Genomic DNA, 57,671 nt, shown 5'->3' with positions numbered 1-57,671 from the left:
AGATGGTCATCAACGCGTTCAACTCGGGCGCGGACAGCTACATGACCGACTTCGAAGATTCGAACTCGCCGAGCTGGCACAACCAGATCCAGGGCCAGGTCAACCTGAAGGCCGCCATTCGCCGTACGCTCACGCTGGAGCAGAACGGCAAGACCTACAAGCTCAACGACAAGATCGCCACGCTGCAGGTGCGCCCGCGCGGCTGGCACCTGGACGAGAAGCATGTGCTGATCGACGGTGAGCGCGTTTCCGGCGGCATCTTCGACTTCGCGCTGTTCCTGTTCCACAACGCCAAGGAGCAAATCGCTCGTGGCGCCGGCCCGTTCTTCTACCTGCCGAAGATGGAAAGCCATCTGGAAGCGCGTCTGTGGAACGACATCTTCGTGATGGCGCAGAAGGAGATCGGCCTGCCGCAAGGCACGATCAAGGCCACCGTGCTGATCGAAACCATCCTCGCCGCGTTCGAGATGGAAGAAATCCTGTACGAACTGCGTGAGCACAGCGCAGGCCTGAACGCCGGCCGCTGGGACTACATCTTCTCGTGCATCAAGAAGTTCAAGGTCGACAAGAATTTCTGCCTGGCCGATCGCGCCAAGGTGACGATGACCTCGCCGTTCATGCGCGCCTACGCGCTGCTGCTGCTCAAGACCTGTCACAAGCGCGGTGCCCCCGCCATTGGCGGCATGAGCGCGCTGATCCCGATCAAGAATGATCCGGAGAAGAACGCCATCGCCATGGCTGGCATCATCGGCGACAAGAAGCGCGACGCGACCGACGGCTACGACGGCGGCTGGGTGGCTCACCCGGGCCTGGTCGAGCCGGCCATGAAGGAATTCGTGGCAGTGCTGGGCGACAAGCTCAACCAGTTCGAGAAGCAACGCCCGGACGTGGAAGTGAAGGCGGCTGACCTGCTGGACTTCCAGCCGGAAACGCCGATCACCGAAGCCGGCCTGCGCATGAACATCAACGTCGGCATCCACTACCTGGGTGCCTGGCTGGCCGGCAACGGTTGCGTGCCGATCCACAATCTGATGGAAGATGCCGCTACGGCCGAGATCTCGCGCTCGCAGGTGTGGCAGTGGATCCGCTCGCCCAAGGGCAAGCTGGAAGACGGCACCAAGGTCACGGCTGAGCTGGTGCGCGGGCTGATCCCGCAAGAGTTGGCCAAGGTGAAGGAGACGGGTGCGGTGGGCCATTTTGACCGCGCTGCAGAAATCTTCGAACAGATGTCGACGTCGGAAGACTTTGCGGAATTCCTGACTCTGCCACTGTACGAAGAAATCTAAAAAAATCGCTCACGATCCTACTGCGCGCCCCGATCTTGGCCCTGTGATGCTCGCCGTACTCATGCACGGCTGCGCTTCGCGCGCCAACCTCGGGTCGCTCGCTACGGATCGTGAACGATTTTTAAGCGACGCTTGGATCGCAACGGAAACGCCGGCTGGGGCAACCCGCCGGCGTTTTTCATTTGGCGCAGGGCCGGCCAAGCCGCGCGATAATGTCACGAAACCTTGCGGAGGCCGCTTTGCGCTTTGAACACCTGGTGGAAGTCAACGATCCACTGAACCCCCTCATCGACACGCTGACCCTGAACCAGATCTGGCAAGGCCTGGTACTGCGCGTGCGCGAGCAAACCGAATTTGTCGAAAGCCTGGACGAATGCATCATCACCGCTGAAGGTGACGGCTGGGTCGAGCGCGAACTTGTGTTCGGCAAGGCGCGCATCCAGGATCGCGTGACGCTCGAGCCGCACAAGCGCGTGACCTACACCACCGCAGCCACCGGCGAACACGCCGGCGGGTCGCTGACCATGACGATCGAGAGCAACGAGGTCAACGCCGCGTTCATCCGCTTCGTCTACGACACCACGTTGCCCAACGCCGACGAAACCGGCGACACGCGCTACGCCGAGATCGTCAAATCCGCCTATCGCGAATCCGACATCGACACCGTGCGCCGCATCCGGGAGATCGCCGCCACCGGCCGCCTCGGCTGACGTGTCCCGCCTGGCCGGCGCTGGAGGAGGCGCCGGCCAGGTTTTCGCTCCCCTGGTCGTCTCACACATCACTACAACGAGACCATGACGACATTCACGCCCACCCTGGAGGCCCTGCGCGCGCGTTACGGCGAGCGCTTCAAGTGGCTTGTGCTGTTCACGCTGATGGTGGGCGCGGTGTCGTCCGTCATCTCGGCCACCATCGTCAACGTGGCGATTCCCGATCTGAGCCGGCACTTTGTGCTCGGGCAGGAACGCGCGCAATGGGTGTCGGCCAGCTTCATGGTGGCGATGACCTTGTCGATGCTGCTGACGCCCTGGCTGCTGCTGCGTTTCGGGCTGCGGCGCACGTTCATTGGCGCGTTGCTGCTGCTGGGCGTGGGTGGGCTGGCGGGCGGTCTGTCGCCCAATTACGAAGTGATGATCGCCATGCGGGTCGTGGAGGGCATTGCAGCTGGCATCATGCAGCCGCTGCCCAACATCCTGATCCTGCGTGTGTTTCCCGAGCGGGAGCAGGGCAAGGCTTTCGGCCTGTTCGGTTTTGGCGTCGTGCTGGCGCCGGCCGTGGGCCCGAGCGTGGGTGGCTTCCTGGTGGAGCTGTTCGGCTGGCGCTCGATCTTCTTCGTGGTGATGCCGTTCACGCTGATCGGCTGGGCGATGGCGCGGCGCTTCATGGCTGTCAACTCGTCGATGGCGGGCGAGCCCAAACCGCTTGACTGGCGCGGCCTGCTGCTCATCGGCGGCGCGACGGTCACGCTGCTCAACGGGCTGGTCGCGCTGCACAGTGATGCGATGCACGGCATCGTGCTGATGCTCGTATCAGTCGTGTGTGTCGCGGGCTTCGTATTCTGGCAGCAGCGGGTGGAGTCGCCCTTGCTGAACCTGCGCCTCTTCAGCTACCGACAGTTTGCGATGGGGGCGGTGGTGGCCTTCATTTACGGGGCAGGGCTGTACGGTTCGACGTATCTGGTGCCCGTGTATATGCAGGTGGCGCTGGCCTATGCGCCGTCGCGCGCGGGGCTCGTGCTCTTGCCCGCAGGGCTGGTGCTGGCCGTGACGATCATGCTGGCGGGGCGGCTGACCAATCGCATCGAGCCGTTCCGGTTGGTCTCGTTCGGGCTGGCGGCGCTGGCGCTTTCGTTCTTCCTGATGGCAACCAACACGCGTGCCACCAGCTACCTGCTGTTGATTGCCATTGCCATCGTCGGACGGATCGGGCTCGGTTTCGTGCTGCCGTCGCTGAGCCTGGGTGCCATGCGCGGCGTCGATTTCACCTTGATCCCGCAAGGCTCCAGCGCCGTCAATTTCCTGCGTCAATTGGGCGGGGCGATCGGTGTGTCGGCCACGGGCATTTTTCTGCAATGGCGGCTCGCCGCGCGCGGTATCGAAACCGTGCATGGCGCTGCGGTCGACCCTGAGGCACGCATCCTGGCCTTCGACGAGACGTTCATCTTTCTCGGCACGCTGTGTGCACTGGCCGTGCTGGCTGCGTGGCGCATGCGCCGCCGAGAGCTGTCGTCCACCATTCCTGCAGCGCAATAAAAAACCGGGCGCGTAGCCCGGTTCTTCATTTGGCGATTCGACGCTCAGGTCGTTGCGCCGCTTTTCAGCTCTTCGACGAGGTCGATGTACTTTTGCTTGGCTTCGTCCTGCGACGTGCCCTTGAGGCCTTCCCACGCTTCAAATTTGTAGCGGCCGACGATGTCGGTAAAGCCCGGCTTGTCGCCATGCGCGTCACCTTCGGCGCCTTGCTTGTACAGCGCGTAGAGGCGCAGCAGCGTCATGTTGGCGGGGCGCTCGGAGAGGCCCTTGACATCGATTTGGGCTTGGTCGAAACGGGCTTGCAGGTCGCTCATGATGATTCCCGGCTGAAAACAATGGTCTGGCGATGATAGCGCCGGGGTTGTATGGCCGGGCCGTTTGAATTCGAGGATGGCTTCGGTTTTCCGGTCGATTTTTGGCGCGTTTTCCCCATGGGCGGCCACGGGTTTGCGCCTTCGGGCACCACACCAGCCGGTACAATGCCGCCATGCCCTGGATTCTTGCTTTCGACACCTCCACCGAGTTCTGCTCCGTCGCCCTTGGTGACGGCACGCGCACGCTGTTCCGTCATGAACACACCGGCCCGCGCTCCAGTAGCCGCGTGCTGCCGGCGGCTTCCGAATTGCTGGCCGAGGCGGGTATCGCCCTGGCCGATTGCGCGGCGATTGCCTTTGGCGCCGGCCCTGGTTCGTTCACCGGCCTGCGCACGGCGTGCGGCGTGGCGCAGGGTTTGGCGTTTGGTGCGGACTTGCCCGTCGTGCCAGTCAATTCCCTCGTCGCCTGCGCGGAACAGACGCGCGCAACATTGCCGGCCGGCACAGCCGTGACCATCGCCCTCGATGCGCGCATGGACGAGTGCTACTGGGCCAGCTTCGTGCCCGCTGATGCGGCGCAGGATGCCTCGGGCTGGCATGCGCTTTCCGCCATTCAGGTGAGTGCGCCGCAGAGCGTTGCCGCGCCGACGCAGCCTTACTGGCTGGCGGGCAATGCTGCTGCAGTGTTCGGCGATCAGTTGAGCATTGCGGCAGGTGCCGCCGCTGTGTTGCCGGAAGTCGCGCCGCACGCTCGCGAGATCATCGCCGTGGGTCTGCGCCTCTTGGCTGCCGGCCATACGGTGCGCCCCGAAGACGCGGCGCCGCTCTATGTGCGTGACAAGGTCGCGCTCACCATTGAAGAGCGGCAGGCTGTGCAGCAGGCCAAGGCTGCCGCCGCGGGTGCACAGCCATGAGCCTGATCGAGAACGCGCTGGCCGGTGTCATCGCGCAAGCGCCGTTGCCTGCGGGCTGGCGCGCCGAGCGCATGACCGCCCTCGATCTGGCGGGCGTCGCGGCGATCGAGCAGGCGGCGTTCACGTTTCCCTGGTCCCGCGGTAATTTTGAGGATTCGCTCAAGTCCGGCCACATCGGCATTGTTCTGCGTGACGGCGGCAACGAGGTCGCGGGCTACCTGATCCTCATGCCGGTGGTCGATGAGATGCACCTGCTCAATGTGACCGTTGCGCCGGCGTGGCAGCGGCAAGGGTTGGGCCGTTGGCTGCTGCGTCTGGCCACGGCACTCACGTTGGTGCATGGTTTCGGCAGCCTGCTGCTGGAAGTGCGCCCGTCCAATACCGGCGCGATTGCGCTGTATCACCGTATCGGGTTTGCCGAGATCGGCCGGCGCAAGCGCTATTACCCGGCCGAAAACAACACGCGCGAAGACGCGCTCGTCATGCGCATGGTGTGTGAGGCAAGCGGGGTGGAGGCTGCATGAATCGTCGATCCCGAATGCTGGAAGCGCTGGGCGTTTCGACCGAATGGACATTGCGCGGCGCTGAGCCAACTGCATTGGAGACGGTCGAAGCTGTCGAGGCCGTTGCAGAGCCGGCTGCCGTGGGGGCTGAAGCCCCCGTGTTTGCCGCTGTGGAACCTGCGGCTGCCCGAGTCGAGCCCCTTGTCATGGACGCACCGCCGGATTCGGCCGCCCCGCGCGCCAAACGCATCGCCGCATTCGATTGGGCGCAGCTAGAAGCCGCCGTTTCCAACTGCACATCGTGCAAGCTGTGCGAGCGCCGCACGAACACCGTTTTCGGTGTTGGCGATCGTCAGGCCGAATGGATGCTGATCGGTGAGGCGCCGGGCGAGCAGGAAGACAAGCAGGGCGAGCCGTTCGTCGGCCAGGCCGGCAAGTTGCTCGACAGCATGTTGCGATCGATCGGTCTGTCGCGCGAGAAGGGCGTTTTCATCGCCAACGTGCTCAAGTGCCGCCCGCCTGGCAATCGGGATCCGGAGCCGGACGAAGCGGCGATGTGCGATCCGTATCTCAAGCGTCAGATTGCGCTGGTCAAGCCGCGCATCATCGTTGTGCTGGGGCGCATTGCCGCGCAGAACCTGCTGCAGACGCAGACGCCTGTGGGCAAGCTGCGCGGTAAGGTGCATGAGGTGGAGGGCGTGCCCGTGGTGGTGACTTATCACCCGGCCTACCTGCTGCGCACGCTGACCGATAAGGCGCGTGCATGGGAAGACCTCTGCCTGGCGCGCAACATCTACACAGAGCGCGGGGGCCAGTAGGTGCCGGCCCGCAGGGCGGGCACTGCGTCAGTGGTGCTTGTCTTCGCCGATGAGCGCGGCGGTGTGAAAGAGCTTTTCGTTGACGCGATGCCGGCGCATCACCAGCGCCATCGTCAGGCAGACGAAGATGCCGAACGATACGATCACCACGCCCACCGACACATTCAGCTTGATGAGCAGCGCGTACAGGCACAGCATCAGCAGCACAGACACATTCTCGTTGAAGTTCTGCACCGCAATCGAGTGTCCGGCTGAGAGCAACACGTGCCCGCGGTGCTGCAGCAGCGCGTTCATTGGCACCACGAAAAAGCCCGACATGGCGCCCACGATCATCAGGAACAGGTAGGCGATCATCATGTACAGCGGCAGCTTCATGTTGCCGATGTGGAACGTGATTTCCGGGATCGTGTGCTTGGTATAGAACGCCATCAGCATGACGACCGCGCCCATCGCAACGCCCACCGGCAGCACGTCGAGTGAGCGGCGCAGCGGGATTTTGACTGCCGCAGCCATGGCCCCGGCGGCCACCCCCACGGCCACGACGGCCTGCAGGATGGCGCCTTGCGAGAGGTTCAGTTCCAGCGATTGCTCAGCCCACTTCAGCACGATGAATTGCAGCGTGGCGCCGGCACCCCAGAACAGCGTCGTCACTGCCAGGGAGATCTGGCCCAGCTTGTCGTGCCACAGGGCATTGAAGCAGTCCGCAAACTCCGAAATGAGACGTACCGGATTCTTTTCCTGCTGCGGATAACGCGCGCCGGTATCGGGAATGCGCGTGTTGAACAGCGCCGCGATCAGGTAGATCACCATGATCACGAGCATGGCCGCCTCGGCCGGGGTGTCGATGCGCTCGAGCCCGGGGATGTCGAACGACAGCAGCCAGGCCGACACGTGATTGGAAATCAGCGCCCCACCGAGCACGGTGCCCAGGATGATGGAGCCGACGGTCAGGCCTTCGATCCAGCCATTGGCGGCGACAAGTTTTTCAGGGGGAAGCAGTTCGGTCAGGATGCCGTACTTGGCCGGCGAATACGCCGCCGCACCGAAGCCGACCACGCCATAGGCAAGCAACGGGTGCAGACCGGTAAGCATCACGCCACAACCGACCAGCTTGATGGCATTGGTGATCAGCATCACCTTGCCCTTGGGCCGGGAATCGGCGAATGCGCCCACGAAGGCGGCAAGTAGAACGTAAGAGAGTACGAAGAACAACTTGAGCAGCGGGGTCATCCACTGCGGCGCATGCATCTCTGTCAGAAGGGCGATGGCGGCAATAAGCAGCGCATTGTCGGCGAGCGACGAAAAAAACTGCGCCGCCATGATGGTGTAAAAGCCCTTCTTCATACCTTCGAATTCGTCCCCGTAGACCGCGGTGCCATGTTCGTCTTCACGTCTTGCCGGCAGCGTGCCGGCACACGGAAGCGCCCCCCGGAAGTGCCGGCCGAGCGATGCGTCGGCTGACCGGCCGCGCAGCGCACAGGTGCGCGGCCGCGGCCTTGAAGCCAGCGCCCGTGCGGGCTCCCCGGATTGTGGTTCCCTTGGACGGGGCCCGTCCGGTGCTGCAAGAGATGCATCGCCGGGCAACCGCGGGAATCTTTCACTGACAGGCGTTCGGGCCATGCGTTCCGCCCGCAGCTTGTTTTGGTCTCGCCTGTTTGCATGGTCAAACCAGATGTGACGTCGCCGCGCAAAAAGAAGTGGCTGGTGCCCAACTTTCTCCATGCCGGCAGCGCATCACGACGGTTTTCCCATGCCTAAATTGAACGGCTTTATATCACGAAACTTGTGCGCTTCCGGTGACGGCGGCGCACTTTCTTTTTTGGCACGCTCATGACAGGCGCGAACCAGTTGGCGTCCTGTGGTCAAATAGAACGCTCACCGCGTGAGGCCGGGCGCACGGCCCGCTCACAGCCTATTTGCCTGTTGCATTGCAGCACCGACGCCGCGCCACGAGCGCGCCATCGCATTCACGTTTTGCAGGTTTGCCGTCATGCCAAGACCCATCCAGGCCGTCATCCACGGCCCAGCACTTGCCAATAATCTCCAGGTTGCCCGCCGCCATGCGCCCAATTCGCGCGTGTGGGCTGTCGTCAAAGCCAACGCTTACGGCCACGGCATCGAACGCGTGTATGAAGGCTTGCGCCAGACCGATGGTTTCGGTCTGCTCGACCTGGACGAGGCCGTCCGCCTGCGCCAACTTGGGTGGCAGGGGCCGGTTCTCTTGCTCGAAGGTTTTTTCAAGCCGGAAGATCTGGCCATCGTCGAGCAGTACCGCCTGACCACCACCGTTCACTGCGAAGAGCAACTGCGCATGCTGGAACTGGCGCGTCTGAAAGGCCCCATCAGCGTGCAGCTCAAGATCAATACGGGCATGAGCCGCCTGGGCTTCGCGCCCGCCGCCTACCGCGCCGCATGGGAACGCGCCCGTGCCATTTCGGGCGTCGGCACAATCGTCCACATGACGCATTTTTCCGATGCCGACGGCCCGCGCGGCATTGAGCATCAGCTCACCGCGTTTGAACAGGCCACGCATGGTTTGCCGGGCGAGGCGTCGCTTTCCAACTCAGCGGCCACGCTGTGGCATCCGAAGGCGCACCGCGACTGGGTGCGCCCGGGCGTGATCATGTACGGCGCGTCGCCGACGGGCGTGGCGGCGGACATTGATGGCACCGGCCTGATGCCCGCCATGTCGCTCAAGAGCGAGCTGATCGCCATTCAGGATCTGCAGCCGGGCGCAACGATTGGCTACGGCTCCCGCTTTACCGTGGAGCATCCGATGCGCATCGGCATCGTCGCGTGCGGTTATGCCGACGGTTACCCGCGCCATGCGCCGGGCTGGGACGGCAACCATACGCCGGTGCTGGTCGATGGCGCACGCACGCACATCGTGGGCCGCGTGTCGATGGACATGATTACCGTTGACCTGACCGGCGTGCCCGAGGCGCGTGTCGGCACATCCGTCACGCTGTGGGGCGAAGGCTTGCCGATCGACGACGTCGCGCAGGCCTCCGGCACGGTTGGTTATGAGTTGATGTGTGCACTGGCGCCGCGCGTGCCCGTGTCGGTCGAACCGGTCAGCACGGCAGACGCCGGCGACCTGGGCAAGGCCGCTTGAGCGCGGCAACGTCAATACAAAAATCAAGCGGCTGCCGCCCACCCGCGGCGCCGTAAGCAGGGGGTTGTTTGGCCAAGAGCAAGACGGTCTATACGTGCACCGAGTGTGGGGGCACGGCGCCGAAATGGGCGGGGCAGTGCCCGAATTGCCAGCAGTGGAACACACTGGTAGAGACAGTCGCGCAGCCGACGTCCGGTGCCGGCGCGCGTTTCCAGTCGCTGGCATCGAGCGCAACGGTGCGCAAGCTGTCGGACATCGACGCGGTGGACGTGCCGCGCTTCTCCAGCGGCATCGACGAATTTGACCGCGTACTGGGCGGTGGCCTGGTCAGTGGCGGTGTGGTGCTGATCGGCGGTGATCCTGGCATCGGCAAATCGACGCTGTTGCTGCAGGCGTTGTCCAACCTGGCGGCCGATCGCCGGGTGCTGTATGTGAGCGGCGAAGAATCCGGCTCGCAGATCGCGCTGCGTGCGCGTCGCCTGGGCATCGAAAGCCCGAACCTCGCGCTGCTGGCAGAAATCCAGCTTGAGCGCATCCAGGCGACCATCGAGATGGAAAAGCCGGAAGTCGTCGTCATCGATTCGATCCAGACGCTGTATTCGGAGGCGCTGACTTCGGCGCCCGGCTCCGTGGCGCAGGTGCGCGAGTGCGCGGCGCAGCTGACGCGCATCGCCAAGCGGCTGGATGTGACCACCATTCTGGTCGGCCATGTGACCAAGGAAGGCGCGCTGGCGGGCCCTCGTGTGCTGGAACACATAGTTGATACGGTGCTGTATTTCGAGGGCGATACGCATTCGGCCTACCGGCTGGTGCGGGCGTTCAAGAACCGTTTCGGCGCCGTCAACGAACTGGGCGTGTTTGCGATGACGGAGCGCGGCCTGCGCGGCGTGGCGAATCCGTCGGCGCTGTTCCTGTCTCAGCACGAGCAGGTGGTGCCGGGCTCGTGCGTGCTGGTAACGCAGGAAGGCACGCGGCCACTGCTGGTGGAAATCCAGGCGCTAGTGGACACGGCCAACGTGCCGAATCCGCGCCGTCTTGCGGTGGGCCTGGAGCAGAACCGCCTGGCGATGTTGCTGGCGGTGCTGCACCGCCACGCCGGCATTGCGTGCTTTGACCAGGATGTGTTCCTGAACGCGGTGGGCGGCGTGAAGATTACTGAACCGGCGGCGGACTTGGCGGTGCTGCTGGCAATCCATTCGTCGATGCGCAACAAGGCGCTGCCGCGCGGGCTGGTGGTCTTTGGCGAGATCGGTCTTGCAGGAGAAATCCGCCCCACGCCGCGCGGCCAGGAGCGCCTGAAGGAAGCCGCCAAGCTGGGTTTTTCGATTGCCGTGATTCCGAAATCCAACGCCCCGAAGCAGGCAATCGACGGGCTGGAGGTCATTGCCGTCGAACGCATCGAGCAGGCCATCGACCGCGTGCGGGCGCTGGAAGCTTGATCGTTCAAAATTTCGCAACGGTATCGCGGGTGCCATTTGAAAATGCGCGTGCCGTTGCGGTGCGATAATCCGCCAACTTTTCTTTCCGATTCCTTTGAACTGACGCCGCCATGCAAGCCAACTCGCGCGCCTTTTTCCTGCTGATTGCCGTGATCTCCTTCGGGGTGGTCGGCTATGCGCTGTACCTGCAGCACGTTGAGGGGCTGCAGCCATGCCCGCTGTGCATCCTGCAGCGGTTTGCGTTCCTCGGCATCGGCGTGTTCTCGCTGCTGGCGGCGCTGTCGTCGGCCACGCGGCTGCTGTGGCATGGGCTGGGCATGCTGTCTGGCCTGGCCGGCCTGTGCGTCGCGGGGTATCACGTATCGCTGCTGCTGAACCCCAAGGCAACGTGCGGGATCGACCCGATCGAGAACTGGGTCAACGCGCTGCCGACTGCCAAATGGTTGCCGCAGGTGTTCGAAGCCGATGGCCTCTGCGTCGGGCCGATGCCGCCGGTGCTGGGCCTGTCGGTGCCGGTGTGGTCGCTGATCTGGCTGCTGATTCTTTCGCTGACGCTGGTGGTGGGGATGATCCGCCGCGAGCGCCGCTAAGCCGGAGCCGCAGATCATGCAACGCGTGCTGGTGAGTGCCTGCCTGCTGGGCCAACCGGTGCGCTATGACGGCGGCACGGTCGCTACCGAGGGCGGCATCCTGGCGCGCTGGCAGATGGAAGGGCGCATCGTGCCGATGTGCCCGGAGATGGCCGGCGGTTTGCCGGTGCCGCGTCTGCCTGCGGAAATTCACGGCGAAGGCGGTGGCCCTGCGGTCCTGCGCGGCGTGGCCCGTGTCGTCGAACACCACGGCCACGATGTCACCGAAGCGTTTCTCCAAGGCGCGCAACGCGCACTGGAAGCGGCGCAGGCGGCCGGCGTGCAAGTCGCCGTGCTTACCGAGCGCAGTCCGTCCTGCGGTTCTGCATTTCTCTACGACGGGACGTTTTCCAGCCAACTGCAGCAGGGCGAGGGCGTGACTGCGGCGCTGCTGCGCCAGCACGGCATCCGCGTATTCAGCCAGCATCAACTGGAAGAAGCCGTGCGCCTGCTCGATACGCTGGATCGTGCCGACTCGTCAGTCGGCAAACCTTAGCGGCAGGGCGAGCTGCACGGGCTCGCCGTTCTCCTTCACCACGCTGTTGCGCTCGACAAAGAGCGGATGTTGCAGGGCTTCTTCCATACGCAACACGGGCGTGACACAGCAATCGGCATCGGCAAAACGCGCTGTCCATTCGGCTTGCGTGGCGGTCAGGAAGAGCGCAGCCAGTTCATCGCGAATGGCCCGTGCCTCATCGCCGCCGACGCGTTGGCCAAGCGCCCAGTGCTGGTCTTTCCATGCGGGCTTGCTGATAACGTCGCACATCACCTGCCAGAACTTCAATTCGAGTGCACCGACGGCCATGAAGCGGTCGTCCGCCGTGCGATAGACGCCGTAGCACGGCACACCGCCATTGAGGAGGTCGCTGCCCGCTGGGCTGGCCTTGCCGCGTGTGCCGACGGCAAAGAACGCCATCAGGTTGTGCGCGAACACCGAATCCGTCATCGATACATCGACGTAGCGGCCGCGGCCGGTGGCGCGCGCATCGACCAGCGCGGCAAGGATGCCGACCACCGCCGTGAGCGCCCCGCCCAGCAGGTCGCCGATCTGCACGTTCGGGACGATGGGCATGCCGTCCGCGCTGGCGAGCTGATCGAGCATGCCCGCATAGCCGACGTAGTTGATGTCGTGCCCGGCGGCTTGCGCGAGGGGGCCGTCCTGGCCGTAGCCGCTGATCGAACACATGACGAGCGCGGGGTTGGCCGCACGCAGCGTGTCCCAGCCGACGCCGAGACGCGCCATGACGCCGGGGCGGAAGCTTTCGATCAGCACATCGGCGTGGCGCACGATTTCGATGAGGGCTTCGCGGTCTTCGGCGCGTTTCAGGTCGAGCCGCATTTCGGTCTTGCCGCGATTGAGCGAGCGGAAGAACAGGCTCGGGCGCTCGGCTGCGCGATCGGCGGAGGAGCGCATCATGTCGCGCGCGTAGTCGCCGGCGCCGGGGTCTTCGATCTTGATGACTTCTGCGCCGAGGTCGGCCAGGTGGCGTGTGGCGGCCGGGCCGGGCAGCAGGCGCGTGAGGTCGAGCACGCGCACGCCAGCCAGAGGCTGGTGCGTGGCGGTGTCCGGCGAGGGCGATGTCATCAACAGGTCTCCTTGGCCGGGCGCGCCAGCCTTAATTGATTTGTTCGAGTTGTTCGTGCAGCTCGAGCCAGCGCTCTTCGAGTTCGTCGAGTTCGGCGTTCAACTCCGCTTGGCGACGCAGGCTTTCCATCATGCGTGTTTTGTTGGCGTCTTCATACGCGGCGCCGTCGGCGAGGAAGGCTTCGAGTTCCGCCTTTTCCTTTTGCAGCGGCGCCATGCGTTTTTCGATCGCGTCGACGTTCTTTTGCAGCGGCTTGCGTAGCGCATTCAAGCGTTGACGTTCGGCGGCTTCTTCGCGCTTCTGGTCGCGGCGGTTGGTGGTCGGTGCCCCATCCGCATCGGCCGGAGCAGCCTGTGCGCTGGCGGCTGCGCGCTTGGCCGCGGCTTGTTTGAGTAGCCAGTCGCGGTAGTCGTCCAGATCGCCATCGAACGGAGCGACGGTGCCCTGGCCGACAAGCAGGAACTGGTCGGTCGTGGCGCGCAGCAGATGCCGGTCGTGCGAGACGAGGATCAGCGTGCCGTCAAACTGGGCGAGCGCCATCGTGAGCGCTTCGCGCGTGTCGAGATCCAGGTGGTTGGTCGGCTCGTCGAGCAGCAGCAGGTTGGGGCGCTGCCAGACGATCAGGGCGAGCGCCAGGCGCGCCTTCTCGCCGCCCGAGAACGGCTCGATGGGCGAGGTCGCCATGTCGCCGCGGAAGTTGAAGCTGCCGAGAAAGTCGCGCAGTTCCTGCTCGCGTACGTCGGGTGCCAGCCGCGCCAGATGCAGCAGCGGCGAGGCGTGATCGTCCAACGTTTCGAGCTGGTGCTGGGCGAAGTAGCCGATCTGCAGCCCCTTGCCGCGCCGGATCGTGCCGGACAGCGGCGCCAGCGTTTCCGCCAGCGTTTTCACCAGCGTCGACTTGCCCTGGCCGTTGGCGCCCAGCAGGCCGATGCGCTGGCCGGTCTGGATCGAGAACGTCAGGTGTTTGAGGATGGTGATGGGCTCGTCAACGCTCGGGCCGGGATAGCCGCAATCGACGCCTTCAAACGTAAGCATCGGGTTGGGCGCCGCATCCGGCTCGCGGAATTCAAACGAGAAGCCCGCCGCCGCATGCACGGGCGCGAGACGCTCCATGCGCTCCAGCGCCTTGACGCGGCTCTGCGCCTGCTTGGCCTTGCTGGCCTTGGCCTTGAAGCGCGTGATGAACGATTCGAGATGCGCGATCTGTTTTTGCTGCCGCGCGTACGACGCTTCCTGCAGCGCCATCTGCTGCAGGCGTTGCGTCTCGAACTGCGTGTAGTTGCCGCCGTAGCGCTTGAGCTTCTGGTGCTCGATATGCAGCGTGACGTTGCAGACGCCGTCGAGGAATTCTCGATCGTGCGAAATCATCACCAGCGTGCCGGCGTAGCGCGACAGCCAGTCTTCCAGCCAGACCACGGCGTCCAAATCCAGGTGGTTGGTCGGTTCGTCGAGCAGCAGCAGGTCGGATGGACACATCAGCGCCTGCGCCAGATTCAGACGCATGCGCCAGCCGCCGGAGAAGCTCGCCACCGGCTGCGTGGTCTGCGCCATCGTGAAACCGAGGCCGAGCAGCAGCGCCTGCGCGCGTGCCGGGGCGGTGTAGCCGTCGGCATCGGCGAAAGCGGTGTGGGCTTCGGCCTGCGCGTGGCCGTCGTGCGCGGCTTCGGCTGCGGCCAGGCGGCGTTCGATGTCGCGCAGGAGGGTGTCGCCGTCGAGTGTGTAGTCGAGCGCGCTGCGGTCCACTGCCGGCGTTTCCTGCGCCACGTGGGCGACCTGCCAGGTTGGCGGGATGGCGACTTCGCCGCCATCGGCATGCAGCTCGCCGCGCAGCATGGAAAACAGCGTGGATTTGCCGCTGCCGTTTACGCCGACAAGGCCGACCCGTTCACCGGGGTTGAGTGTGGCGGTGGCGTGGTCGAACAGCACCTTGGTGCCACGCTGGAGGACGAGGTCGTCGAATCGGATCACGAAAAACTGCGCTTGAAGGCAAATCGGAGAAGGGTGCGATTGTAGCGTGCTGCGTCGCACGATCCTGGCGCACCGCCGGCGTTTGGACTGGTGCATTGCACCGTGACGAGGCCACGCTCGCCCTCGATCCGTGCGCGGGCCTTCGACCTAGGGAAAACCATAAGTCCCTGTGAAAGTTTTTTTCTTTACATGGCCGATTCGTGAAAATACATTTACACAAAATTTTCACGGCCCAGGAACATGGCGAAATCCACCAGCAAGCGTACGGATGTGTCGAAAGGCGCATTTGCCGCAGATGCGACGGTCTCCGAGCGCATTGGAGCGGCCCTGGCCACGCTCACGCCCGCGCACCAGCGCATGGCGGAATACGTGCTGGCGAATCCGTTCCGCGCTGCCACCATGCGCATCGACGAGTTTGCCGCCGCGGTGGACATGTCGATTGCCACGGCCAACCGCTTTGCGCTGGCGCTGGGCTTTGACGGCTATCCGCAGTTCCGTGCCGGGCTGCTGCGCGGCTTCGAAGCGACGCTCGCGCCGGTAGAAAAGCTGCGCCACGAGCTGGCACGCCCCGCCACCAGCGCGGAGATCTTTGCCGCCTCGCTCAACGAAGACATCGCCAACCTCGACGCCACGCGCCGCATGCTCGACGCCGCGGCGTGCGAACGCGCGGTCGATGCCATCCTGGGCGCACAGCGCATCTACGTGATGGGCTTTGGCGCCAGCGGCTATCTGGCGGGTTTGCTGCGCCATGGGCTCGATCTGTACTGCGACACGGTGATCTCCGTTTCGCAGCCGGGCGGTGCATCGGATGCGGCGCGCCAGCTGCGCAAGATCGGGCCGAAGGATCTGCTGATCGCCATCGCTTTCCCGCGTTATGCGGCGGACACCATCACGCTGGCCAAGCAGGCCGGCAAGCAAGGCTGCCAGCTGCTGGCGCTGACCGACAGCCCCACATCGCCGCTCGCGCCGCTGGCCGACATTGCGTTGTATGCGCGGCCGGAGCGGCAGTTCTCCGCCACGTCCGACACGGCTGCCGTGGCGCTGTTCGAAGCGCTGTGCGGCGCGGTGGCGCATCGCTCGACGCATTCGCTGGAATCGGCCGAACGCCTGACTGAATTCGTGCTGCCGTGGCTGCATACCGCCCCGGCGCCGCGCGCCAACGACGCCGCGAACGCTTCCGGCACACCGACGACGACCCGGCGCAGCCGCAAACGCACCGCTGAAAACTGATTTACATCGAGCCACGCATGACTACGCCAATCCTCGCCATTCACGGCGGCGCCGGCACCATCACCCGTACGGCCATGAGTGCCGACAAGGAAGCCGCTTACCAGCAGGCGCTCAACGACATCCTGGCCGCAGGGCAGCGCATCCTCGTGGATGGCGGCAGCGCCCTGGATGCTGTGACCGAAGCCGTGCGCCTGCTCGAAGAGTGCCCGCTGTTCAACGCCGGCAAGGGCGCGGTGCTGACCAGCGCCGGCACGTACGAACTCGATGCGTCGATCATGGACGGCGCCACGCTGGCGGCCGGCGCAGTCACCTGCGTCAAGCGCCTGCGCAATCCCATCCTGGCTGCCCGCGCGGTGATGGAGCGCAGCGAACACGTGTTGTTCACCTCCGAAGGCGCCGAAGCTTTTGCGCAAGCGCAGGGCCTGGAGTTTGTCGAGCCGGATTACTACTACACCGAAGCGCGCTACGCCCAATGGCAGCGCGCCCGCCAGCAAGACGGCATGGCGCTGCTCGATCACGATGCCGCGTCGCTTATGGCCAAAGAGGCTGCACCCATCGACCCGGACAACAAGTTCGGCACCGTGGGCGCCGTGGCATGCGACGCGCAAGGGCGCCTGGCGGCTGCCACCTCCACGGGCGGCGTCACCAACAAGAAGGTCGGCCGGGTGGGCGATACGCCCATCGTTGGCGCCGGTTGCTTTGCGAACAACGTTGCGGCGGTGTCGTGCACCGGCACGGGCGAGATGTTCATCCGCGCCGTGGCTGCCTACGACGTTGCCGCGCAGATGGAATACGCCGGCAAGTCACTGGCCGATGCAACCGACGACGTGGTCATGCGCAAGCTGATGGCCATCAACGGCCGCGGCGGGCTGATTGCCGTGGACGCGCAAGGCAACGTCGCGTTGCCGTTCAACACAGAAGGGATGTACCGCGGGTTCGCACGCGGCGCGCAAGCGCCTGTTGTGTCGATCTATCGGTAAGAAGCCGAAGCCGCCAGGCAGGACAGCAGGAGATTTTTCGTGACAGCAACCAAACAGCCGAGTGCCAACAGCGTCATTGCGATGCCCGATCAGCGCATCGTGCAAGTGCAAGACCTGAGCGTGCGCTTTGCCACGTCTGAGCGCGTGGTCGACGCGGTGCGCAATCTGTCGTTCCACGTCGACCGGGGCGAGACGCTGGCCGTGGTGGGCGAATCGGGGTCGGGCAAGTCGGTGACGTCGCTGGCGCTGATGCGGCTGGTGGAACACGGCGGCGGCAAGATCAGCGGCGGGCGGATGCATCTGCGCCGCCGCAACGGCGAGGTGCTGGACCTGGCCAATGCCAGCCAGGCGGCCATGCGCGGCGTGCGCGGCGCCGACATCGCGATGATCTTCCAGGAGCCGATGACCTCGCTCAACCCGGTGTTCACCGTGGGCGAGCAGATTGCCGAATCGATCCGCCTGCACCAGGGCAAGTCCGCCAGCGAAGCCAAGGCCGAAGCGCTGCGCATGCTGGAGCTGGTGCGCATTCCGGAAGCGCGCAATGTGCTGGGGCGCTATCCGCACCAATTGTCGGGCGGTATGCGCCAGCGCGTGATGATTGCGATGGCGCTGTCATGCAAACCGTCGCTGCTGATTGCCGACGAGCCGACCACCGCGCTGGACGTGACTATCCAGGCGGAAATCCTGCAACTGATTCGCGCGCTGCAGCAGGAGCTGCACATGGCGGTCGTGTTCATCACGCATGACATGGGTGTGGTGGCGGAAGTGGCCGACCGCGTGCTCGTGATGTACAAGGGCGACCGCGTGGAAGAGGGCCCATCGGCTACCGTCTTCGCGCAGCCCGCGCATCCGTACACGCGTGCGCTGCTGTCAGCTGTGCCGCGCCTGGGCTCGATGCAAGGCACCGATGGCCCCGCGCGTTTTCCGCTGTTGCGGGTGGACGGCACGTCCGCCGCGGTGGATACGACGCCGCAACCGGCAGCGTCGCACGATGTGCAACCCATTTTGCGTGTGCGTGATCTCGTCACGCGCTTTGACGTGCCCACGGGCATCTTCGGCCGCGTCACGCGCCGGGTGCATGCGGTGGAGCAGGTCAGTTTTGATCTCTACCCTGGTGAGACGCTGGCGCTGGTCGGCGAATCGGGCTGCGGCAAGTCGACGACGGGACGGTCGCTCTTGCGTCTGGTGGAGTGCCAGAGTGGCAGCATCGAATTTGCCGGCCAGAACATCGGCGAGTTGAAGGGGCCCGCGCTCCAGACGCTTCGCCGAAACATCCAGTTCATCTTCCAGGACCCATTCGCCTCGCTGGACCCGCGCGTACCGGTCGGCTACTCCATCATGGAGCCGCTGCTGGTGCACAAGGTGGCCTCCGGCAAAGAGGCGCAGCAACGCGTGGAATGGCTGCTCGACAAGGTGGGCCTGCAGGCCGCGCATGCGTCGCGCTATCCGCACGAGTTCTCCGGCGGGCAGCGCCAGCGCATCTGCATTGCGCGCGCGCTGGCATTGAACCCGAAGGTGGTGATTGCCGACGAGTCGGTGTCCGCGCTGGACGTGTCGATCCAGGCGCAGATCGTCAACCTGATGCTCGACCTGCAGAAGGAGTTTGGCGTCGCGTTCCTGTTCATCTCGCACGACATGGCGGTGGTGGAGCGCATCAGCCATCGCGTGGCGGTGATGTATCTCGGCCAGATCGTCGAGATCGGCCCGCGCCGCGCAATCTTCGAAAACCCGCAGCATCCCTACACGAAGAAGCTGATGTCGGCCGTGCCGATTGCAGACCCGGCGCGCCGCCATCTGAAGCGAGAACTCTCCACGCACGAAATTCCCAGCCCGATCCGTGCCATTGGCGACATGCCGGTGGTGCAGCCGTTGGTGCAAGTGGCGCCAGACCACTTTGTTGCCCGCCATTCGATTGGCGGCGCGTATTGAAAGCAATGAAGAACGCAGTGAAGCAAAAAACTTCTTTGAGGAGGAAGGACATGTTCAATCGATTCTCTTTTGCCCCGCGCGCAGCCATGGTTGCCAGCGGCCTGGCGCTGGCGGCATTCACCATGCCGGCCTTTGCCGCCAAGGACGCCGTGATGGCGGTCTACTCGACCTTCACCACGATGGACCCGTACGACGCCAACGACACGCTGTCGTTCAGCGCCGCCAAGTCGTTCTATCAAGGGCTGTTCGGCTTCGACAAGGACATGAAGCTGGTCAACGTGCTGTGCGACAGCTACGAAGTCAGCAAGGATGGCCTGGTCTATACGTTCAAGCTGCACAAGGGCGTGAAGTTCCACGACGGCACCACGTTTGATGCCAACGCCGTCAAGGCCAACCTGGACCGCGTGACGGACCCGGCCAACAAGCTCAAGCGTTTCGTGCTGTTCAACCGCGTGGCCAAAACCGAAGTGGTTGACCCGTACACCGCACGCGTGACGCTCAAGGAGCCGTTCTCGCCGTTCATCAACGTGCTGGCCCACCCGTCGGCGGCCATGATTTCGCCCACGGCGCTCAAGAAGTACGGCAAGGACATCGCTTTCCATCCGGTTGGCACGGGCCCGTTTGAATTTGTCGAGTGGAAGCAGACCGATTACCTGAAGGGCAAGAAGTTCGACGGCTACTGGAAGCACGGCCTGCCGAAGGTCGACACCATCACCTGGAAGCCGGTGGTCGACAACAACACGCGCGCCACCATCATGCAGACGGGCGAGGCCGACTTCGCGTTCACGATTCCGTTCGAGCAGGCTGCGGTGCTCAAGAGCAGCCCGAAGGTTGACCTGATTGCAGCGCCGTCGATCATCCAGCGCTATGTCAGCTTCAACACCAAGGTGAAGCCGTTCGATAACCCCAAGGTGCGTCAGGCCATCAACTACGCCATTAATAAGGATGCGCTGACCAAGGTGGCGTTTGCGGGTTACGCCGTGCCGGCCGAAGGGGTGGTGCCGCCGGGCGTGGATTACTCCGTCAAGCTGGGCCCGTGGCCGTACAACCCGGCGAAGGCCAAAGAGTTGCTGAAGGAAGCCGGCTATCCGGACGGCTTCGAGACGCAACTGTGGTCGGCCTATAACCACACGACCGCACAAAAGATCATCCAGTTCGTGCAGCAGCAACTGGCGCAGGTCGGCATCAAGGCCTCGGTGCTGGCGCTGGAAGCCGGCCAACGCGTTGAGCGCGTGGAAAGCGTGCCGAAGCCGGAAGACGCCGGCGTGCGCATGTACTACGCAGGCTGGTCGTCGTCTACGGGTGAATCGGATTGGGCGCTGCGTCCGCTGCTGGCATCGGAAGCCATGCCGCCCAAGTCGTTCAACACGGCCTACTACAAGAACGAGCAGGTCGATGCCGACATCGCCGGCGCACTGCGCACGACCGATCGCGCTGAAAAGTCGAAGCTCTACACCGATGCTCAGAAGCGCATCTGGGAAGACGCACCGTGGGCCTTCCTGGTGACGGAGAAGATCGTCTACGCGCGCTCGAAGCGTCTGTCGGGTGCCTACGTGGCACCGGATGGTTCGTTCAGCTTCGACGACATCGACATCAAGCAATAAGTCTCATTGCCGTACCGGCCCGCGCACCTGTTGCGCGGGCCATTGAATTGCCGCCTGCGGTGGATTTGCCATGCTGAACTACTTCATTAAACGTGTGCTGGGCGTGATCCCGACACTGCTGATCGTGGCAGTGTTGGTGTTCCTGTTCGTGCACCTGTTGCCGGGCGACCCGGCGCGACTGGCTGCGGGCCCCGAAGCGGACCCGGCCACCGTCGAGCTGGTCCGTGCTGACCTCGGGCTTGATAAGCCGATGCACGAGCAGTTCGTGCGCTTCTTCGCCAACGCGCTGCGCGGCGAGTTCGGCAACTCGATCCGCACCAAGCGACCGGTGAGCGAAGAGATTGGCGAGCGCTTCTGGCCCACGCTCAACCTGACGATTGCCAGCATGGTCTGGGCGGTGATCTTCGGCATGGTGATCGGCATCACGTCTGCCGTATGGCGCAACAAGTGGCCGGACCGTCTGGGCATGACGCTCGCCGTGTCCGGCATCTCGTTCCCCGCATTCGCGCTGGGCATGCTGTTCATGGAAGTCTTCTCGGTGCAGCTCGGCTGGCTTCCGTCCATCGGTGCGGACACCTGGAAGCACTACGTCCTGCCGTCGCTCACGCTGGGCGCTGCGGTGGCCGCCGTGATGGCGCGCTTCACGCGTGCATCGTTTGTGGAAGTGCTGCAGGAAGATTTCGTGCGCACCGCCCGTGCCAAGGGTGTGCGCGAGACGGTAGTGGTCATCAAGCATTGCCTGCGCAATGCGATGATCCCGGTCGTGACGATGATGGGCCTGCAGTTCGGCTTTCTGCTGGGCGGCTCGATCGTCGTGGAGAAGGTGTTCAACTGGCCCGGCCTCGGGCGCCTGCTGGTGGATGCGGTGGAGATGCGCGACTACCCGGTCATCCAGGCCGAGGTGCTGCTGTTCTCGCTGGAGTTCATCCTGATCAACCTGGTGGTGGACATGCTGTACACCGTGATCAACCCGACCATCCGCTACAAGAAGTAAGGAGACGGCCATGACCCAGGTAACCAGTCCGGCCGTTGTGCCGCAAGCCGCCAGCGAACCTGTCCGCACCCCGTGGACCGAATTCTGGCGCAAGTTCCGCAAGCAGCATCTGGCGATGGGCGCCGGTGTGTTCGTGATCGCGCTGGCGGTGATCGCCATCCTCGCGCCGCACATCGTGCCGTTCGACCCGGAAAATTTTTTCGACTACGACGCGCTCAACGCGGGCCCGTCGGCGCAGCATTGGTTCGGCGTCGATTCGCTGGGCCGCGACATCTTCAGCCGCATCCTGATGGGCACGCGCATCTCGCTGGAAGCGGGCTTCGTGTCGGTCATCATCGGCGCCATCATAGGCACCATGCTGGGCCTGCTGGCCGGCTACTACGAAGGCTGGTGGGACCGCATCGTCATGCGCATTTCCGACGTGCTGTTCGCCTTCCCCGGCATTCTGCTGGCCATCGGCATCGTGGCCATCCTGGGCAACGGCATGATCAACGTGATCTTTGCCGTGGCGGTGTTCAGCATTCCGGCATTTGCGCGGCTGGTGCGCGGCAATACGCTCATGCTCAAGCACCTGACGTATGTGGAAGCCGCACGCAGCATCGGCGCATCCGACTGGACAATCATCATGCGGCACATCCTGCCGGGCACGATTTCGTCCATCGTCGTGTACTTCTCGATGCGGATCGGTACCTCGATCATCACCGCGGCGAGCCTCTCGTTCCTGGGCCTGGGCGCCCAGCCGCCCACACCGGAGTGGGGTGCGATGCTCAACGAGGCGCGCGCCGACATGGTGACCGCGCCGCATGTGGCCATCTTCCCGAGCCTGGCCATCTTCCTGACCGTGCTGGCATTCAACCTGCTGGGCGACGGCCTGCGCGATGCGCTGGATCCGAAGATCGATCGCCGCTGAGTTGGTTCGCATGTCTTTGAGCCTTCCGCACATTGGCGCTCTGCCGGCCGGCACACGCAACAGCATCACCGACGTGGCTGGCGTCGCCGTCGGCCACGCCACGATTGCCGGCGGCGACATCCAGACCGGCGTGACCGTGGTACGCCCGCACGCCGGCGACCCGTTCCTCGACAAAGTGCCGGCCGCCAGCGTCGTGCTCAACGGCTTCGGCAAGAGCATCGGCCTGGTGCAGGTGGAAGAGCTGGGCGTGCTGGAAACGCCGATTGCGCTGACCAACACGTTTGCCGTGGGCGCCGTGGCGCAGGCGCAGATCCGCCAGGCGGTTGCGGCCAACCCGCAGATCGGTCGCGCATGGTCGACCGTCAATCCGCTCGTCTTCGAATGCAACGACGGCTACCTGAACGACCTGCAAGCATTTGCTGTGCAGGATGTGCACTACGACGCGGCCTGCGCTGCGGCAGCCGAAACGTTCGAGCAGGGCGCGGTGGGGGCAGGGCGGGGGATGTCCTCGTTTGGCGTGAAAGGTGGTATCGGCTCGGCTTCGCGCGTGGTGACGCTCGCCGACGGCGCGCAGCGCACGGTCGGCGCGCTGGTGCTGTCCAACTTTGGTGTGACGGAAAACCTGACGCTTGCTGGGCGCCACGTCGGTGCGGCGCTAGCGAAAGCGCTGGCCGCCGGCACACCGGAGCCGGAGAAGGGCTCGATCATCATGCTGCTTGCCACCGACGCGCCGCTCGACGCGCGCCAGTTGCGCCGCCTCGCTTTGCGCGCGGGCGCCGGGCTGGCACGCACCGGCTCCGTCTTCGGCCATGGCAGCGGCGACATCGCGCTGGCATTTTCCACCGCATACACCGTACCGCACGAAGGCAGCCGCGCCATGCCGGCCGTCGCCATGACACACGAATCGCACCTCGACCCGCTGTTCCAGGCCGCCGCCGACAGCGTCGAACAAGCCATCGCGCACGCGCTGTTCCACGCGACGGCCGTCACCGGCCGCGACGGCAACACGCGCCGCGCACTGACCGAATTGCTCTGACCTGACCTCATGCGAATCCTGATCTCCGCCGACATCGAAGGCGTGGCCAACGTGTTCCACCCCGAGCAGACGCGCGCCGGCAACGGCGAATACGAACGCGCCCGCCGCTGGATGACCGCCGAAGCCGACGCCGCCGTGCGTGGTGCCTTCGACGGTGGCGCTACGGACGTGCTGGTCAACGATTCGCACGGAGGTTTCCGCAACCTCATCCCCGATTCCATCGACCGCCGCGCACGCTTCGTCCTCGGCAAGCCGCGTTACCTGAGCATGATGGCCGGCGTGGACGGCTGCGATGCCGTCTGCATGATCGGTTACCACGCGCGCGCCGGCAGCCGCGGTGTGCTGGCGCATACCATCAACAGCTTTGCGTTTGCGCGCGTCTGGTTCAACGAACAGGAACTGGGCGAAGCCGGCCTCTACGGCGCCCTGGCCGGCGAGCGCGGCGTGCCGGTGGCCGTTGCCAGCGGCGACGATGTGTTCATCAAGGAAACCAAGCCGCTGCTGCCGCACACCACGTTCGTCGAAACCAAGCAGGCCGAAGGGCAGAACGCCGGCACATCGCTCTCGCCCGAGCAGTCGTGCGAGGCCATCTACGCAGCGGTGAAAGCCACGGTGCGGCGAGGCCATTTCAGCATGCCGCTGCGCCTCCAGGCACCGATCGTGTGCCGCCTGCAAACGCAAACGCCCGCATTGGCCGACCTGTTCTGCCAATGGCCCGCCCTGGAGCGCGTCGACGGCACGATGCTCCGCTTCGCCGCCGACTCCGTGGAACATGCCGTGCGCATGCTCAACAGCCTCTCCGCCATGTCGGCGATGCTGCGTTAAGCACCAGCTCGGCATCTCACGGCGCCAGCGCACGCGCCCCGACGGTTTGGCCGTTCATGCCCTAGATGGCGCCTTGAATTTCTGTTGCAGAGAGGAAAAAGGAAGGGAAACTGTCTGAGCGAAGCGAGTTTTTCCCTTCCCCTCTCTGCGACATAAATTCAAGGAATCTTTCGCCATCTCGGGCGCGCCTTTCTTTGCCTACCTTTCTTTGGCAAGACAAAGAAAGTAGGTCGGCCCCGGCAGGGGACGAAACAGGGGGAATGGACCAAAAACGCACATCGCAGCGTAAACTTCAGGACATCCAACCCCGAAGGAGTCCCCCCATGACCCGCGCACTCACACTCGGCACGCTGCTGTGTGCGCTAGCACTAACGGCTTGCGACCGTCGCCCATCCCCGAACCCACCCACGCCGCAGACGTCGAAGGCCGAAAAGGCTGCCGCCGCGCTCGCCAAGGCCGCCGCAGAATTCAAATGCCCCGCGCCCTCGGGCCGCTTCATGATCGACGACGGAACCAACCGCGGTCCGAAGCAACCCGTGCGCACCAACTGCACCACCGCCTACGCGACCTGCGACGCCCAGTTGCAAGCCGTCTTCGACCACTGCCCGAGCGGCCAAGTGTTCGATAAGCGCTTTTCGATCTGCGTCGTGAAAGACGCCTGTGATGAGGTGAAGTCCTGAGGCTGTGACGGCTGTTTCGGCTATGGCGGCCGTTGCGTTCTCGCCTGAGTGTTGCAGTCGGCGCGTCGGGTTCCGAACGTCAAATGCGGGGTTCAAAGCCCGGCGCATGAGGTTCTGAACGGCAATCACCGGGTCCAGAACCTGATATGTGGGGTTCGGAACTCGGAGACCCGGCGTTCCGAACGCCACACACCGAGTTCTGAACTCTAATTGTGGCGTTTGGAACCAGAAACACGGCGTTCGCAACCCGGGCCATGGCGTTCCGAACGCCAACCTGCTGAGTTCCGAACCCCATGCGTGCGGTTCGGAACCTCATTCGCTTAAAGCGCCTCGCGCGTCACCAGGAACACCTGGTCTTCGCCCGCGCTTGTCGGCAGCCAGATCAAGTCGAGATCCGGGAACGCCGCCTCAACGTTTTCACGCTCGTTGCCGATTTCCACCACCAGCACGCCGTGCGGCTTCAGGTGGCGCGGTGCATCGGCCAGGATGCGGCGCACGATGTCCATGCCGTCGTTGCCGCCGGCCAGCGCCATGTGCGGTTCAGCGCGGTATTCGGGCGGCAGCGCTTGCATCGACGCTTCGTTCACGTACGGCGGGTTCGTCAGGATCACGTCGTAATGCACGCCCGGCGGCAGCGGCGCATACAGGTCGCCCTCATGCAGGCGGATGCGGTCTTGCAGGCGGTACTCGTCGACATTGCGATTGGCCACCACCAGTGCATCGGGCGACAGATCCACGGCATCGATGGTCGCATTGGGCCATTGCAGCGCAGCCAGGATCGACAGGCAGCCCGAGCCGGTGCACAGCTCCAGCACATCGGTCGGGCCGTCCTCCTGGTCAATCCACGGCTCCAGCCCGTCTTCGAGCAATTCGCCGATGAAGCTGCGCGGCACGATCACCCGCTCGTCCACATAGAAGCGCATGCCGTGCATGAATGCCTCGTGCGTGATGTACGCGGCGGGCACGCGGTCGACAGCGCGGCGCTCGATCACTTTCAGCACGGCGGCCACTTCTTCGGGCAGCAGGCGCGCGTCCATGAACGGCTCCAGCGTGTCGATCGGCAGGTGCAGCGTGTGCAGGATCAGGTAAGCGGCTTCGTCGTAGGCATTCTCGCTGCCGTGGCCGAAGACGAGGCCCGCAGCGGTGAAACGCGACACGGCGTAGCGCAGCAGGTCGCGCACGGTGGTGAACGGGTGGGAGGTGGGGAGGGTTGGCGTGGTCATGGGTGGCGTGAAATGTGGCTCAGCGTTGGGTGGCAGCGAGCAGGTCGACGTAGGCCACGTCGAGCAGGTCGGATTCGGCAATGCCGAGGGCGTGCATCAGTTGGTGGGCGGTCTTCACGCCGTCGTCTTCGGACTGCGTATCGCGCAGCACGACTTCGAGTTCGACGAAATCGCCGAGGTCTTTCACTGCATCGACATGAATGCGCGTCTGGCCGGCGAGATAAAGCTGGCGCACCTTGATGACCCGGCCCGCTGTGCCGATGGCGGCGGCAAGTGTGTCGCGCAGGGCGTCGGGCGCGGTGGTCGGAACGATGTGGTAGTCCGACACGCGCGGGCCGGCGCTGTTGGCGCGGAAGTAGTGGATCAGCTCGCCGCGTTCAGGCGAGAACTGCCGCAGTTTCAGGCGCCCATTTGCGCAGGCGAAGAATGTGTCGTCCTGCTCGATGCGTTCGGGGCCGGAATCCGCGATGGCGGCCGCGCGCTCGATGAGCGCAGCCACATCGCGCACACATGCCTTGATCTCGACGTTGCGCGCCATCAGGGCAATCTCAGGCGATCAAGGTTTCCAAGACGCGGCGATACACGTTTTTCAGGGGCTCGATAAATGCCACCTCCACGTGTTCGTCGATCTTGTGGATGCTCGCGTTCGGCGGCCCGAACTCGATCACCTGCGGGCAGATCTTGGCGATGAAGCGGCCGTCCGACGTGCCGCCCGTGGTCGACAGTTCGGTCGTCACGCCGCACTCGGCCTGGATGGCGGAGGCGAGGGCTTCGGACAGCTCACCGCGCTCGGTCAGGAAGGGCTCGCCGCCCAGCGTCCAGTCGAGCGTGTAGTCGAGGCCGTGCGCATCGAGAATGCCGTGCACGCGCGCCTTCAGGCCGTCCGGCGTGCTCGCGGTCGAGAAGCGGAAGTTGAAGTCGATCGTGACGTGGCCGGGAATGATGTTCGTCGCGCCCGTGCCGCCGTGGATATTCGACATCTGCCAGGTGGTCGGCGGGAAATAGGCATTGCCGTCGTCCCACTTGGCGGCGGCCAGCTCAGCCAGCGCCGGGGCGGCCAGGTGGATCGGGTTCTTGGCCAGATGCGGGTAGGCGATGTGGCCCTGTACGCCATTGACCGTGAGCTTGCCCGACAGCGAACCGCGCCGCCCGTTCTTCACCATATCGCCGAGTGTGGAGACCGAAGTCGGCTCGCCGACCACGCAGTAATCGAGGCGCTCGCCGCGTGCGCGCAGCAGGTCGCACACCTTGACGGTGCCGTCGTGCGCCGGGCCTTCTTCATCGCTGGTGATCAGGAAGCCGATCGAGCCGGCGTGGTCCGGATGCTTGGCGACGAATTCTTCCGAGGCCACCACGAAACCGGCAATCGACGTCTTCATGTCGGCTGCGCCGCGGGCGTAGAGCTTGCCGTCACGGTGCGTGGGCTCGAACGGATCGGAACTCCATTGCTCGACGGGGCCGGTGGGCACCACATCGGTGTGGCCCGCGAAGACGAGCAGCTTGCCGTTGGTACCCGCGCGGCCGCGCTTGACGGCCCACAAGTTGGTCACGCGAAAGTGGTCTGGGCCACTGACCACGGTTTCGCATGCGAAGCCGGCAGCGGTCAGGCGTTCGATCAGCACGTCCTGGCACCCCTTGTCTTCGGGCGTGACAGAGCGGCGGCGGATGAGGTCTTCGGTGAGGGCGAGCGTGGGCTGCATGTTCGACATGACGACAGTCACGGTGATGTTGTTGTGGTTAGAACAGGGCGGCGTACTGATCCGCCGAGAAGCCGACGTTGACGCTTTTGCCGTGCACGAGCACCGGACGCTTGATGAGCGACGGGTTGGCCTGCATCAGCGCGATGGCGCCGGCTTCGTCTTCGGCGCGGGCCTTGTCGGCGTCAGACAGGGCGCGCCATGTGGTGCCCTTGCGATTGAGCAGCGTGGTGAGCGGCACATGCTTGAGCCAACCGGCCAGCATGTCGGCGCTCACGCCTTGCTTCTTGAAATCGTGAAAGGTGTAGGCAACGCCGTTCGATTCGAGCCACGTGCGGGCTTTCTTCACGGTGTCGCAATTGGGGATGCCATGCAGGGTCGTCATGGTGGGATTCGCAATCAGTGTCGAGAGGCTTGCAGGGCAAGCGAGAGAGCGGCAACGGCCAAGGCAAAACCGACAGACGCCAGCCACGTCATGCGCTTGAGGCGGCGCTCCAGCCGCGCGGCTTCGTCGCGCAGCGCATCGATGGTGATCGCGTGTTGTTCGGCCAGCAGCTTGACGGATTCGGCCTGCTGCAGGATCGCCGCTTCCAGTTCGGCAATCCGTGTATTCGGGTCGGGCGCGGCGCCTTCTGCGGGGGCAGGTCCGGTGCCGGTTTTCTTGCGGTTCTTGAACTTGTCGATGGTCTTGTTTGCCTGCTCCAGGATGGTGGGCAGCAGCGACAAGACGGTACCGATGGTGTTTGGATCAAGACCCATGATGCGTTGACGCAGCTTGCCGAAGCGGGTGCCTTTGGCATGGTGTTCGGACATTGCTGCGCTCGAAGTGGTTGGCATGCCTGCAAGACTAGCAGGCATGCCTTGCGCTCGCGCTTAGTCGCCGCGCAGCAGCTCGTTCAGGCCAACCTTGGCGCGCGTCTTCGCGTCGACCTTCTTGACGATCACAGCGCAGTACAAGCTGTGCGTGCCATCCTTCGACGGCAGGTTGCCCGCCACCACCACCGAGCCCGCCGGAATACGGCCGTAGCTGACTTCACCGGTTTCGCGGTCGTAGATCTTGGTCGACTGGCCCAGGTACACGCCCATCGAGATCACCGAGTTCTCTTCAACGATCACGCCTTCCACGACTTCCGAGCGGGCGCCGATGAAGCAGTTGTCTTCGATGATGACGGGGTTGGCCTGGAGCGGCTCCAGCACGCCGCCGATGCCCACGCCGCCCGACAGGTGCACGTTCTTGCCGATCTGTGCGCACGAACCGACGGTGGCCCACGTGTCGACCATCGTGCCTTCGTCAACGTAAGCGCCGATGTTCACGTACGACGGCATCAGCACGGCGTTCTTGGCGATGAACGAGCCACGGCGCGCCACAGCCGGCGGCACTACGCGAAAGCCACCCGCCGCGAAGTCTTCGGCCGTGTAGTTGGCGAACTTGCTCGGCACCTTGTCGTAGAACTGCGTGAAGCCACCAGCAGCCATCGGGGCGTTGTCTTCCAGGCGGAACGACAGCAGCACGGCCTTCTTGATCCACTGATTGACGATCCACTCGCCGTCCTTCTTCTCGGCCACGCGCAGCGCGCCACGATCGAGCTGGCCGATCACGTTGGCGACGGCTTCACGGACATCGGCCGGAGCGGCCTTGGGCGACAGGTTGGCGCGGTCTTCCCACGCTTGATCGATCAGGGATTGCAGTTGTTGCGTCATGGCTGTGTTCGCTCTAGGAGAAATTCGAAAAAGGGTAAAGGGTCAGCGCTGCTGGCAGAACTCGACGATGCGGCGCGCGCCTTCCAGGCATTCGTTCACGCCGGCCACCAGGGCGATGCGCACATAGTCCTGGCCCGGGTTCGTACCGTGCGCCTCGCGGGCGAGATAGCTGCCGGGTAGCACGGCGACGTTCTTGGCCGCCAGCAGTTGGCGTGCGAATTCGGTGTCCGACAGGCCCGTGCGCTTGACGTTGGCCCACAGGTAGAAGGCTGCGTCGGGCAAGGCCACGTCCAGCACCTCGGCGAGCATTGGCGTGACCTGCTGGAACTTCTTGACGTACTGCGCGCGGTTGTCGCGCACGTGGGTCTCGTCGTTCCACGCAGCGATGCTAGCGGATTGCACGGACGGGCTCATCGCGCTGCCGTGATACGTGCGATACAGCAGATAGGCCTTGAGCAGCTTGGCGTCGCCGGCCACGAAACCGGAACGCATGCCCGGCACGTTGGAGCGCTTGGACAGGCTGGAGAACATCACCAGGCGGTCAAAGCTGCGGCCCAGCTGATGTGCGGCCTGCAGCGCGCCCAGCGGCGGGTTGGCCTCGTCGAAATAGATTTCGGAATAGCACTCGTCCGAGGCGATGACGAAGCCGTATTCGTCGGACAGCGCGAAGAGCTGTTTCCAGTCTTCCAGCGTGAGCACGGCGCCGGTCGGGTTGCCCGGGCTGCATACGAAGACGAGCTGCACGTTGCGCCATTCTTCCGGCGTGATCGCGGCGAAATTGGGCGCGTAGTTGCGCGCCGGGTCGCTGTTGGCGAACAGCGGCGTGGCGCCGGCCAGCAGCGCCGAGCCTTCGTAGATTTGGTAGAACGGGTTCGGGCACAGCACGCGCGCGCCAGGCTTGCTGCCGTCGATCACGGTCTGCGCGAACGAGAACAGCGCCTCGCGCGAGCCGTTGACCGGGATGACCTCGGTGGCCGGATCGACCTTGGGCAAGCCGTAGCGGCGTTCCAGCCATGCGGCGATGCACTGTCGCAGTGCATCGGAGCCAAGCGTCGTGGGATAATTCGCCAGCCCGCCGAGCGCCGCCGTCAATGCGTCTTTCACCAGGGCCGGCGTCGGATGCTTGGGCTCGCCGATACCGAAGCTGATCGGCGTATGGACGGCGCTGGGCGTCACGTCCTTGACGAGCGCTTTCAGTTTCTCGAACGGATACGGCTGCAGGGCGGACAGGCGCGGATTCACGGTGTTGGGCGGCGGTGTTGGGCTGGTCAGCGGGCAAGCTTGGCGCTTGCCGGGAAGCCCGAAATTATACGGCCAACGTGTGCTTACCGCGTGGCCAGTCACCTCGGACATTGCAGGAAGCGGCGGATTTCCGCCGTTTTTTTATTGGTCACATGACAACGATTGCTTCTTCGGCGCCCGCAGCGGATAGCGCCAGCCATCACGAGCCGCAATGGGCGGCGGCACTCTTCATCCTTGTGGGCGCGTCGGTCTGGGGCATTTCCTGGTATCCGTATCGCCTGCTGGCCGGCTGGGGTCTTGGCAGCATGCTGGCGTCGTCAATGACGGGTGCGGCTGCGGCCGTGCTGGCCGCGGTGGTGCTGCGTCGTCACTTTTCAACGTTCCAGTGGTCGTGGCTGATTCCGGCGCTCGGGATCGCGGCGGGTATCACCAACGCGGGTTTCGTCTGGGGCACGGTGCACGGCACGGTCATGCGGGTGCTGCTCCTGTTCTATCTGACCCCGGTATGGACGGCCCTGCTGGCGCGCCTGTGGCTGCACGAGCGGCTGGGCTGGCGTGGCGGTGTGCTGCTCGCGCTGGCGCTGTCGGGCGCGATGATGATGCTGTGGTCGGGCGAGGCCGGCACGCCGTGGCCGGGTTCAGCGGCGGAATGGGCGGGGCTGGTTGCTGGGCTCGCTTTTGCGTGCAACAACGTGCTGTCCCGCTTGGCGGGGCAGCGTCATCCGACCATGCGCCCGGAAATGCGCACCGTGGTTGTCTTCACAGGTTGCGCGCTGGTGGGTTTTCCGGCTGCGCTGCTGCTCGATGGCGTGCGCACGGTGCCGGCGGCTTTTTCACAGGGCAGCACGTGGCTGCTGCTCGCGGGCATGGCCTGCGTGCTGGTCGGCGGCAATGCGATGGTGCAGCGCGGCCTGCAACGCTTGCCGGCCAATCGTGCGGCGCTGCTGATGCTGTTCGAAATCGTGGTCGCGGCCGTGTCGTCGGCGCTGCTGACGGCTGAGCGTCTGTCCGCCCAGGAGATGATGGGCGGCGCCTGCATCATCCTGGCCGGGGCGCTGTCCGGGCTGTCGCGGCGCAAGTAGGCTGCCGGCGTTTCGCAAACCAACCAAGGAGTTGCCGATGTTGCTTCGTTCGATTTCAATCGCGCTGACGTTTGCACTGTCGACGGCCGCTGCGGCCGCGCACGCCGCCCCTGCAGAGACCGGCCCCGCGTATGGTCCGCGCCTGGAAGGCTTCGATTACCCGGCTCCGGTCAAGCTCTTCAAGTTCGAGTCGCAGGGCAACGCGCTGGAGATGGCGTACCTGGACGTCGCGCCGAAGCAGCCGAACGGTCAGGTGGCGGTGCTGCTGCATGGCAAGAATTTCTGCGCCGCCACCTGGGAAGGCACGATCGCCGCGCTGACGGGTGCCGGCTACCGCGTGATCGCCCCCGATCAGATCGGTTTCTGCAAATCGAGCAAGCCGCGCGCGTATCAGTACACGTTCCAGCAACTGGCCAGCAATACGCATGCGCTGCTCGCCTCGCTTGGGATCGAGCAGGCCATCATGATTGGCCATTCGACAGGCGGCATGCTGGCGACGCGCTACGCCTTGATGTATCCGAGCGCGGTGTCCCGGCTGGTGATGATCAACCCGATCGGCCTGGAAGACTGGAAGGCCAAGGGCGTACCGTCCCTGAGCGTCGACCAGTGGTTCGCGCGAGAGAAGCAGACCACCGCCGAGCGGATACGCGCCTATGAGCAGTCCACGTACTACGCCGGGCAATGGCGCGCGCAATACGAACCGTGGGTCCAGATGCTGGCCGGCATGTACCGCGGCCCGGGGCGCGATCTGGTGGCGTGGAATTCCGCGCTGCTGTACGACATGATCTACACGCAGCCCGTCGTCTATGAGTTCGGCCAGTTGCGCCCGCCGACGCTGCTGCTCATCGGCCAGAAAGACACCACCGCCATTGGCAAGGATGCTGCCCCGCCGGAAGCGCGTGCACAGCTTGGTCGTTACCCGGAACTCGGTCGGGCCGCGGTAAAAGCCATTCCGCGCGCCACGCTGGTGGAATTGCCCGATGCAGGCCATGCGCCACAAATCCAGGATCCTGATGCGCTGCACAATGCGCTGCTCGACTGGCTCGCCACGCCGGAACGTTCGCGCACGCGCCGTCCGGACTGACGTGATTTGCCATGAAGGCGAAACTGCTTACAAAACTGCAGCAATTTGCTCTCTAGCGCCGCAAATTTCGTCCATTTTTGTAGCGATTTGATTGGCGGGAGGGCGGGGTGCGAATGGTATGATGGCGCCATCCGCGCCCCTGGGGCGTGCCTTGTCACTCCGCGCCGCACGGCGTTGGTGTGATGACAAAGGCGCGTTCCTGGGGCGCCCGCTTTATCCCCCTTTTCTGATCCCTTCGAGACGAACACAACGTGCGCCTCTCTTCGATCAAGCTCGCAGGCTTCAAGTCTTTCGTCGATCCGACCAATTTTCATGTTCCGGGCCAGCTTGTCGGCATCGTCGGTCCGAACGGTTGCGGTAAATCCAACATCATCGACGCCGTGCGCTGGGTGCTCGGCGAATCACGCGCCGCGGAACTCCGTGGCGAATCGATGCAGGACGTCATCTTCAACGGCTCGACCCAGCGCAAGCCGGCTGGCCGGGCCAGTGTCGAACTCGTCTTTGACAACGCGGAAGGCCGCGCCGCCGGCCAGTGGAGCCAATACGCCGAGGTGGCGGTCAAGCGCGTGCTGAGCCGCGATGGCACCTCCTCGTACTTCATCAACAACCAGGCGGTGCGCCGCCGCGACATCCAGGACATCTTCCTCGGCACGGGCCTTGGGCCGCGCGCCTACGCCATCATCGGGCAGGGGATGATCTCGCGCATCATCGAGGCCAAGCCCGATGACATGCGCATCTTCCTGGAAGAAGCCGCGGGCGTGTCGAAGTACAAGGAACGCCGCCGCGAAACCGAAAACCGCCTCTCCGACACGCGCGAAAACCTCACACGCGTGGAAGACATCCTGCGCGAACTCGGCTCCAACCTCGAAAAGCTCGAGGGCCAGGCTGAAGTTGCGCAACGCTTCCAGGCGCTGCAGGCCGACGGCGAAGAGAAGCAGCACCTGCTGTGGCTGCTGCGCAAGCGAGAAGCGCAGGGCGAGCAGGAACGCCATCAGCGTGCCATTGAGCAGGCGCAGATCGACCTGGAAGCGCAGACCGCGCAGTTGCGCCACATCGAGGCCGAACTCGAAACGATGCGCGTTGCGCATTACGCCTCGTCCGATGCGATGCACGCCGCGCAGGGCGCGCTCTACGAAGCCAACTCCGAAGTCAGTCGCCTGGAAGCCGAGATCCGCTACGTGGTGGAATCGCGCAATCGCATCCAGCAGCAGATCGCCACGCTGACCGCGCAGCAAGAGCAGTGGCATACGCAGGGCGAGCAGGCGCAGGAAGACCTTGCGGCGGCCGAGGAGGAGCTGGCCATGGCCGAGGAGCGCGCCGCGCAGGCCGCTGAGGACGTTGCGCGCAAAGCCGACGAACTCCCAGCCATGGAAGCGCAATGGCGCGACGCACAGACCACGCTGAACGATCAGCGCGCTGCGATCCTTCAATCGGAGCAGGCGCTCAAACTTGAAGCCGCGCACCAGCGCAATGCCGACCAAGCCCTGCTGCAGCTTGAGCAGCGCCGGGAACGTCTGACGCAGGAGTCATCCGGTCTCGACAAGCCGGACGACGTGCAGCTCGAAACGCTGCGTGCCGAACTGGCTGAGCAGGAAGAGGTACTGGCTGAAGCGCAAGCCGCGCTGGAAGACACCGAAACAGAGGTGCCGCTGCTCGACGAGGCACGCCGCGCCGCGCAAGACCGCGTGCAATCGGAAGCCGCCGCCATCGCCAGCCTGGAAGCCCGCCTTGCCGCGCTCAAGCAGTTGCAGGAGAACGTGCAAACCGACGGCAAAGTCCAGCCGTGGCTTGCCAAGCATGAACTGAGCGAGCTGCCGCGCTTCTGGAAGAAGCTGCAGATCGAGCAGGGCTGGGAGCCGGCACTCGAAGCCGTGCTGCGTGAAAAGCTCGGCGCGCTCGAAGTGTCCAACCTGGATTGGATCAAGGCGTTTGCGGCCGACGCGCCGCCGGCCAAGCTGGCCTTCTATGCGCCACCGCCGGCAGCGCTTCCGGTGGAGGCGCCGGCGGGTTTGCGTCCGCTGATGTCGCTGGTGCAAGTGACGGAGCCAGGCATTCCCGCCGTGCTGCAAGACTGGCTGGCCGACGTCTATGTCGCCGACGACATGCAGGCTGCGCTTGCTGCGCGCCAGACGCTGCCGGAAGGCGGCACGTTTGTCATCAAGGCAGGGCACTTGATTGGCCGGTCATCGGTGCAGTTGTACGCGCCCGATTCCGAACAGGCCGGCATGCTGGCACGCGCCCAGGAAATCGAGAACCTGCACAAGCAGGTGCGTGCGCAGATGCTGTTGGCCGACGAAGCCAAGAGCGGTGCCGTGCGTGCCGAAGCGGCCTACAGCCAAGCGAGCCAGAACCTCACGCAGGTGCGGGCCCGCGCCGAGCAGGCCACACGTCGCGTGCATGTGCTGCAGATGGATGTGCTCAAGCTGTCGCAGGCGATGGAGCGCTACAACGCGCGCAGTGGCCAGATCGACAGCGAGTTGGACGAGATTCGCGCGCAGATCGAAGAGCAGCGTGCCATCCGCGCAGAATCCGAAGCGACGTTCGAGCAGCACGATGCGGCACTCGCCGACATGCAGGCGCGCTTTGAAGACAGCCAGCAGGCGTTCGAGGCGCTCGAAGTTCGCTTGAGCGATGCGCGCAACGCGTTGCGCGACCAGGAGCGCGGCGCACAGGAAGCGCACTTTGCCGAGCGCAATCTGCAGAACCGCATTGCAGAACTGAAGCGCAACATCCAGGTGGCGAGCGATCAGGCGCAGCAGATCGTGCTGACGCTGGAGAACGCACGCGCCGAGCTGGAGACCATCAACGAGCAGACCGCTCACACCGGTTTGCAGGAAGCGCTGGAGCGCCGCGCCGAGAAGGAAGAGAAGCTCGCGCTGGCACGCATGGAACTGGATGCGCTGACCGCGCAACTGCGCACGCATGACGAGCAACGCCTGACTGCCGAGCGCGCCCAGCAACCGCTGCGCGATCGCATTACCGAACTGCAGTTGAAGGAGCAGGCTGCGCGCCTGAACCAGGAGCAGTTCACCGAGCAGCTCACCGCTGCCAATGTGGACGAAGCCGCGCTGGCTGAACGCCTGACAGGCGATCTGAAGCCTTCGTACCTGCAAGGTGAAGTCACGCGCATCAACAACGCCATCAACGCGCTGGGCCCGGTCAACATGGCCGCGCTCGACGAACTGGCAGCGGCGCGCGAGCGCAAGGGCTTCCTGGATGCCCAATCGGCCGATTTGACCGACGCCATCACCACGCTGGAAGACGCCATCCGCAAGATCGACCAGGAAACGCGTGCGTTGCTGCAAGGCACGTTCGACCAGGTCAACTATCACTTTGGCGAGCTGTTCCCGACGCTGTTCGGTGGCGGCCAGGCCAAGCTGATGATGACCGGCGAAGAGATTCTCGACGCAGGCGTGCAGGTGATGGCGCAGCCGCCGGGCAAGAAGAACTCGACGATTCACCTGCTGTCGGGCGGCGAGAAAGCGCTGACCGCCATTGCGCTGGTGTTTGCGATGTTCCAGTTGAACCCGGCCCCGTTCTGCTTGCTGGACGAGGTGGACGCGCCGCTGGACGACGCCAACACTGAGCGCTACGCCAATATGGTCAAGCGCATGTCCGACAAGACCCAATTCGTTTTTATTTCTCACAACAAGATTGCGATGGAAATGGCGCAACAGCTCATCGGTGTGACCATGCAGGAACAAGGTGTGTCCCGGATCGTGGCGGTAGATATGGATGCCGCGCTGACCATGGCGGAGGCAGCATAAATGCAGGACAACAACCTGGTGATGGCCCTGCTGGGCGCCGGCGTGGTGTTTGTGCTGGTGATCGTTGTGTACAACCAGTGGCAGATCCGCAAGGCCCGCCGCCCCGAAGCGTACAACCCACCCGTCGACGAGATCCCGCGCGGCGAGGGTTGGACCGAGCGCGCCGAACCCGCCCTGGGTGGCGAGCGCGATGACGCCAACCGCGTTGAACCGCGTCTTGAGCCCGGTTTCTCGGCGAAGGCGCACACTCCCGCCACGGGCAGCGCCGAAACCGAAGCCGGCGTGATCGGCGCTGAACTCACGCCCTCGGGCGACGAGGCTGCGCTCGAAGCCGCCGAGACGGAAGAGATTGCCGAACCTGCCCCGGGTTCGCTGGAGCCTGCAAACGGCGTGATCGATCCGCTGATCGATTGCATCGTGCCGCTGCATCCGGAACGCGAAGTGTCGGGCGACCGGCTGCTGCCGGCGCTGACCAAGCTGCGACGCGCGGGAACCAAGCAGATCCACGTGGAAGGTTTGAACCCCGCCGCCAATGCGTGGGAAGCCATCCGCGCCGGTCAGCGCTACCTTGACGTGCAAGTGGCCGTGCAACTGGCCAACCGCACGGGCCCGCTGAATGCGCTGGAGTTCTCGGAATTCATCAACGCGATCGATCCGCTGTCGGATGCGGCCGATGCCGTGCCGGAACTGCCGGACATGAACGAGACGATTTCCAACGCGCGCGAACTCGACGCGTTTGCCGCCGAGTGCGATGTGCAACTGGGCGTGAGCGTGATCTCCGACGGGGCGCCGTGGTCGGCAGCGTATGTGCAGACGGTGGCTACGCAAGACGGGCTGGTGCTTTCGCGCGACGGCACGCGGTTCACGCGCTTCCATGCGGGTGCTGACGGTGTGCAGCGCGCACTGTTCACACTGCAGTTTGGCGACACCAATTTCCTGCGCGATGACCTGACTGTCAAAGCCGGCCGCCAGATCACGCTGCTGCTCGATGTGCCCGTGGCGGAGGAGGCAAGCAAGCCGTTCAAGCTGGTGTGCGAATACGCCTACACGCTGTCGCAGCGCATGGGTGCGCAGGTGGTGGATGACAACCTGCGTCCGCTGACGGAGCAATCGTTCGTCGCCATCCAAAAGCATCTGCGCGTGCTGTACGACAAGCTTGAATCGCGCGGCATCCCCGCCGGTTCCAGCACCGCGGTGCGCTTGTTCAGCCACTGACCCACGCACGATGAGCAAGACTGCAGAACCCGCGTCCGGTGCCACACCCGAGGCGCGGGCAGCTTGGCTGCGCGCCGAGCTGAACCGCTACGCCCATGAGTATTACGTGCTCGACCAGCCCAGCGTGCCTGACGCTGAATATGACCGGCTCTATCGCGAGCTGGAAGCGCTGGAAGCCGAACATCCCGAGCTGAAGACACCGGACTCTCCCACGCGGCGGGTCGGTGGGGCGGTCCTACCCGAATTTGCAGCGGTCAGGCATGTCATTCCCATGCTGTCGATCCGCACCGAGACCGACACCACCGCCAACGGCGCGCGTGCGTTCGACGCGAGCGTACGCCGCGAGCTGGGCCTTGATGACACCGATCCGCCAGTCGAATATGCCGCCGAGCTGAAGTTCGATGGCCTGGCGATCAACCTGCGCTATGAGCGCGGTTATCTCGTGCAGGCCGCCACACGCGGCGACGGCACCACAGGCGAAGACGTCACGCAGAACATCCGCACAATCCGGCAGATTCCACTGGGGCTGTCGCCGGTTGGCCGCCATGTGCCCGACGTGCTGGAAGTGCGCGGCGAGGTCTACATGCGCCGCGACGACTTCGAAAAGCTCAATGCCCGCCAGCGCGAGCGCGGCGACAAGACGTTCGTCAATCCGCGCAATACCGCGGCCGGTGCCGTCCGCCAGCTCGATCCGAAGATGGCTGCAGAGCGCCCGCTGTCGTTCTTCGCCTATGGCCTGGGCGAGGTGGTCGGCTGGAAGGGCATGCCCGAGACGCATTCCGGCATGCTCGACGCGCTGCAGGCATTTGGTTTTCCGGTCAGCACCGAACGCGCTGCGGTGAAGGGCGGAGACGGGCTGGTCGAATTTCATGAGGCCATCGGCGCCAAGCGCGACAGCTTGCCGTTCGACATCGACGGCGTGGTCTACAAGGTCAATTCGCTCGCATTGCAGCGGGAACTCGGCTTTCGCACGCGTGAGCCGCGCTGGGCGGTTGCACACAAATATCCGGCGCAGGAAGCGCTGACCACTGTCGAATCGATTGGCGTGCAGGTCGGCCGCACGGGCGCCATTACGCCGGTGGCGCGGCTGGTGCCGGTGTTCGTTGGCGGCGTGACGGTCACCAATGCGACGCTGCACAACGAAGATGAGGTGCGCCGCAAGGATGTGCGCGTTGGCGACACCGTCATCGTGCGCCGCGCGGGTGACGTGATCCCTGAGGTGGTAGGCGTGGTGCTCGATCGCCGCCCGATGGACGACGTGCCCGGCAGCGACTTGTTCAATCCGCAGCAACAGCCGAAGTATCCGCCGTTCGAACTGCCGAAGACGTGCCCGGTGTGCGGTTCGCACGTTGTGCGCGAAGAGGGCGAGGCGGTGGCCCGCTGCTCAGGCGGGCTGTTTTGCTCGGCACAGCGTAAAGAGGCGATCCGCCACTTTGCCGGCCGCCGCATGATGGATATCGAAGGCCTGGGCGAGCGTTACATCGACAACCTGGTCGAGCTGGACTACGTACACGGCATCGCCGACCTGTACAAGCTCAAGCTCGAAGATTTCCTGGAGATGAAGCGCCGCGCCGATGAGCGCGATGGCGCGACACCGGAAACCGTCGCCGCTGGCAAGATCGCCACCAAGTGGGCTGAGAATCTCCTGGAAGGCATCCAGGCCAGCAAGACGCCGCCGCTGGCGCGCTTCCTGTTTGCGCTGGGCATTCGCCACGTGGGCGAATCGACCGCCAAGACGCTCGCGGACTGGCTCGGCAGTCTGGCCATCATCCGGCGGGCGCCGGCACCGTTGCTGCTGGCGCTGCCTGACGTGGGTGCCACGGTCGCTGAAGCCATTGCCGATTTCTTTGCCGAACCGAAGAATCAGCAGGCGCTGGATGCGCTGTTGGAAGCCGGCGTCGCCCCGCAAGGCGAGCATGCGCCAAACGCGAAGCTGCGCGAGAAGCTGGAGCCCGCCGAGCTGTACAGCACGCTTGGCGTGCCCAAGCTGACAGCCACGCGTGCCAAGCAATTGGCGGTGGCAGCGCCCACGCTTGCCCGGTTGGCCAGCGTGGAGTCCGACCAGTTGGCCGGGCTGCCGGCGGATGTGTCTGCATCGCTGCTCGAATGGCTGGGCTCGCACGACCATCGCGCGCAATTGGAGCAGCTTGACGCGCTGCGCGACGAACTGCTTGCCGCCATGCCGGCTGAAGCCGCCGAAGAAGGCGTGCTGGCCGGCAAGACGGTTGTGTTGACCGGCACATTGCCCAACCTCACGCGCGACGAAGCCAAGGCCATGCTGGAAGCGGCAGGCGCCAAGGTATCCGGTTCGGTGTCGAAGAAAACCGACTACGTTATCGCCGGAGAAGAAGCCGGCAGCAAGCTCGCCAAAGCCGAAGAATTGAACGTGAAGGTTCTGGACGAAGCGGGTATGCTCGCGCTGTTAAAAAAACCGGCGGGAGACCAGGCATGATCCGAAACATCCTCAAAATGGGCGACAGCCGGCTGCTGCGTGTGGCCAAGCCGGTCGAGCGTTTTCACACGCCCGAGCTGACCGCCCTGATCGAAGACATGTTCGACACCATGGATGCGGCACGCGGTGCCGGCCTGGCGGCGCCGCAGATCGGTGTAGATCTGCAAGTGGTGATCTTCGGGTTCGACCGCAACGACCGGTATCCGGATGCGCCGGCCGTGCCCAAGACGGTATTGATCAACCCCACCATCGAGCCGCTGTCGGACGAGATGGAAGACGGTTGGGAGGGCTGCCTCTCGGTGCCGGGCCTGCGTGGCGTTGTGCCGCGCCACACGCGCCTGCGCTACACCGGCTTCGACCAGCACGGTCACGCCATCGACCGCATAGCCGAGGGCTTCCACGCCCGTGTCGTGCAGCACGAATGCGACCACCTGCAGGGCGTGCTGTATCCGATGCGCGTGAAGGATTTCACCCGCTTCGGCTTTACCGAAGTGCTGTTCCCGGAATTGCCCGCCAATCACGACGACTGATCGAGACTGCGGGAGCGTCGCACCTGCGGGGGCGGGTGGGCGCGTGTTTCATCCACCACGGAGACGATATGAAGCGCGATGGTTTGAGGGGCTGGCGCCGGCTGGCGCTTGGGGTCGCCATGACGGCGATGCTTGGGTTGGCTGCCTGCGCGGGGCCGCAGGCTCCCGAAACCACGGCGGCCGCACCGGCTGCCCAGAAGCCGCAGGGTCCGGTCTGGCAACGCGTGCATCTGGGCGCGGATGCCGTGGCCTACGACTTCCCGGTCTACGCCAACCATCCGCTCGATGGTGATCTGAGCAGCATCCGCGAAGTCGTATTCGTGCAGCACGGCCTGCAGCGCAACGGAAACGATTACTACACCGCTGGCGCAGATCTGCTCCAGACCAGCGGCCGCAATCCCGACGAGGTCCTGCTGATTGCTCCGAACTTTCCCGGTACGCCCGATGAGGGTAAAGGTTTCGACGGCATGCCGGTTTGGTCGGTGGATGGCTGGATCGGCGGCTTCAACGCCACCAATGCGCCGTACACGGACCTGAGTTCGCTCAAGGTACTCGATGACCTGATCGGCTACGTGACGGACCCGGCGCGTGCGCCCAACGTCAAGCGCGTCACGGTGGCAGGCCATTCGGGCGGCGGCCAGATTGTGCAACGCTACGCCGTCCTCAACAACGTGGACGAGGCTATCCGCAAGCGCGGCATCGACCTGCGCTATGTGGTCGCCAATCCGTCGTCGTATCTGTATTTCACGCCGGAGCGTCCGCGCGGCAAGGGCTTTGCACGCTACAGCACCAGCGTCTGCCCGGACTATGACCACTACAAGTACGGCATGGTCGATATGGTCCCGTATGCCGCAGGCAAGACCGGCCGGCAGTTGTTCAACCGATATGCGCAGCGCCACGTGACCTACCTGGCCGGCACGAGCGACAACGACCCGAACCACCGCGTACTCGACAAGCTCTGCGGCGCCGAGGCCGAAGGCCCGACGCGCCTCGACCGCGCACGCAATTACTGGCGCTACGAGCACCACATGGCGGGGCGCAAGCGCGTCAATCACCAAGCACACGAAGTGGTCGGCGTTGGTCACGATCAAGCGAAGATGTTCGGCTCGCGCTGCGGCGCGCAAGCGGTGTTTGGCATGCCCGCATCGGCCAACACCACCGGGGCAGCCTGCCAGGCTCCGCGTCTTTAATCTAGGCGGCAGGGTTAAAAAAAACCGGTCAGCGCGCAATGCGTTGACCGGTTTTTTTCTTTAGGCAGAGCCGTCTCAGAACTTCTCGAACGGCCCAAGGAAGCGCCACTGGCCGACCGGCAGGTCGCCCAGCACGATGCTGCCCATGCGGATGCGCTTGAGGCCTACCACCTCCAGTCCCACCTGTTCGCACATGCGGCGGATCTGGCGTTTCTTGCCTTCGCGCAGCACGAAGCGCAACTGCTCTTCGTTCTGCCAGCTCACCTTCGCGGGCTTGAGTTCTTCGCCGTCGAGCGACAGGCCAAAGCGCAGCTTCTCCATCAGCTCTTCCGGGAAGACCTTGGAGATGTCGCGCTCGACCAACCCGTTGGGCGAATCCCATACCACGCGCACCAGGTATTCCTTCTCGACCGTCGAATCCTCGCCGATCAGGTGGCGCGCCACGCGGCCGTCCTGCGTCAACACCAGCAAGCCTGTGGAGTCGATATCCAGTCGGCCGGCTGGCGCCAACGCCCGGCGCTGCCAAGGCGCGAAGCGCTTGCGCGTGGGGTCGCCTTCCCACTGGTTTTCCGGCACGAACAGCGAAACGGCCGGCTGATAGCCGTCTTCTGCCTGGCCCGACACGTAACCGACCGGCTTATGCATCAGCACGGTCACGCGCTCGCCTTGCTCGGATCGCGCCGACTGATGGATCTCGATGATCGCATCCGGTTTGACGCGCGATCCAAGCTCAGTGACCGGCTCGCCGTCCACGAGCACCCAGCCGCGCGGAATCCATTCATCGGCCTCGCGGCGCGAGCATAGACCCAGTTCGGACATGCGCTTGGACAGACGCACCAAGCCGCTCGATTCGCTTTGCTGCGCCTGGCGTGGTGCCTGCTCCTCGGCATGACGCGGAGCGCGTTCCTCGCGCTCGGGCCGTTGCGGACGGGCCGGACGATCTTCAAAGCGGCGCGGCGGACGATCGTTATCAAAACGACGCGGCGGGCGTTGGTCACCATCACGACGCGGTGCGCGTTGATCGTCGCCATAGCGCCGCGGCGGCCGTTGCTCATCGTCGAATCGGCGTGGCGGGCGTTGGTCGTCACCGTACCGGCGCGGCGGACGCTCATCGTCAAAGCGACGCGGAGGACGTTGGTCGCCATCACGACGGGGCGCGCGTTGATCGTCGCCATAGCGTCGCGGGCGTTCGTCATCGAAACGGCGGGGCGGCCGTTGCTCATCGTCAAAACGTCGCGGAGGACGTTGATCGCCCTCACGGCGCGGTGCGCGTTGATCGTCGCCATAGCGTCGCGGACGCTCGTCATCGAAACGGCGTGGCGGGCGTTGGTCGTCACCGTATCGGCGCGGCGGACGCTCATCGTCAAAACGTCGCGGAGGACGTTGATCGCCCTCACGGCGCGGTGCGCGTTGATCGTCGCCGTAGCGGCGCGGGCGTTCGTCATCGAAACGACGGGGCGGGCGCTGATCGTCATTGAACCGGCGCGGCGGGCGTTGCTCATCGTCAAAGCGCCGCGGAGGGCGGTCGTTGTCGAATCGACGCGGGGGACGTTCGTCGTCGAATCGGCGAGGCGGCCGATCTTCGAAGCGTCGCGGCGGACGCTCATCGTCAGAGCGACGGGGCGGCCGTTGCTCGTCGCTGAATCGGCGAGGCGGCCGCTCGTCATCAAAGCGTCGCGGTGGGCGATCGCCTTGCGTGCGGCGCGGCTTGGCGTCGCGCGTCTGGCCATCGTCGTCGCGTCGCGGAGGACGTGCGGGGCGCGGCGGCTTACCGGCACCTTCTTCCGGCTTGGGGCGGCGCTGCGACGGGCGCAGGGGCTGGCGCTCGCGGTTCAGGTCAGACGAGCGCAGTGGTTTGCCGGTGGAACGTACGGCATTGCCTTCGTCGTCGCGGCGCACGCCGAGCGTGGCACGCTTGCCCGGGCGGGTGGCGCGCTGAGTCGGGTCGCTGGCGCCGCGCTTGTCGTCGTCGCCGGGAAAATCATCGGAATCGGTAGTCATGAATCTAGACCGGTAAGGCTGGCGCTCAGATGGCGAGCGCATCAAGCAACTCGCTTTCAAGCTCGAGCTGCAGTTTGTTGTCCTGGGTCAGGCGAGTGCCGTCGACCAGGAAGATGTCTTCCACGCGCTCGCCGAGCGTGTTGATGCGCGCGGTGTGCACCGACACGCGACGGTGTGCGAGCACGCGGGCAATCGCGTAGAGCAGACCGGTGCGGTCTGTCGCAGAAATGGAGAGCAGGTAATACTGGCCGCGCTCGTCAGCACGCAGGTCGACACGGGGCTTGATCGGGAAGCTGCGCGACTGCCGCGAGATGCGCCCACGCGGCGGCTCGGGCAGGGCGGTTTCGCGCGAGATCTGCTCGGCCAGTTCGTGTTCGACCAGCGTGATGATGTCGCGGTAATGGCCGGGTTCCACCAGGCCGCTGCTGGGGTCGGCCACCTGGAAGGTGTCGAGCGCGTAGCCGTGTTTGGTGGTGTGGATCTTGGCGTCCAGAATCGTCAGGCTCTTGCGCTCGAAGTAGCCGCAGATGCGTGCGAAAAGATCGGGCCGATCCGGCGAGTAGACCGCGACCTGCAGGCCGACGCCTGCCGGTGAAATGCGCGCACGCACGATGGGGATCGTGGTGTCGACGCGGTTGTAGAAATGCCGCGTGAACCAGGCAATGTCGCGCGCGTCGTGGCGCAGAAACACGCCCACGTCGAGCTGTTTCCACAGCGCCTCGTGCGCGGTGTCATCCAGTGCGGCCAGACGCAGTAGGGCGCGCGCTTCTTCCTTGCGGCCTTCGAGTACGGCGTGCGGGTCCGTGGTGGCACCACCGAGCACGCGCAACGTCATGCGATACAGGTCTTCCAGCAGCTTGCCCTTCCAGGCGTTCCACACTTTCGGGCTGGTGCCGCGGATGTCGGCAACGGTCAGCAGATACAACGCGGTCAATCGACGTTCGGTGCCGACCAGATCGGCGAAATGACGGATGACCTCCGGATCGCCCAGGTCCTGCTTCTGCGCGACCTGGCTCATGGTCAGATGGTGTTCGACGAGCCAGACGATCAGGTCGGCGTCTTCCTTGGCGATGCCGTGTTCCTTGCAGAAGCGTCGCGCGTCGGACATGCCGAGCACGGAATGGTCACCGCCGCGTCCCTTCGCAATGTCATGGAAGAGCGCTGCCACGGTCAGCACCCACGGCTTGTCGAAGTTCGCCATCAACTGGCTGCAGAACGGAAACTCGTGCGTGTGCTCGACGATGGCGAAGCGGCGGATATTGCGCACCACCATCAGGATGTGCTGATCGACCGTGTAGACGTGAAACAGGTCGTGCTGCATCTGCCCCACGATGCGGCGGAAGTTGACCAGGTAGCGGCCGAGCACGCTGGTCTGGTTCATCAGGCGCAGAGCGTGTGTGATGCCCTGCGGCTGCTGCAGGATCGACAGGAACAGCGCGCGGTTGGCCGGATCCTTGCGCCATTTGGCGTCCATCAACGTCCGCGCGTTGTACAGCGCGCGCATCGTGCTGGCTGCCAATCCCTTGATGCCGCGCGTCTGCTCGTACAGCAGGAACGTTTCAAGAATTGCCGTCGGTTCGCGCTGGTAGAGATCGGCATCGGCAATTTCGAGCATGCCTTGCCGTTCAACAAAGCGATCGTTGATCTTGCGCGTGATACCCAGCTCGCTCGGGAACAGCTTCGCTTCGATGTTCTGCAGCACCACGGTATTGAGCTGCGTGACGGCCTTGGCGACCCAGTAATAGCGGCGCATGAGCTGTTCGCTGGCGCGCTTTGCGGTGGTCGGACGGTAGCCGAACGACTCGGCCAGTTGCGTCTGCAGGTCGAATACGAGAACGTCCTGGCGACGCCCGGCTAGTAAGTGCAGCCGAGCCCGCACGGTTTTGAGCAGACGTTCATTGCTGGCCAACTCCTGCGCTTCACGGCGCGTGAGCAGGCCGTTGGCAAGCAGCTCATTCCAGCTCGAACCGAAACCGGCCGCGCGCGTCATCCACAGAATCACCTGCAGATCGCGCAGGCCGCCTGGGCTTTCCTTGCAGTTCGGTTCAAGCGAGTAGGGCGTGTCCTGGTACTTCGCATGCCGCTGGCGCATTTCCAGCAGTTTCGACTGGAAGAAATCTGCCGCGTCGAGGTGGCCTTGATAGTGCGTCTCGAACGTGCGGTACAGGCCTTCGTCGCCGGTCAGCAGGCGCGCTTCCAGCAACGACGTGCGTACCGTGACGTCCTGTGCGGCTTCATTGATGCATTCGTCGACCGTGCGCACCGACGAGCCGATGTCCAGCCCCATGTCCCAACAGCGGCCGATGAAGGCCTCTAGGCGGGCCTCCAATGCCTTGTCTGCGGTGCCCGGCAGCAACAGGAGGATGTCCACATCGGAATGCGGAAACAGTTCGCCGCGCCCGTAGCCGCCCACTGCAATCAGCGCGCAGTCGGCTGGCATCAGCTCTTCCTGCCAGAGCCGAACCAGCGCACGGTCCACCGCGCGCGCCAGCTTGGTTACGAGTTGCTGAACGTTGGCGTGCTGGTCGAACTGCGCGAACAGGTGTGCGCGCTCAGCTTTCAGGGCGTCGCGCGGATGGGCTTCTTCGGCAGGGGCGGCAGCAGCGGAGGGCATGAGTGGAGCGTGAATGAAACAGCGACCGGAACGAGCCGGTCGCTGCAAGAGTTGAGCCGGTGCGAGGCGAGATCAGCGCGACGGTGCTGCCGCTGACGATGCGGCTCGCCCGCGAGGATCAGGCCGTGGCCGGCGAGCCTTCGTGTACGAATTCCGGTGCCGGCGGCGTCAAGGCCGACACGGTCAGCACTTCGTGGCCGGTCTCCGTCACCAGAAGCGTGTGTTCCCACTGCGCCGACAGGCTGCGATCGCGCGTCTTGACGGTCCACTGGTCCGGCATCGTGCGGATATCGCGCTTGCCCGCGTTGATCATCGGTTCGATCGTGAAGATCATGCCGGCCTTCAACTCCATCCCGGTGCCGGGGCGGCCGTAGTGCAGGATCTGCGGATCTTCGTGGAATTTCTTGCCGATGCCGTGGCCGCAATATTCGCGCACCACGCTATATCCTGCGGCTTCAGCATGTTGCTGGATCACGTGGCCGATGTCGCCCAAGCGTGCACCGGGACGCACCGCGGCGATGCCCTTCCACATGCATTCGAATGTCACCTGGGTCAGGCGCTTGGCGAGGATCGACCCTTCACCCACGACGAAGGTGCGGCTGGTGTCGCCGTAATAGCCTTCCTTGGTGATGACGGTGATGTCGAGGTTGACGATGTCACCGCTCTTGAGCGCCTTGTCGCCCGGAATGCCGTGGCAAATCACATCGTTGACCGACGTGCAGATCGATGCTGGGAAGGGCGGATAGCCCGGTGGCGCATAGTTCAGCGGCGCCGGCACAGTGCCTTGCACGTCACGCATGTAAGCGTGGCACAGCTCGTTGAGTTTGCCCGTGGTCACGCCGGGAGTTACGAACGGGGTGATGTAGTCCAGAACTTCGGACGCAAGCCGGCAGGCCACGCGCATTTGCGCAATGTCTTCGGCGGTGTGAATGGTAACGGCCATGCTGTGACTCTTTCTGCACGCAAGCGCGCGAAGCGCCGCGTCGTGGCTAAAGTGTGAATTATCGCACCAAAGCGCCCCTGCCGGGGTTTTCGGGCGCTGGGCGCCAGCCTCGGCCCGTTTGCTGCGAATGCTCGGAAGGTCTTGAGTCGATTGGGTTTTTGCCGCTATAATCGCTGGCTAAGCAGTCGCTGGCCGTGTGGTCGGTGGCGCTTGAAATCGCGAGCCGCTTCACCGCGGGTGTCCGTCGTAACGCATGCAACGGATGTCTGAGGCGGCTTCAGACCTAACCCGACTGGAGAATTTCATGTCCGTGACCATGCGCGAAATGCTGGAAGCCGGTGTCCACTTTGGCCACCAGACTCGCTTCTGGAACCCCAAGATGGCCCCCTTCATCTTCGGCCATCGCAACAAGATTCACATCATTAACCTGGAAAAGACGCTGCCGATGTACCAGGACGCACTGAAGTACGTGCGCCAGCTGGCAGCCAACCGGGGCACCATTCTGTTCGTCGGCACGAAGCGTCAATCGCGCGAGATCCTGGCTGAAGAAGCGGCTCGCGCAGGTATGCCGTTCGTCGACAGCCGCTGGCTCGGCGGCATGCTGACCAACTTCAAGACGGTCAAGACCTCGATCAAGCGCCTGAAGGACATGGAAGTCGCCAAGGAAGCCGGCGCGACCGAAACCATGAGCAAGAAGGAAGCGCTGATGTTCGAGCGCGAAATGGACAAGCTGGTGAAGTCCATTGGCGGCATCAAGGACATGGGCGGCATTCCGGACGCCATCTTCGTGGTGGACGTTGGCTACCACAAGATTGCCGTGACCGAAGCCGCTAAGCTGGGCATTCCGGTGATCGGCGTGGTTGACACGAACCACTCGCCGGAAGGCATCGACTACGTCATCCCGGGTAACGACGACTCGAGCAAGGCTGTTGCACTTTACGTGCGCGGCGTGGCAGACGCGATCCTGGAAGGCCGCGCCAATGCGGTTCAGGAAGTGGTTGAAGCTGCTCGCGGTGGCGACGACTTCGTCGAAGTCCAAGAAGGCTAAAGACAAGAAGGCGTGCGCCCGCGGCTTGAATGCGCGGGACGTGTGCCAGGCCGCACCCGGTGCAACGCATCGGGGCCGATGGCCAGACAGGGGCGCGTAACAAACGCCCCTTTTTTTTGAAATTTGTCATGCGGATGTCCCACGCGCGTCGTATTTCGTGGGGCGGCCGGATGGAAACCGGACGACAGGCCGGCGCGAGGCGAAGATTCCGCTTGCGACCGGACGACGATCTGAAACAAGGAGCATGAGAATGGCGGCAATTACCGCAAGCATGGTTGCAGAACTGCGCGCGAAGACCGACGCGCCGATGATGGAATGCAAGAAGGCCCTGACCGAAGCCGAAGGCAACCTGGAAAAGGCCGAAGAGATCCTGCGCGTGAAGCTGGGCAACAAGGCCGGCAAGGCTTCGAGCCGCGTCACCGCTGAAGGCGTGGTTGCCGCGTTCGTCGAGGGCACCACGGGCGCCCTGGTCGAAGTGAACTGCGAAACCGACTTCGTCTCGAAGAACGACGATTTCCTGGCCTTCACCAACGATGTTGCCAAGCTGATCGCTCAGAAGAACCCGGCTGATGTGGCTGCCCTGTCGGCGCTGTCGATCGGCGACGAAACCGTTGAGGCCGTGCGTACCCGCCTGATCGGCAAGATCGGCGAGAACATGACGATCCGCCGCTTCCAGCGTTTTGAAGGCACCCAGCTGACTTCGTACCTGCACGGCACTCGCATCGGCGTGATGGTGGCATTCGAAGGCAACGAAGTGGCGGCCAAGGATGCAGCAATGCAGGCTGCCGCCATGAAGCCGGTGTCGCTGTCGGCTGATGACGTGCCGGCCGAGCTGGTTGCCAAGGAGCGCAGTGTTGCTGAACAGAAGGCCGCGGAATCGGGCAAGCCGGCTGAAATCGTTGCCAAGATGGTGGAAGGCAGCGTGCAGAAGTACCTGAAGGAAGTCTCGCTGCTGAACCAGCCGTTCGTGAAGAACGACAAGCAAACCGTTGAGCAAATGCTCAAGGCTGCCAACACGACCGTGAAGGCTTTCACGCTGTACGTGGTGGGCGAGGGCATCGAGAAGAAGCAAGACGACTTCGCTGCTGAAGTGGCTGCCCAGGTGGCCGCTGCCAAGCAACAGGCGTAATGCTGCGACGGCCGTTTTCGATGGTGCGGCGATTCACACCCCGGCGCAGGCCGGGAGGTGTCGTATCCACCATTGGCGCAGCCGTATAATGCCGAACAAACAGGGCACCGAAAGGTGCCCTGTTTGCAGGTGCAGCCTGCTTGCGCGGGCATCGTCGGGGGTGTTTTCTGACGGCTTCCGCGCAAGAAGGTTGCGGGATGTGCGAAGTCCCCGCTTTGCGCATCGTTGTCATATCCGCAGCGTCATTTCCCTTTTCCTGTTTCCCGTACCAGGAATCGTCACGAGGATCTCCATGCCTGCCTATAAGCGCGTTCTACTCAAACTTTCCGGCGAAGCCCTGATGGGCGACGATGCCTTTGGCATCAACCGCAGCACCATCGAAGGGATGGTTAACGATATCGCCGAAATCGTGAAGCTGGGCGTGCAGGTGGCAGTGGTGATCGGCGGCGGCAACATCTTCCGCGGTGTCGCGGGCGGCGCCGCCGGCATGGACCGCGCCACGGCCGACTATATGGGCATGCTGGCCACCATGATGAACGCCCTGGCCCTGCAAGACGCCATGCGTCATGCCAACCTCGAAGGCCGTGTGCAATCGGCGCTGCGGCTGGACCAAGTGGTCGAGCCGTATATCCGTCCCCGCGCGATCCGCCAGTTGGAAGAAGGGAAGATCGTGATTTTCGCCGCCGGCACCGGCAACCCGTTCTTCACGACCGACACCGCCGCTGCACTGCGCGGCTCGGAAATCGGTGCTGAGATCGTCCTCAAGGCCACCAAGGTGGACGGCGTGTACACCGCCGATCCGAAGAAGGACCCGAGCGCCACCCGCTACACCACCATCACGTTCGACGAAGCCATCTCGCGCAACCTGCAGGTGATGGATGCGACTGCATTTGCGCTGTGCCGAGATCAGAAGCTGCCAATCAAGGTGTTCTCGATCCAGAAACCGGGCGCACTCAAGCGGGTGATCCTGGGTGAAGACGAAGGCACGCTGGTGCACGTCTAAAGCCAGCGGCGAGCCTGCTTGCAGGCACCTTTTTTACCGTTCGCTGACCCTGCGTAAATGGCGTTGGCGAGCGGCTTCCATGTAAAATCGCCTATTGTCTTTTTGGTCTTGCCGGTGCCCTGTGTCGTTTTCCGGGGCGCAAGTTGGCAGGCCGCCGTTATCGTTCGGAGGAAGTATGAGCGTCGCCGATGTCAAAAAGAATGCCGAGCAGAAGATGCAGAAGTCGATCGAGGCTCTCAAGACGGATCTGGCCAAGATCCGTACTGGCCGTGCCCACACCGGTCTGCTCGATCACGTGCAAGTCGACTACTACGGCTCGATGGTGCCGATCAGCCAGGTGGCCAACGTGACCCTGGTGGATGCACGCACGATTGGCGTGCAACCGTGGGAAAAGAAGATGGTGCAAGCCGTCGAGAAGGCCATCCGTGAAGCGGACCTCGGCCTGAACCCCGCAACCATGGGTGACATCATTCGCGTGCCGACTCCCGCACTGACCGAGGAGCGTCGCAAGGAACTGACCAAGGTCGTGAAGGGTGAGGGCGAAGATGCCAAGGTGGCCGTGCGCAACCTGCGTCGCGATGCCAACGAACAGCTCAAGAAGCTGGTGAAGGACAAGGCCATCTCGGAAGACGACGAGCGTCGCGGCGGAGACGACGTTCAGAAGCTGACCGACAAGTTCGTCGCCGAGATCGACAAGCTGGTCGCCGAGAAAGACAAGGAAATCATGACGGTGTAAGGCCGTCTCCTGCCGCCGGCGCATTGGGCGCAGGTGGCGGGAAGCCCGATTCATGCATATTAGTTCCACACTGGCGGTGCCTGACACCGCCGATACGCCGCGCCACGTTGCCGTCATCATGGACGGTAACGGCCGCTGGGCCACCGAACGGCATCTGCCGCGCGTGGCCGGGCATAGTCGCGGCCTCGACGCCGTACGTGCCACTGTTGAAGCTGCTGCGCGACGTGGCGTCGGCTACCTGACGCTGTTTGCCTTCAGTTCCGAAAACTGGCGCCGTCCGGCCGAGGAAGTCACCTTTCTCATGAAGCTGTTCATGACGGCCCTGCGCCGCGAAGTGAGCAAGCTCCATGACAACGGCATCCGCCTGCGCGTGGTGGGCGATTTGTCGGCGTTCAGCCCGCGCATCCAGCTTTTGATTCGCGAAGCTGAGACCAAGACGGCTGCCAACCCCGGTCTGACTGTCACGATCCTCGCCAACTACGGTGGGCGCTGGGACATCCTGCAAGCCATGCGCGCCTTGTTGGCGGCGCAGCCGGGCATTGCACCCGACGCCGTCACGGAAGAAATGCTTGCGCCGTACATGGCCCTGTCTTACGCGCCGGAGCCGGATCTGTTTATCCGCACCGGCGGCGAGCAGCGCATCAGCAACTTTCTGCTGTGGCAGCTTGCCTATTCCGAGCTGTACTTCACCGATCGCTATTGGCCCGACTTCGATGCCGCAGAACTCGATCGCGCCTTTGCGTGGTATCGCAACCGCGAGCGCCGCTTCGGCCGTACCAGCGCGCAGCTCGAGCCCGATGTTCCCCCCGCGCTATCCGCCGGAGCCTGACACATGCTGCTGACTCGCGTCATTACCGCTGTCTGCCTGCTGATTGTCATCCTGCCCATTCTGTTCTTCGCGCCGCCCGCCGGCCTGGCCGGGCTCGTGACGGTATTTGCAGCCCTCGCCGCGTGGGAGTGGGGACGTCTCGTGCGCCTGCCCGGCTGGTGGGGGCCGATTCTCTATGCGGTCGTTGTCGTCATGCTGACGATCGCCTGGCACGACATTCCCATTCGCGGTGATGTGCAGCCGTTGTTCCATGGCGCGGTGATCGCATGGGTGATCGCCTGGGCGTTGCTGGCGGGCGGCGTGCGCGAGTTGCATGGCACGCGCAGGGTCGTGTTCACGCTGTTGGGCTTGGTGATGCTGCCCGCGTTCGTGCATGGCGCCATTGAATTACGCACGCATGGCGTCGCCTTTTTGCTTTCGGTGGCATTGCTCGTGTGGGCGGCCGATGTTGGCGCGTATTTTGTCGGCAAGGCCATTGGTCGTCGCAAGCTTGCTCCGACCATCAGCCCGGGCAAGTCGTGGGAAGGCGCAATCGGCGGTGCCGTGCTGGTTGCGGTGATCGCCAGCGTGGCCGGCATCACGCATTGGTTTGCACCGACGTGGTTCTCGTACGAGTTGGACCAGCGCGGCGCGGTCACGGCTCTGGCGCTGACCATCTTGCTCGTCGCTGCAAGCATTGGCGGTGATTTGTTTGAATCCCTGCTCAAGCGTCAGGTCGGCATGAAAGACAGCAGCGGCCTGTTGCCCGGCCACGGCGGTGTGCTCGATCGCATCGACGCGCTGCTGCCGGTGTTTCCGCTGGCTGCGCTGCTGATTTCCTGAGGCGTCTGAACATGATGCGTTTGACCGTTCTTGGCGCCACCGGCTCCATTGGCGACAGCACGCTCGACGTGGTGCGCCGTCATCCCGACAAGTACAGCGTTTTTGCACTAACCGCCAACGCGCAGGCCGACAAGCTCGCGGTGCTATGCCGTGAGTTTCGCCCGAAGATGGCGGTGCTGGGTTCGGTCGCGGCGGCGGAGGCATTGCGTGACCAGCTTGGCGCAGATGCTGACGGCATCGAAATCCGTTCTGGCACCGAGGCCTTGGAAGAGGCTGCCGCCCACCCCGACTGCGATGCCGTGATGGCCGCTATCGTTGGGGCGGCCGGCTTGCGTCCGACGCTTGCCGCCGTGCGCGCCGGCAAGCGCGTGCTACTGGCCAACAAGGAGGCGCTGGTGATGTCCGGCGCGCTCTTCATGGACGCCGTGCGTCAGTATGGCGCCACCGTGCTCCCGATCGACAGCGAGCACAACGCCATCTTCCAATGCTTGCCGCAGCAAGTTCCGCAGTTCGCGCGGGGCGTGTCGCGCATCGTGCTGACGGCATCGGGTGGCCCGTTCCGCACGCGCGCTGTGGAGTCCCTTGCGGATGTCACGCCAGATCAGGCTTGCGCGCATCCGAACTGGGTCATGGGACGCAAGATCTCCGTCGACTCCGCCACCATGATGAACAAGGGGCTGGAGGTGATCGAGGCCCACTGGCTGTTCGGCGTGCCTGTCGAGCATCTCGAAGTCCTGATCCACCCGCAGAGTGTCATCCATTCGATGGTTGGCTACGACGATGGCTCGGTGCTGGCGCAGCTCGGCAACCCGGACATGCGCACGCCGATTGCCTACGGCTTGGCATATCCCGAACGCATCGACGCCGGTGTTCCGCTGCTCGATCTTGTCACCACGGGCGCGCTGACGTTCGAGGCGCCGGACCTGCGGCGTTTCCCTTGCTTGGCGCTGGCCTTTGACGCACTGCGCGCCGGTGGTACGGCACCTGCTGCACTGAACGCGGCCAACGAGGTGGCTGTCGAAGCATTTTTGCAGCGCCGCATCCGGTTCACCGAGATTGCAGCCGTGGTGGGCGACACGCTCTCCCGTACCTCCATCGTGCCCGCCGACTCGCTCGACACTGTTTTTGAAGCCGACGCCCAAGCGCGTCTGCAGGCTGAACGCTATATCGCGACCGTATGCGCGCAACTGCCGGCCGCGTGAAAGCGCGCTGTCAGAGCAAGCGAGTAACATAGCGGCTTCGCGCGGCGCAGCCCCGCGCGTGCCCTTCAGTGCATCCGGAGAAGGTTTTGCAGACCGTTTTAGCGTTTGTCTTTGCGATCGCGGTACTGATCGTCATTCACGAATTGGGCCACTACAGCGTCGCGCGCCTGTGCGGCGTGAAGGTGCTCCGGTTTTCCGTTGGCTTCGGCAAGGTGCTGTTCCGCCATGTGGGCCGCGGCCCTGACCGCACCGAATGGACGATCTGCGCCATTCCGCTGGGCGGCTACGTCAAGATGCTGGGCGAGGGATCGCGAGACCCCGAGAAAGACCCGCCCATCTTCCCCGAAGACCTCCCGCGTACCTTCGATCAACAGCCGGTCTACAAGCGGTTTGCCATCGTGGCTGCTGGCCCTATCGCCAATTTCCTGCTCGCGATTGCGCTCTATGCAGTGCTGGCATGGGTCGGCGCAATCGAGCCGTTGCCTATCCTCGGCGCTCCGCCACCTGGCAGCATTGCCGCCCAGGCCGACCTGCATGCCAGGGACCGCGTGATCGCAATCGGCACGGACGATGAAACACCTGCGCCCGTGCGCAGCTGGAGCGATGTCCGCATGCGGTTGTATTCGGCCGGCATCGCGGGGCGCGACGCGCTTGTACAAGTGCGCGGCACCGATGGTGCCGAGCGCACCGTCCGTCTGCACGGCTTGCCGAGCGCGGCCCGTACGCCGCAGGCAGACGTGATTGACCAGATCGGTTTGCGCCTGCTGGGCGGTCCCGTCACCATTGTCGACGTGCTTCCTGCCAGTGCCGCGGCACGCGCCGGGTTGAAAGCTGGCGATCAGATCGTTCGCTTCGCGGGCCAGCCCGCCGATCAGGCGATGGACCTCATCCGCCAGATCCGCGCCATGCCTGAGCAAAACGCGTCGATCGATATTCTGCGCAACGATCAGCCCATGACGTTGCCCGTTCGCCCAGATGCCGACGCCGATCCCAAGAACCCCGCGGGGCCGAAGATCGGCAAGCTCGGCGCGCAGCTCAACCAGAAGGTGGAAACGGCGATGATCCGAGACGAGTCGGTTGCCGCCTTGGGTCACGCCGTGGGCGAGGTCTGGCGGACTTCGGTGCTGTCGCTCCAGGTCCTGGGCAAGATGATCGTCGGTCAGGCATCGCTGCAGAACCTGAGCGGACCGATCACGGTGGCGGACTTTGCGGGCAAGGCGGCAAGCCTTGGCTGGCAGACGTTTGTGAGCTTTCTCGCGTTGATCAGCGTCAGCCTCGGCGTGCTGAACTTATTGCCCGTTCCGGTATTGGATGGGGGGCATTTGCTGTATTATTGCGTGGAATTTTTGACTGGCCGACCCGTGCCGGAATCCTGGCAAGCAGTCCTTCAGAAGATCGGCGTCGCCTGCATCCTGCTTCTCACTTCGCTCGCCCTGTACAACGATTTGAGTCGGTTGTTTCTGACTCGTGGCTAGACCGTATTCAAACTGGGTCGGTTAGCTGCATCGTTGCCACCGGCGTGAGCGGGCAACTCAGGGTTTTGAAAACACTCAGAAGTGGATTCCGATTGAATCCAACTAGGGGATTAGATTGATCAGACAACATCGCTTCCCGCTCAGCGTGCTGGCGGCTTCCGTGCTGACCGTTACTGCCGGTCAGGCTCATGCAGTGGAGCCGTTCGTCGTCAAGGACATTCGCGTGGAGGGGGTGCAGCGCGTCGAGCCGGGCACCGTGTTCGGCTATCTGCCTGTGAAGGTGGGTGAGACCTTCACCGACGAGAAGGGCGCGGAATCGATTCGCGCGCTCTACAACACCGGCTTCTTCAAGGACGTTCAGATCCGCTCCGAAGGCAATGTGCTGGTGGTGCGCGTGGAAGAGCGTCCGGCGATCTCGCAGCTTGAGTTCATCGGCTTCAAAGAGTTCGACAAGGAAGCGCTGCGCCGCACGCTGCGCGGCGTGGGTGTGGCTGAGGCCCGTTACTACGACAAGTCTCTCATCGACCGTGCCGAGCAGGAAATCAAGCGCCAGTATGTTTCGCGCGGCTACTACGCTGCCGAGGTGACGACCACCGTTACGCCGGTCGATGCCAACCGTGTGTCGATCACGTTCACGGTGGACGAAGGTCCGACCGCCAAGATTCGCCAGATCAATATCGTCGGCAACAAGGCCTTCAAGGAAGGCGACCTGCGCGACGAGATGCAACTGTCCACGCCGAACTGGCTGTCGTGGTACACCAAGAACGATCTGTACTCCAAGCAGAAGCTCACGGCTGACCTGGAAGCGCTGCGCTCGTTCTATCTGGATCGTGGCTACCTGGAATTCGCCATCGAGTCGACCCAGGTATCGATCACGCCCGACAAGAAGGATATTTACCTGACGCTGAACATCCACGAGGGTGAGCAGTACAAGGTATCGGACATCAAGCTGACCGGCGAGCTGCTGGGCAAGCAGGCCGAGATGGAGAAGCTCATCAAGCTCAAGCAGGGCGATGTCTTCTCTTCGGCCAAGCTGTCGTCGACGACCAAGTCGATTACCGATTTGCTTGGCACGTACGGTTACGCTTTCGCCACCATCAATCCGCAGCCGCAGATCAACCAGAAGGACCGCACGGTTGCGCTCACGTTGGTGGTCGATCCGGGCCGCCGCGTGTATGTGCGCCGCGTGAACGTTGTCGGCAACAGCAAGACCCGCGACGAAGTCGTGCGCCGCGAAATGCGCCAGATGGAAGCCTCGTGGTTCGACGGCGAGAAGCTGCAGCTTTCGCAGAACCGCGTGAACCGTACGGGTTACTTCACCGATGCGAACATCACGACGGAAGACGTGCCCGGTACGACCGACCAGGTCGATGTGAACGTCAACGTGACCGAAAAGCCGACCGGCCAGATCAACCTGGGCGTGGGCTTCTCGTCGACCGACAAGCTGGTGCTGTCGGCGGGTATCCGTCAGGACAACGTGTTCGGCTCCGGCACGAGCCTCGGCCTGGATGTGAACACGTCCAAGTCGAACCGCACCATTGCTGTGACGCAGTTCGATCCGTACTTCACGGTGGATGGCATCAGTCGTTCAACCGAGCTGTACTACCGCACGTACCGCCCGCTGTACTACACGGGTGACCAAGACTATCGTGTCGTGCAACAGGGTGGCAACGT

At 64.1% G+C, this 57,671-nt stretch carries 49 protein-coding genes (2 of these 49 cut by a window edge); 35 read left to right on the top strand and 14 right to left on the bottom strand.

Annotation, left to right across the window (positions count from 1 at the left end; translation table 11 throughout):
• The 3 genes from aceB to ACEN9T_RS18125 all read left to right on the top strand — a co-directional run.
• Positions 1-1,286, top strand: the 3' portion of a protein-coding gene (aceB, locus tag ACEN9T_RS18135) for a malate synthase A (RefSeq protein WP_413706684.1). The gene continues 295 nt to the left of window position 1, outside the view; the window shows 1,286 of its 1,581 coding nt (coding positions 296-1,581); its start codon lies off the left edge, out of view; its stop codon occupies positions 1,284-1,286.
• A 239-nt stretch (positions 1,287-1,525) separates the two neighbouring features.
• Positions 1,526-1,996, top strand: a complete 471-nt coding sequence (locus ACEN9T_RS18130) for an SRPBCC family protein (protein WP_024975835.1) — start codon at positions 1,526-1,528, stop codon at positions 1,994-1,996.
• Positions 1,997-2,080: 84 nt separating this feature from the next.
• Positions 2,081-3,538 carry a DHA2 family efflux MFS transporter permease subunit gene (locus ACEN9T_RS18125; RefSeq protein WP_413706683.1) on the top strand — a complete coding sequence of 486 codons (1,458 nt, stop codon included), beginning with the start codon at positions 2,081-2,083 and terminating at the stop codon, positions 3,536-3,538.
• Between the two features lie 44 nt (positions 3,539-3,582).
• Here the strand turns inward: ACEN9T_RS18125 and ACEN9T_RS18120 are convergent, their stop codons facing one another.
• Positions 3,583-3,852 (bottom strand): acyl-CoA-binding protein, encoded by a 270-nt coding sequence (locus tag ACEN9T_RS18120; RefSeq protein WP_004626591.1) that lies wholly within the window; start codon positions 3,850-3,852, stop codon positions 3,583-3,585.
• Between the two features lie 173 nt (positions 3,853-4,025).
• Here ACEN9T_RS18120 and tsaB point away from each other — a divergent pair, with 173 nt between their 5' ends.
• Genes tsaB through ACEN9T_RS18105 form a run of 3 tightly spaced genes read left to right on the top strand, consistent with a single transcriptional unit; the run spans position 4,026 to position 6,087 of the window.
• Complete coding sequence (gene tsaB, locus ACEN9T_RS18115) at positions 4,026-4,766, top strand: tRNA (adenosine(37)-N6)-threonylcarbamoyltransferase complex dimerization subunit type 1 TsaB (protein WP_413706682.1); 741 nt, start codon at positions 4,026-4,028, stop codon at positions 4,764-4,766.
• Positions 4,763-5,290, top strand: coding sequence for a ribosomal protein S18-alanine N-acetyltransferase (rimI, locus tag ACEN9T_RS18110; protein WP_092970612.1), 528 nt, complete (start codon positions 4,763-4,765; stop codon positions 5,288-5,290). The genes tsaB and rimI overlap by 4 nt, the downstream gene beginning before the upstream one ends.
• Positions 5,287-6,087 (top strand): uracil-DNA glycosylase, encoded by an 801-nt coding sequence (locus ACEN9T_RS18105; RefSeq protein ID WP_413706681.1) that lies wholly within the window; start codon positions 5,287-5,289, stop codon positions 6,085-6,087. Before rimI ends, ACEN9T_RS18105 begins: the two co-directional genes overlap by 4 nt.
• A gap of 27 nt (positions 6,088-6,114) precedes the next feature.
• Here the strand turns inward: ACEN9T_RS18105 and lplT are convergent, their stop codons facing one another.
• On the bottom strand, positions 6,115-7,431 hold the full coding sequence (gene lplT, locus ACEN9T_RS18100) for a lysophospholipid transporter LplT (RefSeq protein WP_092970608.1): 1,317 nt from the start codon (positions 7,429-7,431) through the stop codon (positions 6,115-6,117).
• Between the two features lie 646 nt (positions 7,432-8,077).
• Between lplT and alr the strand changes: the two genes are divergently transcribed.
• From alr to ACEN9T_RS18080, 4 genes are all read left to right on the top strand, one after another.
• Positions 8,078-9,202, top strand: coding sequence for an alanine racemase (gene alr, locus ACEN9T_RS18095; protein ID WP_092970606.1), 1,125 nt, complete (start codon positions 8,078-8,080; stop codon positions 9,200-9,202).
• A gap of 68 nt (positions 9,203-9,270) precedes the next feature.
• Complete coding sequence (gene radA, locus ACEN9T_RS18090) at positions 9,271-10,641, top strand: DNA repair protein RadA (protein WP_413706680.1); 1,371 nt, start codon at positions 9,271-9,273, stop codon at positions 10,639-10,641.
• 110 nt (positions 10,642-10,751) lie between these two features.
• A complete protein-coding gene (locus ACEN9T_RS18085; protein ID WP_012761867.1) occupies positions 10,752-11,231 on the top strand; it encodes a disulfide bond formation protein B in 480 nt (159 codons plus the stop codon).
• A 16-nt stretch (positions 11,232-11,247) separates the two neighbouring features.
• Positions 11,248-11,766 (top strand): DUF523 domain-containing protein, encoded by a 519-nt coding sequence (locus tag ACEN9T_RS18080; RefSeq protein WP_413706679.1) that lies wholly within the window; start codon positions 11,248-11,250, stop codon positions 11,764-11,766.
• Here ACEN9T_RS18080 and ACEN9T_RS18075 read toward each other — a convergent pair.
• On the bottom strand, positions 11,749-12,855 hold the full coding sequence (locus tag ACEN9T_RS18075; RefSeq protein ID WP_413706678.1) for a CaiB/BaiF CoA transferase family protein: 1,107 nt from the start codon (positions 12,853-12,855) through the stop codon (positions 11,749-11,751). The genes ACEN9T_RS18080 and ACEN9T_RS18075 overlap by 18 nt on opposite strands.
• 31 nt (positions 12,856-12,886) lie before the next feature.
• On the bottom strand, positions 12,887-14,824 hold the full coding sequence (locus ACEN9T_RS18070; protein WP_413706677.1) for an ATP-binding cassette domain-containing protein: 1,938 nt from the start codon (positions 14,822-14,824) through the stop codon (positions 12,887-12,889).
• Between the two features lie 240 nt (positions 14,825-15,064).
• Between ACEN9T_RS18070 and ACEN9T_RS18065 the strand changes: the two genes are divergently transcribed.
• From ACEN9T_RS18065 to ACEN9T_RS18025, 9 genes are all read left to right on the top strand, one after another.
• Positions 15,065-16,054, top strand: coding sequence for a MurR/RpiR family transcriptional regulator (locus ACEN9T_RS18065; RefSeq protein WP_413706676.1), 990 nt, complete (start codon positions 15,065-15,067; stop codon positions 16,052-16,054).
• A gap of 17 nt (positions 16,055-16,071) precedes the next feature.
• Positions 16,072-17,034: an isoaspartyl peptidase/L-asparaginase family protein gene (locus ACEN9T_RS18060; RefSeq protein ID WP_252692622.1), complete on the top strand. Its 963-nt coding sequence runs from the start codon at positions 16,072-16,074 to the stop codon at positions 17,032-17,034.
• An 81-nt stretch (positions 17,035-17,115) separates the two neighbouring features.
• Positions 17,116-18,963, top strand: coding sequence for a dipeptide ABC transporter ATP-binding protein (locus tag ACEN9T_RS18055; protein WP_413708476.1), 1,848 nt, complete (start codon positions 17,116-17,118; stop codon positions 18,961-18,963).
• A 50-nt stretch (positions 18,964-19,013) separates the two neighbouring features.
• The gene (gene gsiB, locus ACEN9T_RS18050; protein WP_413706675.1) at positions 19,014-20,567 is read left to right on the top strand and encodes a glutathione ABC transporter substrate-binding protein GsiB; all 1,554 of its coding nucleotides are present in this window, start codon (positions 19,014-19,016) and stop codon (positions 20,565-20,567) included.
• A gap of 70 nt (positions 20,568-20,637) precedes the next feature.
• On the top strand, positions 20,638-21,561 hold the full coding sequence (gsiC, locus tag ACEN9T_RS18045) for a glutathione ABC transporter permease GsiC (protein ID WP_092970588.1): 924 nt from the start codon (positions 20,638-20,640) through the stop codon (positions 21,559-21,561).
• 10 nt (positions 21,562-21,571) lie between these two features.
• Positions 21,572-22,471 (top strand): glutathione ABC transporter permease GsiD, encoded by a 900-nt coding sequence (gsiD, locus tag ACEN9T_RS18040; RefSeq protein WP_413706674.1) that lies wholly within the window; start codon positions 21,572-21,574, stop codon positions 22,469-22,471.
• Between the two features lie 10 nt (positions 22,472-22,481).
• The gene (locus ACEN9T_RS18035; protein ID WP_413706673.1) at positions 22,482-23,507 is read left to right on the top strand and encodes a P1 family peptidase; all 1,026 of its coding nucleotides are present in this window, start codon (positions 22,482-22,484) and stop codon (positions 23,505-23,507) included.
• 9 nt (positions 23,508-23,516) lie between these two features.
• Entirely contained in the window at positions 23,517-24,332 is an 816-nt protein-coding gene (locus tag ACEN9T_RS18030; RefSeq protein ID WP_009238259.1) for a M55 family metallopeptidase, read from the top strand.
• A gap of 323 nt (positions 24,333-24,655) precedes the next feature.
• Positions 24,656-25,012, top strand: a complete 357-nt coding sequence (locus ACEN9T_RS18025) for a chitin-binding domain-containing protein (RefSeq protein ID WP_413706672.1) — start codon at positions 24,656-24,658, stop codon at positions 25,010-25,012.
• A gap of 320 nt (positions 25,013-25,332) precedes the next feature.
• Here the strand turns inward: ACEN9T_RS18025 and prmB are convergent, their stop codons facing one another.
• The 7 genes from prmB to dapC are packed head-to-tail and all read right to left on the bottom strand — an operon-like array spanning position 25,333 to position 30,875.
• The gene (gene prmB, locus ACEN9T_RS18020; RefSeq protein ID WP_092970580.1) at positions 25,333-26,235 is read right to left on the bottom strand and encodes a 50S ribosomal protein L3 N(5)-glutamine methyltransferase; all 903 of its coding nucleotides are present in this window, start codon (positions 26,233-26,235) and stop codon (positions 25,333-25,335) included.
• Positions 26,236-26,254: 19 nt separating this feature from the next.
• A complete protein-coding gene (locus ACEN9T_RS18015; protein WP_092970578.1) occupies positions 26,255-26,773 on the bottom strand; it encodes a class IV adenylate cyclase in 519 nt (172 codons plus the stop codon).
• A 10-nt stretch (positions 26,774-26,783) separates the two neighbouring features.
• Positions 26,784-27,935 carry a succinyl-diaminopimelate desuccinylase gene (gene dapE / locus ACEN9T_RS18010; protein ID WP_413708475.1) on the bottom strand — a complete coding sequence of 384 codons (1,152 nt, stop codon included), beginning with the start codon at positions 27,933-27,935 and terminating at the stop codon, positions 26,784-26,786.
• A gap of 37 nt (positions 27,936-27,972) precedes the next feature.
• A complete protein-coding gene (locus ACEN9T_RS18005) occupies positions 27,973-28,317 on the bottom strand; it encodes an arsenate reductase (RefSeq protein WP_027677486.1) in 345 nt (114 codons plus the stop codon).
• A 14-nt stretch (positions 28,318-28,331) separates the two neighbouring features.
• Positions 28,332-28,745: a hypothetical protein gene (locus ACEN9T_RS18000; protein WP_092970576.1), complete on the bottom strand. Its 414-nt coding sequence runs from the start codon at positions 28,743-28,745 to the stop codon at positions 28,332-28,334.
• 60 nt (positions 28,746-28,805) lie between these two features.
• A complete protein-coding gene (gene dapD / locus ACEN9T_RS17995; RefSeq protein WP_024975807.1) occupies positions 28,806-29,633 on the bottom strand; it encodes a 2,3,4,5-tetrahydropyridine-2,6-dicarboxylate N-succinyltransferase in 828 nt (275 codons plus the stop codon).
• A 42-nt stretch (positions 29,634-29,675) separates the two neighbouring features.
• The gene (dapC, locus tag ACEN9T_RS17990) at positions 29,676-30,875 is read right to left on the bottom strand and encodes a succinyldiaminopimelate transaminase (protein ID WP_413708474.1); all 1,200 of its coding nucleotides are present in this window, start codon (positions 30,873-30,875) and stop codon (positions 29,676-29,678) included.
• Between the two features lie 152 nt (positions 30,876-31,027).
• Here dapC and ACEN9T_RS17985 point away from each other — a divergent pair, with 152 nt between their 5' ends.
• The 7 genes from ACEN9T_RS17985 (at position 31,028) to ACEN9T_RS17955 (ending at position 42,195) form a co-directional block, all read left to right on the top strand.
• Complete coding sequence (locus ACEN9T_RS17985) at positions 31,028-31,957, top strand: DMT family transporter (protein ID WP_413706671.1); 930 nt, start codon at positions 31,028-31,030, stop codon at positions 31,955-31,957.
• Positions 31,958-31,994: 37 nt separating this feature from the next.
• The gene (locus ACEN9T_RS17980) at positions 31,995-33,041 is read left to right on the top strand and encodes an alpha/beta fold hydrolase (protein ID WP_413706670.1); all 1,047 of its coding nucleotides are present in this window, start codon (positions 31,995-31,997) and stop codon (positions 33,039-33,041) included.
• A 251-nt stretch (positions 33,042-33,292) separates the two neighbouring features.
• Positions 33,293-36,808, top strand: a complete 3,516-nt coding sequence (gene smc, locus ACEN9T_RS17975; protein ID WP_413706669.1) for a chromosome segregation protein SMC — start codon at positions 33,293-33,295, stop codon at positions 36,806-36,808.
• A complete protein-coding gene (locus ACEN9T_RS17970) occupies positions 36,809-38,023 on the top strand; it encodes a cell division protein ZipA C-terminal FtsZ-binding domain-containing protein (protein ID WP_413706668.1) in 1,215 nt (404 codons plus the stop codon).
• 10 nt (positions 38,024-38,033) lie between these two features.
• A complete protein-coding gene (gene ligA / locus ACEN9T_RS17965; protein WP_413706667.1) occupies positions 38,034-40,475 on the top strand; it encodes an NAD-dependent DNA ligase LigA in 2,442 nt (813 codons plus the stop codon).
• Positions 40,472-41,005 (top strand): peptide deformylase, encoded by a 534-nt coding sequence (def, locus tag ACEN9T_RS17960; RefSeq protein WP_024975800.1) that lies wholly within the window; start codon positions 40,472-40,474, stop codon positions 41,003-41,005. The genes ligA and def overlap by 4 nt, the downstream gene beginning before the upstream one ends.
• A gap of 68 nt (positions 41,006-41,073) precedes the next feature.
• The gene (locus ACEN9T_RS17955) at positions 41,074-42,195 is read left to right on the top strand and encodes a hypothetical protein (RefSeq protein ID WP_413706666.1); all 1,122 of its coding nucleotides are present in this window, start codon (positions 41,074-41,076) and stop codon (positions 42,193-42,195) included.
• Positions 42,196-42,270: 75 nt separating this feature from the next.
• On the opposite strand, the gene ACEN9T_RS17950 is transcribed toward ACEN9T_RS17955, so the two are convergent.
• The 3 genes from ACEN9T_RS17950 to map form a co-directional block, all read right to left on the bottom strand.
• Entirely contained in the window at positions 42,271-44,196 is a 1,926-nt protein-coding gene (locus tag ACEN9T_RS17950; protein WP_413706665.1) for a pseudouridine synthase, read from the bottom strand.
• 25 nt (positions 44,197-44,221) lie between these two features.
• Positions 44,222-46,810: a [protein-PII] uridylyltransferase gene (locus ACEN9T_RS17945; RefSeq protein ID WP_092970560.1), complete on the bottom strand. Its 2,589-nt coding sequence runs from the start codon at positions 46,808-46,810 to the stop codon at positions 44,222-44,224.
• Between the two features lie 118 nt (positions 46,811-46,928).
• Complete coding sequence (map, locus tag ACEN9T_RS17940; protein ID WP_413706664.1) at positions 46,929-47,753, bottom strand: type I methionyl aminopeptidase; 825 nt, start codon at positions 47,751-47,753, stop codon at positions 46,929-46,931.
• Between the two features lie 304 nt (positions 47,754-48,057).
• On the opposite strand from map, the gene rpsB reads away from it, so the two are divergent.
• The 9 genes from rpsB to bamA all read left to right on the top strand — a co-directional run.
• The gene (rpsB, locus tag ACEN9T_RS17935; protein WP_004626667.1) at positions 48,058-48,801 is read left to right on the top strand and encodes a 30S ribosomal protein S2; all 744 of its coding nucleotides are present in this window, start codon (positions 48,058-48,060) and stop codon (positions 48,799-48,801) included.
• A gap of 250 nt (positions 48,802-49,051) precedes the next feature.
• On the top strand, positions 49,052-49,930 hold the full coding sequence (gene tsf, locus ACEN9T_RS17930; protein WP_024975795.1) for a translation elongation factor Ts: 879 nt from the start codon (positions 49,052-49,054) through the stop codon (positions 49,928-49,930).
• 292 nt (positions 49,931-50,222) lie between these two features.
• Positions 50,223-50,933 (top strand): UMP kinase, encoded by a 711-nt coding sequence (gene pyrH / locus ACEN9T_RS17925; RefSeq protein WP_009238238.1) that lies wholly within the window; start codon positions 50,223-50,225, stop codon positions 50,931-50,933.
• Between the two features lie 175 nt (positions 50,934-51,108).
• Positions 51,109-51,669 (top strand): ribosome recycling factor, encoded by a 561-nt coding sequence (gene frr, locus ACEN9T_RS17920; protein ID WP_092970556.1) that lies wholly within the window; start codon positions 51,109-51,111, stop codon positions 51,667-51,669.
• A gap of 52 nt (positions 51,670-51,721) precedes the next feature.
• Positions 51,722-52,498 (top strand): polyprenyl diphosphate synthase, encoded by a 777-nt coding sequence (uppS, locus tag ACEN9T_RS17915; RefSeq protein WP_413706663.1) that lies wholly within the window; start codon positions 51,722-51,724, stop codon positions 52,496-52,498.
• A gap of 3 nt (positions 52,499-52,501) precedes the next feature.
• Positions 52,502-53,320: a phosphatidate cytidylyltransferase gene (locus ACEN9T_RS17910; protein ID WP_092970552.1), complete on the top strand. Its 819-nt coding sequence runs from the start codon at positions 52,502-52,504 to the stop codon at positions 53,318-53,320.
• A gap of 11 nt (positions 53,321-53,331) precedes the next feature.
• The gene (gene ispC, locus ACEN9T_RS17905; RefSeq protein ID WP_413706662.1) at positions 53,332-54,522 is read left to right on the top strand and encodes a 1-deoxy-D-xylulose-5-phosphate reductoisomerase; all 1,191 of its coding nucleotides are present in this window, start codon (positions 53,332-53,334) and stop codon (positions 54,520-54,522) included.
• Between the two features lie 86 nt (positions 54,523-54,608).
• Entirely contained in the window at positions 54,609-55,997 is a 1,389-nt protein-coding gene (gene rseP / locus ACEN9T_RS17900; RefSeq protein ID WP_413708473.1) for an RIP metalloprotease RseP, read from the top strand.
• 115 nt (positions 55,998-56,112) lie between these two features.
• On the top strand, positions 56,113-57,671 hold the 5' portion of the coding sequence (bamA, locus tag ACEN9T_RS17895) for an outer membrane protein assembly factor BamA (RefSeq protein ID WP_024975789.1). The gene runs 739 nt beyond the window's last position; the window shows 1,559 of its 2,298 coding nt (coding positions 1-1,559); its start codon is at positions 56,113-56,115; the stop codon falls past the right edge of the window.

Origin of the sequence: Ralstonia sp. Ralssp110 (genome assembly GCF_047325135.1) — a bacterium.
GTDB lineage: Bacteria > Pseudomonadota > Gammaproteobacteria > Burkholderiales > Burkholderiaceae > Ralstonia > Ralstonia mojiangensis.
The sequence above is the reverse complement of the archived record's forward strand: the minus strand, read 5'-3'. Positions and strand labels throughout refer to the sequence as shown.

Coding starts and splice junctions, on each gene's coding strand:
- ACEN9T_RS17955 (WP_413706666.1), top strand. CDS start 41,074: ATGAAGCGCGATGGTTTGAGGGGCTGGCGCCGGCTGGCGCTTGGGGTC.
- alr (WP_092970606.1), top strand. CDS start 8,078: ATGCCAAGACCCATCCAGGCCGTCATCCACGGCCCAGCACTTGCCAAT.
- uppS (WP_413706663.1), top strand. CDS start 51,722: ATGCATATTAGTTCCACACTGGCGGTGCCTGACACCGCCGATACGCCG.
- ispC (WP_413706662.1), top strand. CDS start 53,332: ATGATGCGTTTGACCGTTCTTGGCGCCACCGGCTCCATTGGCGACAGC.
- ACEN9T_RS18000 (WP_092970576.1), bottom strand. CDS start 28,745: ATGTCCGAACACCATGCCAAAGGCACCCGCTTCGGCAAGCTGCGTCAA.
- prmB (WP_092970580.1), bottom strand. CDS start 26,235: ATGACCACGCCAACCCTCCCCACCTCCCACCCGTTCACCACCGTGCGC.
- ACEN9T_RS18125 (WP_413706683.1), top strand. CDS start 2,081: ATGACGACATTCACGCCCACCCTGGAGGCCCTGCGCGCGCGTTACGGC.
- ACEN9T_RS17910 (WP_092970552.1), top strand. CDS start 52,502: ATGCTGCTGACTCGCGTCATTACCGCTGTCTGCCTGCTGATTGTCATC.
- ACEN9T_RS18025 (WP_413706672.1), top strand. CDS start 24,656: ATGACCCGCGCACTCACACTCGGCACGCTGCTGTGTGCGCTAGCACTA.
- map (WP_413706664.1), bottom strand. CDS start 47,753: ATGGCCGTTACCATTCACACCGCCGAAGACATTGCGCAAATGCGCGTG.
- ACEN9T_RS18065 (WP_413706676.1), top strand. CDS start 15,065: ATGGCGAAATCCACCAGCAAGCGTACGGATGTGTCGAAAGGCGCATTT.
- dapD (WP_024975807.1), bottom strand. CDS start 29,633: ATGACGCAACAACTGCAATCCCTGATCGATCAAGCGTGGGAAGACCGC.
- pyrH (WP_009238238.1), top strand. CDS start 50,223: ATGCCTGCCTATAAGCGCGTTCTACTCAAACTTTCCGGCGAAGCCCTG.
- def (WP_024975800.1), top strand. CDS start 40,472: ATGATCCGAAACATCCTCAAAATGGGCGACAGCCGGCTGCTGCGTGTG.
- ACEN9T_RS17980 (WP_413706670.1), top strand. CDS start 31,995: ATGTTGCTTCGTTCGATTTCAATCGCGCTGACGTTTGCACTGTCGACG.
- gsiC (WP_092970588.1), top strand. CDS start 20,638: ATGCTGAACTACTTCATTAAACGTGTGCTGGGCGTGATCCCGACACTG.
- ACEN9T_RS18120 (WP_004626591.1), bottom strand. CDS start 3,852: ATGAGCGACCTGCAAGCCCGTTTCGACCAAGCCCAAATCGATGTCAAG.
- ACEN9T_RS17945 (WP_092970560.1), bottom strand. CDS start 46,810: ATGCCCTCCGCTGCTGCCGCCCCTGCCGAAGAAGCCCATCCGCGCGAC.
- rpsB (WP_004626667.1), top strand. CDS start 48,058: ATGTCCGTGACCATGCGCGAAATGCTGGAAGCCGGTGTCCACTTTGGC.
- gsiB (WP_413706675.1), top strand. CDS start 19,014: ATGTTCAATCGATTCTCTTTTGCCCCGCGCGCAGCCATGGTTGCCAGC.
- ACEN9T_RS17985 (WP_413706671.1), top strand. CDS start 31,028: ATGACAACGATTGCTTCTTCGGCGCCCGCAGCGGATAGCGCCAGCCAT.
- tsf (WP_024975795.1), top strand. CDS start 49,052: ATGGCGGCAATTACCGCAAGCATGGTTGCAGAACTGCGCGCGAAGACC.
- ACEN9T_RS18015 (WP_092970578.1), bottom strand. CDS start 26,773: ATGGCGCGCAACGTCGAGATCAAGGCATGTGTGCGCGATGTGGCTGCG.
- ACEN9T_RS18060 (WP_252692622.1), top strand. CDS start 16,072: ATGACTACGCCAATCCTCGCCATTCACGGCGGCGCCGGCACCATCACC.
- ACEN9T_RS18085 (WP_012761867.1), top strand. CDS start 10,752: ATGCAAGCCAACTCGCGCGCCTTTTTCCTGCTGATTGCCGTGATCTCC.
- tsaB (WP_413706682.1), top strand. CDS start 4,026: ATGCCCTGGATTCTTGCTTTCGACACCTCCACCGAGTTCTGCTCCGTC.
- ACEN9T_RS18030 (WP_009238259.1), top strand. CDS start 23,517: ATGCGAATCCTGATCTCCGCCGACATCGAAGGCGTGGCCAACGTGTTC.
- rimI (WP_092970612.1), top strand. CDS start 4,763: ATGAGCCTGATCGAGAACGCGCTGGCCGGTGTCATCGCGCAAGCGCCG.
- ACEN9T_RS18080 (WP_413706679.1), top strand. CDS start 11,248: ATGCAACGCGTGCTGGTGAGTGCCTGCCTGCTGGGCCAACCGGTGCGC.
- ACEN9T_RS18005 (WP_027677486.1), bottom strand. CDS start 28,317: ATGACGACCCTGCATGGCATCCCCAATTGCGACACCGTGAAGAAAGCC.
- ACEN9T_RS17970 (WP_413706668.1), top strand. CDS start 36,809: ATGCAGGACAACAACCTGGTGATGGCCCTGCTGGGCGCCGGCGTGGTG.
- lplT (WP_092970608.1), bottom strand. CDS start 7,431: ATGAAGAAGGGCTTTTACACCATCATGGCGGCGCAGTTTTTTTCGTCG.
- ACEN9T_RS18075 (WP_413706678.1), bottom strand. CDS start 12,855: ATGACATCGCCCTCGCCGGACACCGCCACGCACCAGCCTCTGGCTGGC.
- frr (WP_092970556.1), top strand. CDS start 51,109: ATGAGCGTCGCCGATGTCAAAAAGAATGCCGAGCAGAAGATGCAGAAG.
- ligA (WP_413706667.1), top strand. CDS start 38,034: ATGAGCAAGACTGCAGAACCCGCGTCCGGTGCCACACCCGAGGCGCGG.
- ACEN9T_RS18105 (WP_413706681.1), top strand. CDS start 5,287: ATGAATCGTCGATCCCGAATGCTGGAAGCGCTGGGCGTTTCGACCGAA.
- ACEN9T_RS18055 (WP_413708476.1), top strand. CDS start 17,116: ATGCCCGATCAGCGCATCGTGCAAGTGCAAGACCTGAGCGTGCGCTTT.
- ACEN9T_RS18035 (WP_413706673.1), top strand. CDS start 22,482: ATGTCTTTGAGCCTTCCGCACATTGGCGCTCTGCCGGCCGGCACACGC.
- ACEN9T_RS17950 (WP_413706665.1), bottom strand. CDS start 44,196: ATGACTACCGATTCCGATGATTTTCCCGGCGACGACGACAAGCGCGGC.
- gsiD (WP_413706674.1), top strand. CDS start 21,572: ATGACCCAGGTAACCAGTCCGGCCGTTGTGCCGCAAGCCGCCAGCGAA.
- dapE (WP_413708475.1), bottom strand. CDS start 27,935: ATGCAGCCCACGCTCGCCCTCACCGAAGACCTCATCCGCCGCCGCTCT.